This is a genomic window from Geodermatophilus sp. TF02-6, assembly GCF_003319115.1.
Taxonomy (GTDB): Bacteria; Actinomycetota; Actinomycetes; order Mycobacteriales; family Geodermatophilaceae; genus Geodermatophilus.
Window position 1 is genome coordinate 1 of the sequence record NZ_QOHF01000032.1, and the last position, 47225, is coordinate 47225.

General features: G+C 74.9%; 50 protein-coding genes, 1 other RNA gene, 1 pseudogene and 1 riboswitch. Of the genes and pseudogenes, 38 read left to right on the forward strand and 14 right to left on the reverse strand.

Translation table 11 applies throughout. From position 1 onward, the window contains the following. Positions 1 to 117, forward strand: a pseudogene (locus DQ238_RS20770) (IS5/IS1182 family transposase); the annotation flags it as partial. A gap of 181 nt (positions 118 to 298) precedes the next feature. Here DQ238_RS20770 and DQ238_RS24475 read toward each other — a convergent pair. Both DQ238_RS24475 and DQ238_RS20780 read right to left on the reverse strand, forming a co-directional pair. Continuing rightward, positions 299 to 685 (reverse strand): ATP-binding protein, encoded by a 387-nt coding sequence (locus DQ238_RS24475; protein ID WP_113783158.1) that lies wholly within the window; start codon positions 683 to 685, stop codon positions 299 to 301. A gap of 77 nt (positions 686 to 762) precedes the next feature. Beyond that, entirely contained in the window at positions 763 to 1413 is a 651-nt protein-coding gene (locus DQ238_RS20780; RefSeq protein ID WP_113783159.1) for an O-methyltransferase, read from the reverse strand. Between the two features lie 190 nt (positions 1414 to 1603). Here DQ238_RS20780 and sigE point away from each other — a divergent pair, with 190 nt between their 5' ends. The 4 genes from sigE (at position 1604) to DQ238_RS20800 (ending at position 4899) form a co-directional block, all read left to right on the forward strand. Beyond that, positions 1604 to 2221, forward strand: coding sequence for an RNA polymerase sigma factor SigE (gene sigE / locus DQ238_RS20785; protein WP_233496150.1), 618 nt, complete (start codon positions 1604 to 1606; stop codon positions 2219 to 2221). Further along, entirely contained in the window at positions 2218 to 2802 is a 585-nt protein-coding gene (locus DQ238_RS24295) for an anti-sigma factor (RefSeq protein ID WP_113783160.1), read from the forward strand. Before sigE ends, DQ238_RS24295 begins: the two co-directional genes overlap by 4 nt. Positions 2803 to 3005: 203 nt before the next feature. Further along, entirely contained in the window at positions 3006 to 4382 is a 1377-nt protein-coding gene (locus DQ238_RS20795; RefSeq protein WP_233496151.1) for a S1C family serine protease, read from the forward strand. Positions 4383 to 4542: 160 nt separating this feature from the next. Next, positions 4543 to 4899 (forward strand): twin-arginine translocase TatA/TatE family subunit, encoded by a 357-nt coding sequence (locus DQ238_RS20800; RefSeq protein ID WP_113783161.1) that lies wholly within the window; start codon positions 4543 to 4545, stop codon positions 4897 to 4899. A 50-nt stretch (positions 4900 to 4949) separates the two neighbouring features. Here DQ238_RS20800 and DQ238_RS20805 read toward each other — a convergent pair whose 3' ends face one another. Continuing rightward, the gene (locus tag DQ238_RS20805) at positions 4950 to 6101 is read right to left on the reverse strand and encodes an Mrp/NBP35 family ATP-binding protein (protein WP_113783162.1); all 1152 of its coding nucleotides are present in this window, start codon (positions 6099 to 6101) and stop codon (positions 4950 to 4952) included. Between the two features lie 162 nt (positions 6102 to 6263). Between DQ238_RS20805 and DQ238_RS20810 the strand changes: the two genes are divergently transcribed. Further along, a complete protein-coding gene (locus tag DQ238_RS20810) occupies positions 6264 to 6953 on the forward strand; it encodes an AzlC family ABC transporter permease (protein WP_233496152.1) in 690 nt (229 codons plus the stop codon). Next, positions 6950 to 7267, forward strand: a complete 318-nt coding sequence (locus DQ238_RS20815) for an AzlD domain-containing protein (protein WP_113783163.1) — start codon at positions 6950 to 6952, stop codon at positions 7265 to 7267. Before DQ238_RS20810 ends, DQ238_RS20815 begins: the two co-directional genes overlap by 4 nt. Positions 7268 to 7302: 35 nt before the next feature. On the opposite strand, the gene DQ238_RS20820 is transcribed toward DQ238_RS20815, so the two are convergent. Next, positions 7303 to 7938: a MerR family transcriptional regulator gene (locus DQ238_RS20820; RefSeq protein WP_113783164.1), complete on the reverse strand. Its 636-nt coding sequence runs from the start codon at positions 7936 to 7938 to the stop codon at positions 7303 to 7305. 71 nt (positions 7939 to 8009) lie between these two features. On the opposite strand from DQ238_RS20820, the gene DQ238_RS20825 reads away from it, so the two are divergent. Next, positions 8010 to 8480, forward strand: coding sequence for a DUF4188 domain-containing protein (locus tag DQ238_RS20825; protein WP_113783165.1), 471 nt, complete (start codon positions 8010 to 8012; stop codon positions 8478 to 8480). A 75-nt stretch (positions 8481 to 8555) separates the two neighbouring features. Here DQ238_RS20825 and DQ238_RS20830 read toward each other — a convergent pair whose 3' ends face one another. Both DQ238_RS20830 and DQ238_RS20835 read right to left on the reverse strand, forming a co-directional pair. After that, positions 8556 to 9080, reverse strand: coding sequence for a DUF1003 domain-containing protein (locus DQ238_RS20830; RefSeq protein ID WP_113783166.1), 525 nt, complete (start codon positions 9078 to 9080; stop codon positions 8556 to 8558). Beyond that, a complete protein-coding gene (locus DQ238_RS20835; protein WP_113783167.1) occupies positions 9073 to 10311 on the reverse strand; it encodes a magnesium transporter MgtE N-terminal domain-containing protein in 1239 nt (412 codons plus the stop codon). The genes DQ238_RS20830 and DQ238_RS20835 overlap by 8 nt, the downstream gene beginning before the upstream one ends. Positions 10312 to 10437: 126 nt before the next feature. Between DQ238_RS20835 and DQ238_RS20840 the strand changes: the two genes are divergently transcribed. The 4 genes from DQ238_RS20840 to DQ238_RS20855 all read left to right on the forward strand — a co-directional run bounded on the left by DQ238_RS20840 (position 10438) and on the right by DQ238_RS20855 (position 14978). Continuing rightward, positions 10438 to 11310, forward strand: a complete 873-nt coding sequence (locus DQ238_RS20840; protein WP_113783168.1) for a PhzF family phenazine biosynthesis protein — start codon at positions 10438 to 10440, stop codon at positions 11308 to 11310. A gap of 181 nt (positions 11311 to 11491) precedes the next feature. Beyond that, on the forward strand, positions 11492 to 12352 hold the full coding sequence (locus tag DQ238_RS20845; RefSeq protein ID WP_113783169.1) for a DMT family transporter: 861 nt from the start codon (positions 11492 to 11494) through the stop codon (positions 12350 to 12352). A gap of 180 nt (positions 12353 to 12532) precedes the next feature. Beyond that, positions 12533 to 13483, forward strand: coding sequence for a CoA ester lyase (locus tag DQ238_RS20850; RefSeq protein WP_113783170.1), 951 nt, complete (start codon positions 12533 to 12535; stop codon positions 13481 to 13483). 295 nt (positions 13484 to 13778) lie between these two features. After that, the gene (locus DQ238_RS20855; protein ID WP_113783171.1) at positions 13779 to 14978 is read left to right on the forward strand and encodes an acyl-CoA dehydrogenase family protein; all 1200 of its coding nucleotides are present in this window, start codon (positions 13779 to 13781) and stop codon (positions 14976 to 14978) included. 66 nt (positions 14979 to 15044) lie between these two features. Here the strand turns inward: DQ238_RS20855 and DQ238_RS20860 are convergent, their stop codons facing one another. The 3 genes from DQ238_RS20860 to DQ238_RS20870 all read right to left on the reverse strand — a co-directional run bounded on the left by DQ238_RS20860 (position 15045) and on the right by DQ238_RS20870 (position 19329). Next, positions 15045 to 15749 carry a DUF4230 domain-containing protein gene (locus DQ238_RS20860; RefSeq protein ID WP_113783172.1) on the reverse strand — a complete coding sequence of 235 codons (705 nt, stop codon included), beginning with the start codon at positions 15747 to 15749 and terminating at the stop codon, positions 15045 to 15047. Between the two features lie 161 nt (positions 15750 to 15910). After that, positions 15911 to 17986 carry a glycosyltransferase family 39 protein gene (locus DQ238_RS20865; protein WP_113783173.1) on the reverse strand — a complete coding sequence of 692 codons (2076 nt, stop codon included), beginning with the start codon at positions 17984 to 17986 and terminating at the stop codon, positions 15911 to 15913. Beyond that, on the reverse strand, positions 17983 to 19329 hold the full coding sequence (locus DQ238_RS20870; RefSeq protein WP_113783174.1) for a bifunctional glycosyltransferase family 2/GtrA family protein: 1347 nt from the start codon (positions 19327 to 19329) through the stop codon (positions 17983 to 17985). The genes DQ238_RS20865 and DQ238_RS20870 overlap by 4 nt, the downstream gene beginning before the upstream one ends. Before the next feature lie 104 nt (positions 19330 to 19433). Between DQ238_RS20870 and DQ238_RS20875 the strand changes: the two genes are divergently transcribed. From DQ238_RS20875 to DQ238_RS20885, 3 genes are all read left to right on the forward strand, one after another. Next, complete coding sequence (locus DQ238_RS20875) at positions 19434 to 20372, forward strand: NADP-dependent oxidoreductase (protein ID WP_113783175.1); 939 nt, start codon at positions 19434 to 19436, stop codon at positions 20370 to 20372. 82 nt (positions 20373 to 20454) lie between these two features. After that, a complete protein-coding gene (locus DQ238_RS20880) occupies positions 20455 to 20787 on the forward strand; it encodes an EthD family reductase (RefSeq protein ID WP_113783176.1) in 333 nt (110 codons plus the stop codon). 34 nt (positions 20788 to 20821) lie between these two features. Further along, the gene (locus DQ238_RS20885; protein ID WP_113783177.1) at positions 20822 to 22372 is read left to right on the forward strand and encodes an acetolactate synthase large subunit; all 1551 of its coding nucleotides are present in this window, start codon (positions 20822 to 20824) and stop codon (positions 22370 to 22372) included. Between the two features lie 97 nt (positions 22373 to 22469). Here the strand turns inward: DQ238_RS20885 and DQ238_RS20890 are convergent, their stop codons facing one another. Then, positions 22470 to 24536, reverse strand: a complete 2067-nt coding sequence (locus tag DQ238_RS20890; protein ID WP_233496153.1) for a transglycosylase domain-containing protein — start codon at positions 24534 to 24536, stop codon at positions 22470 to 22472. A gap of 359 nt (positions 24537 to 24895) precedes the next feature. Here DQ238_RS20890 and DQ238_RS20895 point away from each other — a divergent pair, with 359 nt between their 5' ends. From DQ238_RS20895 to DQ238_RS20935, 9 genes are all read left to right on the forward strand, one after another. Continuing rightward, on the forward strand, positions 24896 to 25855 hold the full coding sequence (locus DQ238_RS20895) for an L-lactate dehydrogenase (RefSeq protein WP_113783179.1): 960 nt from the start codon (positions 24896 to 24898) through the stop codon (positions 25853 to 25855). Positions 25856 to 25894: 39 nt separating this feature from the next. After that, positions 25895 to 27472 (forward strand): TrkA C-terminal domain-containing protein, encoded by a 1578-nt coding sequence (locus DQ238_RS20900; protein ID WP_113783180.1) that lies wholly within the window; start codon positions 25895 to 25897, stop codon positions 27470 to 27472. A gap of 157 nt (positions 27473 to 27629) precedes the next feature. Continuing rightward, on the forward strand, positions 27630 to 28877 hold the full coding sequence (locus tag DQ238_RS20905; RefSeq protein WP_113783181.1) for a CpaF family protein: 1248 nt from the start codon (positions 27630 to 27632) through the stop codon (positions 28875 to 28877). Continuing rightward, on the forward strand, positions 28874 to 29737 hold the full coding sequence (locus DQ238_RS20910) for a type II secretion system F family protein (RefSeq protein WP_113783182.1): 864 nt from the start codon (positions 28874 to 28876) through the stop codon (positions 29735 to 29737). The genes DQ238_RS20905 and DQ238_RS20910 overlap by 4 nt, the downstream gene beginning before the upstream one ends. Continuing rightward, complete coding sequence (locus tag DQ238_RS20915; RefSeq protein ID WP_199506488.1) at positions 29734 to 30675, forward strand: type II secretion system F family protein; 942 nt, start codon at positions 29734 to 29736, stop codon at positions 30673 to 30675. The genes DQ238_RS20910 and DQ238_RS20915 overlap by 4 nt, the downstream gene beginning before the upstream one ends. Before the next feature lie 26 nt (positions 30676 to 30701). Then, positions 30702 to 30920 carry a hypothetical protein gene (locus DQ238_RS20920; protein WP_113783183.1) on the forward strand — a complete coding sequence of 73 codons (219 nt, stop codon included), beginning with the start codon at positions 30702 to 30704 and terminating at the stop codon, positions 30918 to 30920. Between the two features lie 157 nt (positions 30921 to 31077). After that, positions 31078 to 31422 (forward strand): TadE/TadG family type IV pilus assembly protein, encoded by a 345-nt coding sequence (locus DQ238_RS20925; protein WP_233496154.1) that lies wholly within the window; start codon positions 31078 to 31080, stop codon positions 31420 to 31422. Continuing rightward, a complete protein-coding gene (locus tag DQ238_RS20930) occupies positions 31419 to 31886 on the forward strand; it encodes a hypothetical protein (RefSeq protein ID WP_113783184.1) in 468 nt (155 codons plus the stop codon). The genes DQ238_RS20925 and DQ238_RS20930 overlap by 4 nt, the downstream gene beginning before the upstream one ends. A 123-nt stretch (positions 31887 to 32009) precedes the next feature. Continuing rightward, positions 32010 to 32193, forward strand: a riboswitch (cyclic di-AMP (ydaO/yuaA leader). A gap of 67 nt (positions 32194 to 32260) precedes the next feature. Then, entirely contained in the window at positions 32261 to 32686 is a 426-nt protein-coding gene (locus DQ238_RS20935; RefSeq protein ID WP_158550882.1) for a transglycosylase SLT domain-containing protein, read from the forward strand. A 24-nt stretch (positions 32687 to 32710) separates the two neighbouring features. Here DQ238_RS20935 and DQ238_RS20940 read toward each other — a convergent pair whose 3' ends face one another. Continuing rightward, positions 32711 to 33727, reverse strand: coding sequence for a patatin-like phospholipase family protein (locus tag DQ238_RS20940; RefSeq protein ID WP_199506489.1), 1017 nt, complete (start codon positions 33725 to 33727; stop codon positions 32711 to 32713). A gap of 25 nt (positions 33728 to 33752) precedes the next feature. Further along, positions 33753 to 33989 (reverse strand): hypothetical protein, encoded by a 237-nt coding sequence (locus tag DQ238_RS20945; RefSeq protein WP_113783186.1) that lies wholly within the window; start codon positions 33987 to 33989, stop codon positions 33753 to 33755. An 82-nt stretch (positions 33990 to 34071) separates the two neighbouring features. On the opposite strand from DQ238_RS20945, the gene cutA reads away from it, so the two are divergent. Together cutA and DQ238_RS20955 are read left to right on the forward strand one after the other, a co-directional pair. Continuing rightward, complete coding sequence (gene cutA / locus DQ238_RS20950; protein ID WP_233496155.1) at positions 34072 to 34404, forward strand: divalent-cation tolerance protein CutA; 333 nt, start codon at positions 34072 to 34074, stop codon at positions 34402 to 34404. An 86-nt stretch (positions 34405 to 34490) separates the two neighbouring features. Further along, entirely contained in the window at positions 34491 to 36260 is a 1770-nt protein-coding gene (locus DQ238_RS20955) for a bifunctional diguanylate cyclase/phosphodiesterase (RefSeq protein WP_233496156.1), read from the forward strand. Positions 36261 to 36376: 116 nt separating this feature from the next. Here the strand turns inward: DQ238_RS20955 and DQ238_RS20960 are convergent, their stop codons facing one another. After that, positions 36377 to 36664, reverse strand: coding sequence for a DUF6343 family protein (locus tag DQ238_RS20960; RefSeq protein ID WP_113783188.1), 288 nt, complete (start codon positions 36662 to 36664; stop codon positions 36377 to 36379). A 47-nt stretch (positions 36665 to 36711) separates the two neighbouring features. On the opposite strand from DQ238_RS20960, the gene prfB reads away from it, so the two are divergent. From prfB to DQ238_RS21015, 11 genes are all read left to right on the forward strand, one after another. Continuing rightward, complete coding sequence (gene prfB, locus DQ238_RS20965) at positions 36712 to 37824, forward strand: peptide chain release factor 2 (RefSeq protein ID WP_113783189.1); 1113 nt, start codon at positions 36712 to 36714, stop codon at positions 37822 to 37824. 238 nt (positions 37825 to 38062) lie between these two features. After that, positions 38063 to 38752, forward strand: a complete 690-nt coding sequence (gene ftsE / locus DQ238_RS20970) for a cell division ATP-binding protein FtsE (RefSeq protein ID WP_113783190.1) — start codon at positions 38063 to 38065, stop codon at positions 38750 to 38752. Positions 38753 to 38793: 41 nt separating this feature from the next. Beyond that, positions 38794 to 39678 carry a permease-like cell division protein FtsX gene (gene ftsX / locus DQ238_RS20975; RefSeq protein WP_113783191.1) on the forward strand — a complete coding sequence of 295 codons (885 nt, stop codon included), beginning with the start codon at positions 38794 to 38796 and terminating at the stop codon, positions 39676 to 39678. A 150-nt stretch (positions 39679 to 39828) separates the two neighbouring features. Continuing rightward, entirely contained in the window at positions 39829 to 40305 is a 477-nt protein-coding gene (smpB, locus tag DQ238_RS20980) for an SsrA-binding protein SmpB (RefSeq protein ID WP_113783192.1), read from the forward strand. Next, positions 40302 to 40505: a zinc-binding dehydrogenase gene (locus DQ238_RS20985; protein WP_113783193.1), complete on the forward strand. Its 204-nt coding sequence runs from the start codon at positions 40302 to 40304 to the stop codon at positions 40503 to 40505. Before smpB ends, DQ238_RS20985 begins: the two co-directional genes overlap by 4 nt. Continuing rightward, positions 40502 to 41395, forward strand: a complete 894-nt coding sequence (locus DQ238_RS20990; RefSeq protein ID WP_113783194.1) for an amidohydrolase family protein — start codon at positions 40502 to 40504, stop codon at positions 41393 to 41395. The genes DQ238_RS20985 and DQ238_RS20990 overlap by 4 nt, the downstream gene beginning before the upstream one ends. Beyond that, entirely contained in the window at positions 41392 to 41772 is a 381-nt protein-coding gene (locus DQ238_RS20995; protein ID WP_113783195.1) for a VOC family protein, read from the forward strand. The genes DQ238_RS20990 and DQ238_RS20995 overlap by 4 nt, the downstream gene beginning before the upstream one ends. Positions 41773 to 41879: 107 nt before the next feature. After that, positions 41880 to 42293, forward strand: a complete 414-nt coding sequence (locus DQ238_RS21000) for a protein-tyrosine phosphatase family protein (protein ID WP_113783196.1) — start codon at positions 41880 to 41882, stop codon at positions 42291 to 42293. A gap of 10 nt (positions 42294 to 42303) precedes the next feature. Beyond that, positions 42304 to 43197 (forward strand): hypothetical protein, encoded by an 894-nt coding sequence (locus DQ238_RS21005; protein WP_113783197.1) that lies wholly within the window; start codon positions 42304 to 42306, stop codon positions 43195 to 43197. Then, on the forward strand, positions 43194 to 43727 hold the full coding sequence (locus tag DQ238_RS21010; protein WP_113783198.1) for a carboxymuconolactone decarboxylase family protein: 534 nt from the start codon (positions 43194 to 43196) through the stop codon (positions 43725 to 43727). The genes DQ238_RS21005 and DQ238_RS21010 overlap by 4 nt, the downstream gene beginning before the upstream one ends. 348 nt (positions 43728 to 44075) lie before the next feature. Then, on the forward strand, positions 44076 to 45209 hold the full coding sequence (locus DQ238_RS21015) for a magnesium and cobalt transport protein CorA (protein ID WP_113783199.1): 1134 nt from the start codon (positions 44076 to 44078) through the stop codon (positions 45207 to 45209). 235 nt (positions 45210 to 45444) lie between these two features. On the opposite strand, the gene DQ238_RS21020 is transcribed toward DQ238_RS21015, so the two are convergent. Beyond that, positions 45445 to 46257, reverse strand: a complete 813-nt coding sequence (locus tag DQ238_RS21020) for a DUF4239 domain-containing protein (RefSeq protein ID WP_113783200.1) — start codon at positions 46255 to 46257, stop codon at positions 45445 to 45447. Positions 46258 to 46434: 177 nt separating this feature from the next. Here DQ238_RS21020 and ssrA point away from each other — a divergent pair. Next, positions 46435 to 46811: a transfer-messenger RNA gene (gene ssrA / locus DQ238_RS21025) on the forward strand. The last annotated feature ends 414 nt before the right edge of the window (positions 46812 to 47225 follow it).

Genomic DNA, 47225 nt, shown 5'->3' on the forward strand with positions numbered 1-47225 from the left:
GCGCTGCTGAAGATGCGATGGAAGGCGCTGCGCCGCATTCGGCTGTGTCCGTGGCGAATCGGCGCCATCGCCAAAGCGGCACTCGTCCTCACCATCGCCGAACGACCAATCCGTTGAGAAAACCTCAGTGCTTCGAGTTCGACCTTGGACAAAAACTGGATTTCATCGAACAGGAAGACGACACCCGTGTCCTTCTCAACAGCCGCTTCCCCGATCGCCTCGAAGACGTCAGCGAGGTCGTCGTTCAGATTGCCGGTGTCCGCGCGTCCCCACTCAGGCTCAACGTCCAGACCTGCAGTCAGACTTCCGTCGGCCTGGACGGTGAGGGAGAAGGACTTGAGGATGCCGGCTGCCCTGGTGGTGCGGTCACCCCAACGAGCCTTGGGTGACACTGAAAAGAGAGCCCTGCGTCCCAGATTGGCGATCTGCGGACCGAAGGGCGTGTTCTTGAGACCTCGGCGTCGATCGGCACCCAGCTCTCTTCGTCGGCGATGCGGCGGTACTCCCCGAGGAGCACGGTCTTACCCACGCCGCGCAAGCCCGTGATGACGACTGACTGTTCTGTGTAGCCACGGGCCAGACGCCGGAGGAGGGTACGGAAGTCGTCGACCTCGGTACGGCGACCAGCCAGGTAGCGGGGCGGTGCCCCGGCGTTCGGTGTGTACGGGTTCGAGCTGCGCTCCATACGACCTCCAGGACTTTTCGAGGTTTAGAGAGCACCTTAACGGAGTTTGATAAACCCGACTAAGCTCGTCAAAGTCCTCAGCGGCGCCGGGTGGCCACCAGCAGGCCGGCCCCGATGGGCAGGAGGGCGGAGGTGAGGTCCTCGTGCTCGCGGACGGTGCGGACCAGCTCCCGCCACGTCACCGTCTGCTCGTCACGCGCGGACCGGTCGGCGATCCGGCCGCCCTGCAGCAGCCCGTGGCAGACCACCGTGCCGCCCACACGGACCAGGGCGAGCACGGCATCCAGGTGCGCGGCGTACTCGGTCGGGGAGCTCGTGCAGACCACCGTGTCGTAGGCGCCGGGCGAGAGCCGGGGCAGCACCTCCGCGGGCGTCCCGAAGATCACCCGGGTGCGGCCGGGCGGGTGGCCGGCCTCGGCGAACGCCCGGCGGGCGGCGCGCAGCTGCTCGGGGTCGCCGTCCAGGGCGGTGAGGACGCCGTCCGGCCGCATGCCCCGCAGCAGCCACAGCCCGGCCACCCCGCCGCCGCTGCCGATCGACACGACCGTCCGGGCGCCGGCGCCCGCGGCCAGCACGGCCAGCGTGGCGCCGACCGCGGGCTGCACCGGGGTCGGGCCGGCCAGGCGGCTCGCGCGGGACCGGGCCGCCAGGAGGGCGGGGGTCTCGGTCGCGAAGCGGTCGGCGTAGGCGGCGCCGTCCTTCCCCGGCGAGGGTCCCTCGGCGCTCATCACCGGCCGAGGGTAGTGGCCCGGTCCGGCCGAACCGCCTGCGACCGGCGCACCTGTGAGCTCCCTGGGAACGGGAACACCGGGCCGTGACCGGCCCGTTGGTCGTTGCGTGGAACCGGAGCCAGCCGCCCCCGTCCGACCTGCCGACGCCGGGAGGCCGACGACGGCTCCGGTCTGCGATCCTGGAGCCGTGCCCGACGCGACCGACCCCACGCCGGAGGCGGCCCCCGACGTGCCCGGCGACGCGGCCGAGGGCTGGGTGGCGCCGACCTGGGAGCAGGTCGTGCGCGACCACTCCGCGCGGGTCTACCGCCTGGCCTACCGCCTCTCGGGCAACCCGCAGGACGCCGAGGACCTGACCCAGGAGACCTTCGTCCGGGTCTTCCGCTCGCTGGCCGACTTCTCCCCGGGCACCTTCGAGGGCTGGCTGCACCGCATCACGACCAACCTCTTCCTCGACATGGTCCGGCGCCGGCAGCGCATCCGCTTCGACGCCCTGCCGGAGGACACCGAGCGGCTGCCGGGCACCGCCCCCAGCCCCGAGCAGGTCTACAACGACACCCACCTCGACCCGCAGGTGCAGGCGGCGCTCGACGCGCTCTCGCCCGAGTTCCGCGTCGCCGTCGTCCTCTGCGACATCGAGGGGCTGACCTACGAGGAGATCGCGGCCACCCTCGGCATCAAGCTGGGCACCGTCCGCAGCCGCATCCACCGCGGCCGCGTCCAACTGCGGGAGGCCCTCGCCCACCTGGCCCCCCGTCGGCCGGTCGCCGGCGAGGAGGCCGTCGTGGAGGGGAGCGCGGGGTGAACATCCCGGAGAGCCACCTGGCCCAGGAGGCGATCACCGCCCTCGTGGACGGCGAACTGGCCGGTGGGCCCGCCACCCGCGCGGCCCGCCACCTCGCCGGGTGTGCGCAGTGCCAGATGGCCGTGCAGGCCCAGCGGGAGGCCAAGGAGGCCCTGCACACCTGCTCGGACGTCGCCGTGCCCAGCGACCTGCTCTCGCGTCTGCGGGCCATCCCGTTCACCGCCGACGTCCCCGGCGCGGGCAGCGGCCTGGGTGCGCTCGCCGCCGGCCCGGGCCAGCTCACCGTCCGCGGCGCCTCCGGCGCGTGGTCGGTGCCGCTGGACCCGCCGCCGGCCCGTCCCGGCCGCCCCGGCCAGGCCCGTTGGCTGCGCCGCGGCGTCACGGGGGCGCTGCTCGGGCTCGGACTGGGCGTGGCCGCGCTGGCGCTCAGCCTGCCGGCCTCTCCCGCCGGGGACCGCCCGTCCCCGGCCTCGGTGGCCGGCGGCTCGCCGCAGGAACGCACCGAGATCGTCCCACCGGTGGTGCGCGCCACGACCGTGGGCACGGTCGCTGTCGCCGACGCAGCGGGCGGGACGCCCTGAGCACCCGCGCCGACACCCCGCCCGGGCAGGACCCGTCGTCCGAGGGCGGCAGCGAGCCCGGACCGGTCCCCGAGGAGTCCTACGCCCGTCCGCGGGACGGCGCCGGCGGCTTCGATCCGCCGCCGGGCCGCACCCGCCCGGCCGTCGCACCCGCACCGGCGTCCAGCCCGGCTCAGCAGGCCGCCTTCGGACGCCCGGCCGCCGTGCCCGGCAGCTTCGCCGGCGACCGTCCGCTGCCCCCGCCGCGCTCCCAGCCGGCGCCGCCGCCCGAGGCGGTGCTGCGCGCCTTCGCGCCGTCCGCTCCCGGGCAGCGCGGGCTGCAGGAGCCCCCGGGCGGGCGCCCCGGACGGCGGCGCACCGCCATCGGCCCGTGGTGGAAGGCCGACGCCCGCGCCGACCCCTGGCGCGACCCGTACGCCCCGGCCGGGTTGGCCGGCCCCGCGGTGTTCGAGGAGCCCGAGCAGCCCGGTCCGGTCGTGGTCGACGCCAAGGGCCGCAGGCGGCTGCGGCTGCGCGACCTGTCGATCCGGCTGTCGGTGCTCGCCCTCCTCGCCGTCCTGCTGGTCGGCCTGCTCGGGGGCGCCGTCGGCTACTGGCTGACCCGCACCGCCGACGAGACGCCGCTGCTGGCCCCCGGCACCCAGCTCAACGAGACGGACGAGGGCATCGCGCGCGAGCCGGGGTCGGTGTCCGACATCGCCGCGCGGGTCACCCCGACCGTCGTCTCGGTCGAGGTGCGCATCGGTGAGGCCGGGGCGACCGGCTCGGGTGTCGTCATCGACGGGGCGAACGGCTACATCGTCACCAACAACCACGTGATCTCCGGCGCCGACGGCGTCGAGGGCGCCGAGATCCGCGCGGTCTTCTCCGACGGCAGCGGCTCGGCGGCGCGCATCGTCGGGCGCGACCCGGCCAGCGACGTCGCCGTCCTCAAGGTGGAGAAGCCCGGCCTGGTCACCGCCGCGCTCGGCGACTCCGACGACGTGGTCGTCGGCGACCCGGTCGTCGCCATCGGCTCCCCGCTGGGCCTGGCCAGCACGGTCACCAGCGGCATCGTCAGCGCGCTCGACCGGCCGGTGCGGCTGTCCGGCGAGGGCAGCGACACCAACGCGGTGATCAGCGCCGTGCAGACCGACGCGCCGATCAACCCGGGCAACTCCGGGGGCGCGCTGGTCGACGCCGCGGGGCAGGTCATCGGCATCAACACCGCCATCGCCTCGCTCGGCGGCGGCAGCGTGGGCCTCGGCTTCGCCATCCCGATCGACACCGTCCGCGACATCGCCGAGCAGCTCATCGGCACCGGGCAGGCCGTGCACGCCTCGCTCGGGGTCAACGCCCGCTCGGTCACCGACGGCACCCGCGACGGTGCGCTGGTGGTCAACGTCGAGCCGGGCGGCGCCGGCGCCGCGGCTGGCATCCGCGAGCAGGACGTCGTCATCGCGGTGGACGGCGCCCCGGTCGGCAGCTCCGAGGAGCTCGTCGTCGCCGTCGACGCCCACGAGCCGGGCGAGACCATCACCCTCGAGCTGATCCGGAACGGGTCCTCCACGACGGTGCAGGCGACCCTCGACGCGGCCTGACGACGCCCGTCGGCCACCCTCCAGGGCCGGCCCCCTGCAGGGTCCCGCTACGAGCCTGCGAGTGGCGGGGGGCAGGGGGTCCTTCTCCGAGGAGTGGGGGGAAGGGTGGTCCTCCTCCTACGCTGGACCGGGGATCCGCGGGGAGGACGGGAGTGGCCGCGTGTTCGACTCGATCGGGTGGGGTGAGATCGTCGTCCTCGCGCTCGCCGCGCTGTTCATCTTCGGTCCCGAGCGGCTGCCGCACCTGGCCAAGGACGCCGCCACCGGGCTGAAGAAGGTGCGGGAGGCGATCACCGGCGTCCGGGCCCAGGTGGACGAGACGCTGGGCGAGGACCTCGCCCACCTGCGCGACCTCGACCTGCGCCAGTACCACCCGAGGACGTTCATCCGCAACCAGCTGCTCGCCGACGACGACCCGCCGCCGCGGCCCAGCGGGGCCACCGCCGCGACCAGGCTGGCGGCCGCCCGGTCCCGCGACCGGGCCACCCCGCCACCGTTCGACCCCGACGCGACGTAGTCCCCGACTCACATTGCTGGCTCCTCTCGCGCAGTGCGGGCCGGCGCCCTTCAGTGGCGGACGGGGGTGAGCCCCAGCGACATGCCGGACAGGCCGCGCTGGCGGACGGCCAGGCCGTCGGCGATCGCGGCCAGGGCCCGCGCGGCAGGCGTGTCCGGGTCGGCCAGCACGACCGGCGCGCCGGCGTCCCCGGCCTCGCGCACCCGCGTGTCCAGCGGGATCTGGCCCAGCAGCGGCACCCGGGCACCGAGGGTGCGGGTCAGCGCCTCGGAGACCGCCTCGCCACCGCCGGAGCCGAAGACCTCCAGGCGGGAGCCGTCGGGCAGGTCCAGCCAGGACATGTTCTCGATGACGCCGACCACCTGCTGGTGGGTCTGCGTGGCGATCGCGCCGGCCCGCTCGGCCACCTCGGCGGCGGCCAGCTGCGGCGTGGTCACCACGAGGATCTCGGCGCCCGGCAGCAGCTGGGCGATGGAGATCGCCACGTCTCCGGTGCCGGGCGGCAGGTCGAGCAGCAGGACGTCGAGGTCGCCCCACCACACGTCGGCGAGGAACTGCTGCAGCGCGCGGTGCAGCATCGGCCCGCGCCACACCACCGGGGTGTTGCCCGGGGTGAACATGCCGATCGAGATGACCTTCACCCCGTAGGCCTGCGGCGGCATGATCATGTTGTCGACCTGGGTCGGCCTGTCGTCGACGCCGAGCATGCGCGGCACCGAGTGGCCGTAGATGTCGGCGTCCACCACCCCCACCGACAGGCCGCGCCGGACCAGCGCGGCGGCCAGGTTGACCGTGACGCTGGACTTGCCGACGCCGCCCTTGCCGGAGGCGACGGCGTACACGCGGGTCAGCGAGCCGGGCTGGGCGAACGGGATGACCGGGTCGGCGGCGTCGGTGCCGCGCACGGTGCGGCGCAGCTCGGCGCGCTGCTCGTCGCTCATCACGTCCAGCCCGACCTGCACCGCGGTGACACCGGCGACGGCGGAGACGGCCTGGGTGACCCGGTTGGTGATCGTCTCGCGCATCGGGCAGCCGGCGACGGTCAGGTACACCTCGACCCGGACCGCGCCGTCGGCGCCGATCTGCACGTCCTTGACCATGCCCAGCTCGGTCAGCGGGCGGTTGATCTCCGGGTCCTGCACGGTGGCCAGTGCGGCGTTGACGGCGTCGAGCGCCGGCGCGCCGGTCATCGGGGCGGACATCGTTGTCGTCTGTCTCCTTCGACGGGGCACCCGGTCCGGCCCGCCGAGAGGCGGCGGCGACCTGCGCACACGGGTCTGTTCCCACTGTACGGCGGGGAGGGCGCCGGCCCGCCGGCAGAGGAGCGATCCGACCCGCAGCGGGGCCTGGCTAGCCTCGGGCGGGTGTCCACCGCCCGCTCCGCCGTCCTGCGCGACGCCGTCGGGCTCGGGCTGGCGGTCGGCCTCTACGGGGTGGCCTTCGGCGCCGCCGCCGACGCCGCCGGCCTGGACCCGTGGCAGGCGACGACGCTGTCGCTGCTGATGTTCACCGGCGCCTCGCAGTTCGCCCTGGTCGGCGTCCTGGGCGCCGGAGGCGGGGTGGCCGCCGCCGTCGGCAGCGCGCTGCTGCTCGGCACCCGCAACACCGTCTACGGCGTCCGGCTGGTCCCGTTGCTGCAGCCGCGCGGGCCGGTCCGGCGGGTCGGCACGGCGCACTGGGTCATCGACGAGACGACGGCGCTGGCGATCGCCGCCCCGGACCGGGCGCTCGCCCGGCTGGCGTTCCTCGTCGGCGGCGCGACGATCTACCTCGGCTGGAACCTGACCACGCTCCTCGGTGCGCTCGGCGCCTCCGGGTTGGGGGAGACGGCCCAGGCCGCGCTCGACGCCGTCGTCCCGGCGGCGTTCCTGGCGCTGCTGTGGCCGCGGCTGCGGCGTTCCTCCCCGGAGGCGGCGGTGCAGCGGCGGGTGGCGGTCGGCGGGGCGGTGGTGGCGCTGGCGCTGACCCCGGTCGTCCCGGCCGGTGTGCAGGTGATCGCCGCGGTCGTGGCCGTCGCGCTGGCCGGGCGGCCGCGTCCGGTGAGCGCGCCGTGAGCGGCACCGCGCTGTGGGCGGCGGTCCTCGCCGGGTCGCTGGGCTGCTACCTGCTCAAGCTGGCCGGGCTGTCGGTGCCCGCGGCCTGGGTCGAGCAGCCGTGGGTGGCGCGGGTCGTCGACTTCGTCCCGGCCGCGCTGCTGGCCGCGCTGGTCGCCGTCCAGGCGGCCACCTCCGGCAACGCGCTGGTGCTCGACGGGCGGCTGGTCGGGCTGGCGGTGGCCGCCCTGGCGCTGGCGCTGCGGGCGCCGTTCATCGTCGTCCTGGTGCTCGCCGGCGTGGCGGGCGCGCTGGTGCACGTCCTCGCCGGCTGATCCACAGGGCTCCGCCAGGTCGCCACCGGACGTCCTCAGCGGCCCTCCGCACCGCTCGGCCGCCCGTCCGGGAAGCGCCGGCGGGACGCGTCCTCCTGGGCCAGGCGGCGCAGGGCCAGGAGGACGGGCTCCAGCAGCACGGTGTTGACCACCACGAAGCGCACGGCCTCGACCAGGGAGCCCGCGGGGATGTCGGCGACGTCCTGCTCGCCGAGCCGGCCGGCGGCAGCGGCGTAGCGGTCCAGCAGCCCGTCGGGGGGCGGGGACCCCGCCGTCCGCAGCGCGTCCAGCGCGCCGGCCAGGGCGAGCAGGGCGGGGGAGTCCGCCGCCACCCGCCATCCCCAGCGGCGCAGGTGGGCGCGGGCCTCGTCCAGGTCGGGCGCGCCGTCGACCCCGACCCCGGGCAGCGCGCGGTGCGCCGCGCCGAGGGCCTCGTGCACCGAGGTCCCCGGGTCGTCGACGGCGGCCAGGACGGCGCGGGCCGTGGCGACCGACAGCCTGCCCGGGCCCAGGAGCGCGCGGACCAGCCGCAGCCGGGCCAGGTGCTCTTCGCCGTACCGGGCGCGGGTCGCGCCGGTCAGCTCGCCGGGCGGCACCAGGCCCTCCCGCAGGTAGTACTTCACGGTCGCCACCGGGATCCCGGCCCGGCGCGCCAGCTCGGAGATCTGCACGACCCTCCTTGACATTGGGAAGTTCCACTATCCAACATTGGGGATCTCTACTATCCAACGAGGAGGCCAGCATGGCACGGATCGCCCACGGGCGCTGGACCCACGACCACACGGGAGACCTCACCGTCTTCCTCATCGGGATGAGGATCAACCGGCTGTGGCGGCCGGACGCCTGGCTGCCGGTCCTGGCCGCCATGGGGCCGATGCTGCGCGAGCTGGCGACCGACCCCGACTCCGGCTTCCTCGGGTACCGCATGACCCTGGGTTGGCGGGGCCCGGTGCTCGTCCAGTACTGGCGGCGCGCCGCGGACCTCTACCGCTACGCCACCGACCGCGGCGCCCGGCACCGCCCGGCCTGGACGGCGTTCAACCGGCGCGCCCGCAGGGTGCCGGGCGCGGTGGGGGTCTGGCACGAGACCTACGAGGTGAGCCGGGCCGAGAGCGTCTACGTCGACCTACCGACCGTCGGCCTGGCCGCCGCCACCGCGGCCCGTCCGGTCACCGGTCGGCTGGACCGGGCGGCGGCACGTCTCGCCGGCTGAGCCAGGAAGGACCCCGGTCCCCTCGTAGGGTCCCGCCGCGGGTCTCGGGACGGGGCCCGCCCTGGAGGGGGCCGGTCAGCCGCCGTCGCGGGCGGCGACCTCCCGCTTCCTCCGCTTGCGCTCCCGCCGCGCGGCCTCCTCGCTCTGCTCCTCGGCCAGCCGGCCCAGCTCGCTGCGGATGAAGTCGCGGGTGGCCAGCTCGCCGACGGCGACGCGGAGCGCGGCCAGCTCGCGGGCCAGGTACTCGGTGTCGGCGCGGGTGGTCGCCGCCCGGGCGCGGTCCTCCTCGGCCTGCACCCGGTCGCGGTCGGCCTGCCGGTTCTGCGCCAGCAGGATCAGCGGCGCGGCGTAGGCGGCCTGGGTGGAGAACGCCAGGTTGAGCAGGATGAACGGGTAGGGGTCCCACCGCAGCTGCACGGCGGAGACGTTGAGCAGGATCCAGACGGCCACGACCACCGTCTGGACGGCGAGGAAGCGCCCGGTGCCCAGGAAGCGGGCGATGGCCTCGGCGAAGCGACCGACCGCGTCGGGGTCCAGCCGCAGGAAGCCGCCGAAGCCGCGCGCCCCCCGCGGGACGTCCAGGCGGCGCCCGTCAGCCACGGCGGCCCCGCTCGCGCCAGTCGTCGGGAAGCAGGTGGTCGAGCACGTCGTCGACGCTGACCGCGCCGACCAGCCGGCCCTGGGCGTCGACCACCGGCGCGGCGACCAGGTTGTACGTGGCGAAGTAGCGGGTCACCTCGCCCAGCGGCGCCTCCGGGCGCAGCGGCTCCAGGTCGTCGAGCACCCCGCTGACCAGGGTGGACGGCGGTTCGCGCAGCAGCCGCTGGATGTGCGCCAGACCCAGGTAGCGCCCGGTGGGGGTGGCCGACGGCGGCCGGCACACGTACACCTGGCTGGCCAGGGACGGGGTCAGCTCCGGCTCGCGCACCCGGGCCAGCGCCTCGGCGATCGTGGCGTCGGGAGCGAGGATCACCGGCTCGCTGGTCATGATGCCGCCGGCGGTGTCCTCGGAGTACTGCAGCAGCTGGCGCACCGGCTCGGCCTCGTCGGGCTCCATCAGCTCCAGCAGCCGGTTGCGGTCGACGCCCGACAGCTCGGCGAGCAGGTCGGCGGCGTCGTCGGGGTCCATCACCTCCAGCACGTCGGCCGCCCGCTTCTCGTCCAGCGTGCCCAGGATGGTGATCTGGTCGCCCTCGGGCAGCTCGCCGAGCACGTCGGCCAGCCGCTCGTCGTCCAGCGCCTCGGCCACCTCGTGCCGCCGCTTGATCGGCAGGTCTTGCAGGGCGTGGGCGAGGTCGGCGGCGTTGAGCTCCCGGTAGGTGGCGATCAGCGTCTCGGCGCCCTGCCCGGTCTGGGGGAGGGCCAGCCCGGTCACCTCGTCCCAGCCCAGCTGGTGCAGCTGACCCCGGCGGCCCAGCCGGCCCGGCTCCTGGACGGCCAGCTTGGACAGCACCCAGTCGCCGGTGCGGGTCTGCTCCATGCCGGCGTCGACCACCGTCGCCGTCCTGCCGGACTCGGTGATCCGCACCGTGCGGTCCAGCAGCTCACCGAGCACGAGGGTCTCCCCGCGCCGCTGCTCGAACCGCTTGAGGTTCAGCGTGCCCGACCCGAGCACCACCGCGCCCGGGTCGACGGCGGTGACCCGGCCCATCGGCACGAAGATGCGGCGGCGGGCCACCACCTCGACGACCAGGCCGAGCACGCGGGGGGCGGCGGTGCCCACGCGCAGGGCCACGACGACGTCGCGGACCCGGCCCACGCGGTCGCCGTTGGGGTCGAAGACGGGTAACCCGGCCAGGCGGGAGACGTAGGCCCTGGTCACGGTGGTCACGCCAACCTCCTCGCCGTCCTCCGCACGCGGGAGGTGCTCCCCACTCGTCGACCCCGCGCCCGGGGGTGCCGGGCCCGGGCGTGACCTCGCGGGCTCGGTCACGGTCGCTGAGGCTACCGTCGGCACGTGCCGTCCCCCGGAGCAGAGCTGGACTACGAGGTCGTCGACGTGTTCGCGCCGCGGGCCTTCGCCGGCAACCCGCTGGCCGTGGTGTTCGACGCCGACGACCTGACCACCGCGCAGTGCCAGGCGCTGGCCGACGAGTTCCACCTCTCGGAGACGTCGTTCCTGTGCGCCCCGCAGGCCGAGGACGCCGACTACCGGGTGCGGATCTTCACCCCCTACGCCGAGCTGCCCTTCGCCGGGCACCCGAGCGTCGGGGCGGCGCACACCCTGGTCCGCACGGGACGGCTCGCCGCGGGCACGGTGCGCCAGGAGTGCGGCGTGGGCGTCCTCGACCTGGTGGTCGACGAGGAGGGTGCGACGCTCTCCGGCGGTCAGCCCACCCTCGAGGACGGCCCCGAGCCGGGCGCGCTGGCCGAGGCGGTGGGGCTCTCGGCCGCCGACGCCGTCGGGGTCCCCGCGCACGTCGCCGGCTGCGGGTTGCCGTTCGCCTTCCTGGCCGTGCGCCGCGAGGTCGTCGACGACGCCACGCCCATCCCGGCCCTGCTCGGGCGGCTCGGCGTCGGGGAGGGCGTGTCGGTGCTGGCCTGGGACGCCGCGACCTCCACCGCCTCCGCGCGGGCCTTCGCCCGCGACCTCGCCTGGGGTGAGGACCCCGCGACCGGCTCGGCGGCCCTCGGCGCCGGCGTCTGGCTGGTGGCGGCGGGGCTGCTCGCCCCGGACGGGACGTCGTCCTACGTGGTCGGGCAGGGCGAGGCGCGGGGCCGCCCCTCGGTGCTCTCCTGCACCGTCACCGCCTCGGGTGGGCGTGCGGTCGCCGCCACCGTGCAGGGCGCGGTGGTGCCGGTCGCGCGGGGCCGGATCCGGGTGCCGTGATTTGAAGTCAAAGGACCCCCCTGCCCCCCGTGAAGGACCCCCCTGCCCCCCACCGCTCGCAGGCTCGCGGCGGGCCCCTGCAGGGGGGCCGATCGAGGCTCGCGGCGGGCCCCTGCACGGGGGCCGCGGGGCCGCCGGCGCCTGGGCGGTCCACCGGCCCGGCAGCCGGGACGTCGCGATCATGGCGGTCGCGGTCGTCGGCATCTCGCTGTCGGCGCCGCTGACCACGATGCTGACCGCGCCGGTGCTGGCGCTGGCGTTCTGGCGCAACGTCGGTGGGACGGCGGCGCTGCTCCCGGTGCTGCTGCTGCGCGAGCGGCCGACCCTGGCCGGCCTGCGGCCCCGCGACCTGGGCACCTCGGCGGTGGCCGGGCTGTTCCTCGCCGCCCACTTCGCCGCCTGGCTGCCCAGCCTGTCGATGACGACGGTCGCTGCCTCCACGGCGCTGGTCACCACCACCCCCGTCTGGACGGCGCTGGCCGCCCGGGTCAGCGGCGTGCGGCTGCCGGCGGCGATCTGGTGGGGGCTGGTCCTCGCGGTGCTCGGCGTCGCGCTGATCGCCGGGGTGGACGTCACCGTCAGCCTGCGGGCGCTGGCCGGCGACGGGCTGGCGCTGCTCGGCGCGATCTGCGCCGCGGGCTACGTGCTCGCCGGCGCGCGGGCGCGGCAGCGGCTGTCCACGTCGGCCTACGCGGTGGTCTGCTACTCGGTGTGCGCGGCCGTGGTCGCCGTCTCGGCGGCCGTGGTCGACGTCCCGCTGGCCGGCTTCGCCGCGCGCGACTGGCTGCTGATCGCGGCCATCACCGGCTGCGCCCAGCTGCTCGGGCACACGCTGCTCAACCTGCTGCTCTCCTCGGTCGGCCCGACGGTGGTCAGCCTGGTCGTGCTGCTCGAGGTGCCCGGCGCGCTGGTGTTCGCGCTGGTGCTGCTGGGCCAGGTGCCGCCGCTGCTCGCCCTGCCCGGGGTCGCGCTGGTCGTCGCCGGGGTCGCCCTGGTGGTCCGGGCCAGCCGACCGGCGACCCTGGCCGAGCCCGCCACCTGAGGTCCCCGCCGTCGCCCGAGCCGGTCATCGTCGCCGTCGCCCGAGCTGATCATCGTCGTGCGGCTGCCGGCGTCGGCGTGCCGGGTCGCCACCCGCCGATGATCAACGCCAGTGGGCGGGGCCGGACGCGCCGTCGCTACCCTCCGGGAGCCGAAGACCGTCGTCCCGAGGAGAGGCACCGTGGCCGAGCTCCGATCCCGCCGTTCCAACCTCGCCGTCCCGGGCAGCAACCCCCGTTTCCTGGAGAAGGCCAAGGGGCTGGACGCCGACCAGGTCTTCCTCGACCTGGAGGACGCCTGCGCGCCGCTGGCCAAGCCCGGGGCGCGGAAGAACATCGTCGCGGCGCTCACCGAGGGCGGCTGGGGCGACAAGATCCGCACCGTGCGGGTCAACGACTGGACGACGCAGTGGACCTACACCGACGTCATCGAGGTCGTCGAGGGCGCCGGCGCCGACCTCGACTGCATCATGCTGCCCAAGGTCGCCGACGCAGCCCAGGTCGAAGCGCTGGACCTGCTGCTCACCCAGATCGAGAAGGCCACCGGCCTGGAGGTGGGCCGGATCGGCATCGAGGCGCAGATCGAGACCGCGCAGGGCCTGATCAACGTCAACGACATCGCGTTCGCCAGCCCGCGGATCGAGACGATCATCTTCGGCCCGGCCGACTTCATGGCCAGCATCAACATGAAGTCGCTCGTCGTCGGCGCCCTGCACCCGGACTACCCGGGCGATCCGTTCCACCACATCCTGATGACCATCCTCATGGCCGCCCGCGCCCGCGGCGTGCAGGCCATCGACGGCCCGTTCCTGCAGGTCCGCGACGTCGACGCCTTCCGCGAGGTGGCCCGGCGCTCGGCCGTGCTCGGCTTCGACGGCAAGTGGGTGCTGCACCCAGGCCAGATCGATGCGGCCAACGAGATCTACGCGCCGTCGCAGGCCGACTACGACCACGCCGAGCTGATCCTCGACGCCTACGACTGGTACACCTCCGAGGCCGGCGGCAGGAAGGGCTCGGCGATGCTGGGCGAGGAGATGATCGACGAGGCCAGCCGGAAGATGGCGCTGGTCATCGCGGGCAAGGGCCGCGCGGCCGGCATGCAGCGGACCTCGTCGTTCACCCCGCCGGAGTAGGAGGACCCGGCCCCTTGTACGGCCCCGTCCAGGGTACCGCCCTGAGCTTGCGAAGGGTGGGGAGGACGGGGTCCTTCCACGGTGGTGGGCAGGGGGTCCTTCTGCGGTGGGGGGCAAGGGGGTCCTTGCTCCACCCCTCGCGCGCACGGGGACGCCCCGGACGGGGCCGCACCCGGACGACGCCGGTCGCGGGACCTGGACGTCGGCCGGGGTGAGCAGCGCCACCGCGGACGGTCGACGGCGGTGGCCCATACTCACCGGTAACCGGACACCGGAGTCCCCGAGGAGCGACGCCATGCCCCGCCTGGCCCAGACCGCCGACCTGACCGACGTCCAGCGCGAGATCCTGGCGACGGTGCGGACGTTCGTCCACAAGGAGATCATCCCGCACGCCCAGGCCCTCGAGCACGGCGACGTCTACCCGGCCGAGATCGTCGAGGGCCTCAAGGAACTGGGCATCTTCGGGCTGACCATCCCCGAGCAGTTCGGCGGGCTGGGGGAGTCGCTGTTGACCTACGCGCTGGCGGTCGAGGAGATCGCCCGCGGCTGGATGAGCGTCTCCGGCGTCATCAACACCCACTTCATCGTCGCCCACATGGTCGTCCACCACGGCACGCCCGAGCAGCAGCAGCGCCTCCTGCCGCGGATGGCCACCGGCGAGGTGCGCGGCGCGTTCTCCATGTCCGAGCCGGGGCTGGGCTCGGACGTGGCCGCCATCCGCACCCGGGCCACCCGGACCGACGGCGGCGACTACGTCATCGACGGGCAGAAGATGTGGCTGACCAACGGCGGGTCCTCCACGCTGGTCGCCGCGCTGGTGCGCACCGACGAGGGCGCCGAGAAGCCGCACCGGAACCTGACCTGCTTCCTCGTCGAGAAGCCCGCCGGCTTCGGCCAGGTGCTGCCCGGGCTGACCATCCCCGGCAAGATCGACAAGATGGGGTACAAGGGCGTGGACACCACCGAGCTGGTGTTCGACGGCTTCCGCATCGGCGCCGAGCAGGTCCTCGGCGGGACGCCGGGCCGCGGGTTCGCCCAGATGATGGACGGCGTCGAGGTGGGCCGGGTCAACGTCGCCGCCCGCGCCTGTGGCATCTCCCTGCGGGCCTTCGAGCTCGCGGTGGCCTACGCCCAGCAGCGGGAGACCTTCGGCAAGCCGATCGCCGCCCACCAGGCGATCGCGTTCCAGCTCGCCGAGATGGCCACCAAGGTGGAGGCGGCCCACCTGATGATGGTCAACGCCGCCCGGCTCAAGGACGCAGGTGCGCGCAACGACGTCGAGGCCGGCATGGCCAAGCTGCTGGCCAGCGAGTACTGCGCCGAGGTCACCACCCAGGCCTTCCGCATCCACGGCGGCTACGGCTACTCCAAGGAGTACGAGATCGAGCGGCTGATGCGCGAGGCGCCGTTCCTGCTCATCGGCGAGGGCACCAGCGAGATCCAGAAGACGATCATCAGCCGGGGCCTGCTCGAGGCGTACGCGATCGAGCGCTGAAAAAGGACCCCCTTGCCGGGTCCCGCCGCTCGCACGCTCGCGGCGGGACCCGGCAAGGGGGCCGATTCAGCCGGCGCTGCCGGGGGACTCCTCGAACCGGACCTCGACCTCGTCGACGCCGAGGGACTGCGCCAGCGTGGTCAGCATCGCCCGGGTGTTGCCCTCCGCGCGGTCGGCCAGGTCGCTCCCGGCCGCGGCGGCGGCCAGCCGGCGCTCGGCCAGCGCGGTGAGCTCGGCGTCGTCGGCCGCGGGGTCCTCGCCCAGCGCGTCCCCGACCCGGTCGACCAGCCCGCGGTCCCGGTCGAGGACCCGGCTCTCGGCGGGGTCGATCCGCACCTCGTCGATGCGCGGGGCCGGCAGGGTGATGACCGCCGAGCCGCCGTCCGCGGAGAGGGCGACCCGCCCGGCGTCCAGGCCGGTGAAGTCGACGTAGGCGTCAGCGGTGCCGGTGGCCAGGTAGCTGACCCGCTCGCCGCTGATCGCCGCGGGGACGTAGGGGGTGTCGACCTCCCGGTCGACCACGACCTGGAAGGTCCCGGTGGCGGCGTGGTACTCGTGCAGGTCGTCGAGGGCGAGCAGCAGCGGGGTCGTGCTGCGGTCGACGACCTGCGGCTCGAGGGGGTCGCCGGGCAGCCAGTCGCGCACCTGGGCCGCCACCGGGACCAGCACGGCCAGGCCCACCCCCGCGGCGACCAGCCGGCGCGGCGGGCGGCGCCTGCGGCGGGCGGTCGGCTCGACCGACGACGGGCGGTGCTGCGGCAGCGTGGGCATGCGCGACCTCTCGCGAGCGGCGGGCCGGAGGTGCCCCGTGCAGCGACGGGCCCGCCGTGCGCATTCCCGCGGGCCGGCGTGTCGGGGGCCAGACCCGTGCCTCCTCGTGGAACCTGCGTCCCCGGGTGCCCGGTATCCGGGGACGCAGGTCCGGTGGGGGCTCAGCCGGCGGGCTGGGTGAGGTCGTACAGCGTCACGCCGTCGACCGTCGTCGCCGGGAAGTTCTCCGCCACCCAGGTGGCGATCTCCGAGGCGGAGTCGCTGCCGCCGTCGCTGCGCATCCCCATGCCGCCGCCGATGAACCAGTGGATCTGCCCGTCGGCGACGTACTGCTGGAACTGCGCGAGGGTGGGTGAGGGGTCGCTGCCGTTGAAGCCGCCGATCGGCATCACCGGCAGCTCGGTGGCCAGCTGGTAGCCGGCCGCGTCGTTGGACCCGACGGCGGCCGCGACCCAGGTGTAGGACGACGCGTCCTGCGACAGGACCGTCGAGACCTCCTCGCTGACCTCGCGGGCGTCGAGCAGGCCGCCCGCGCCGCCGCGCGTCCCGGCGGCACCGGGACCGCCGGTGGTCCCGCCCGCGCCGCCCGTCGACCCGCCGGTCGGGGCCTGCGCGGTGGCCCCGCCGCCGGGCAGGCCGGCGGGCGGCTGCCCGTCCGGGGCGCGGCCGCCGAAGGCCGCACCCCCCGGGCCGACGCCGGGACCGCCGAAGCCGGTCGTGGCGACCGTGGGGCCGGCGGACGGGATCGAGCCGGTGTGCGGCGTCGCGGCCGTCTGCACCGCGTAGGCAGCCGGCCCGCCCAGCCCGGCCAGCACCGTTCCCGCCAGCAGCGCGGCCGCGGCGCGGCGGCCCACCCGGTCGACCACCAGCAGCCCGGCCGCAGCGAGCACCCCGACGACGAGGACGGCCCACCTCAGCCAGGGCAGGAAGTCGGCGGACCGGGCCAGCAGCACCCACGACCACACGGCGGTGCCGGCCAGGGTCGCGGCGAGGACGGCGCGCGCCCCGGCGCGGTCCCGGCGCTGCCAGAGCAGCCCGCCGCCGATGCCGACCAGCGCGGCGACCGCCGGGGCCAGCGCCACGGTGTAGTACGCGTGGAAGATGCCGGCCATCAGGCTGAAGGTCAGCCCGGTGACGAGCAGCCAGCCGCCCCAGAGGAGCAGCGCGGCCCGGCGCCGGTCGGTGCGCGGAGCCCGGCCGACGGCGACCAGCCCGGCGACCAGCAGCACCAGCGCGGCCGGCAGCAGCCAGGCGACCTGGCCGCCGATCTCGGCGCCGAACAGCCGGCTCAGGCCGGTCTGGCCCCAGCCCGTGCCGCCGCCGACGCTGCCGGTCTCGTCCCCGGTGAGCCGGCCCAGGCCGTTGTAGCCCCAGATGAGCTCCCACACCGAGTCGGTCTGCGAGCCCCCGACGTAGGGCCGCGTCGACGCCGGCACCAGCTCCACGACCGCCACCCACCAGCCGCCGGCGACGACCATCGCCAGCCCGGCGACCAGCAGCTGCCGGATCCGGCGGCCGGGACCGGTCGGCGCGACCACCAGGTACACCAGGGCGAACGCCGGGACGACGAGCAGCGCCTGCAGCATCTTGGTGAGGAACGCGAACCCGACGAGGACGCCGACCAGCGCCAGCCACCGCCCGTTCGCCGTCTCCACGGCGCGGGTCAGCGCGTAGGCGGCGACCGTGAGCAGCAGCACCAGCAGGGCGTCGGGGTTGTCGAACCGGAACACCAGCACCGCGACCGGGGTGAGCGCCGTGGCCGCGCCGGCCAGCAGCCCGGCGCCCGGGCCCGCCACCCGGCGGACGGCGAGGTACAGCACACCCACCGTGGCCACGCCCATCAGCGCCTCGGGCACCAGGAGCGACCACGACGACAGGCCGAACAGCCGCACCGATGCCGCCATGACCCACAGCGCCGCCGGCGGCTTGTCCACGGTGATCGAGTTGGCCGCGTCGGAGGAGCCGTAGAAGAACGCCTCCCAGCTCTGCGAGCCGGCCTGCGCGGCGGCGGCGTAGAAGGCGTTGGCCCACCCCGACGCGCCGAGACCCCACAGGTAGAGCAGCCCGGTGCCGGCGAGCAGGCCGAGCAGCGCCGGGCGCACCCAGCCGGGGTCGCCGTCGCGGCCGTGGACCAGCCGCCGTCCGCGCGAGGGCCGAGCCGGGCGGAGGGTGGCGGCCGTCGCCCCGGCAGGCCCGTTCGACGCGTCGGGCGCAGCGGCGGGCAGGGTCGTGGTCATCGGACGGTCTCCATCTCGAGGACGGCGCTCGCGCCGTCGGCAGGGGTGGGCGTGTCGGCTGGAGAGGCGGGCCGGGGCCGGAAGACCCAGCCCCGGAAGAGGACGAAGCGCAGCAGCGTCGCGGCGGCGTTGGCGGCGACGAGCAGGAGCACCTCCGCCGTCCGGGAGGCGGCCGGGGCGACGGCGTGCAGGACGGCCAGCGAGCCGCCGGTGAGCGCCAGGCCGAGGCCGAAGACGACCAGGCCCTGGGCGTGGTGGACCGCCGCGCCGCCGCTGCCGCGGATGCCGAAGGTGATCCGCCGGTTGGCCGCGGTGTTGGCGACGGCGGTGAGCAGCAGGGCGGTCAGGTTCGCCGCCTGCGCCCCGGTCGCGCCGTGGAGCAGCACGAAGACCAGCAGGTAGGCCAGCGTGGAGAGCACACCGACGACGGCGAAGCGCAGCAGCTGGGCGACCATGCCGGGCGGGACGCCGGGCAGCGGCTGCCGGCCGATCTGGGCGCGCAGCTCGGCCACGGGCAGCCGGCCGGTGGCGAACGCGCGCAGCATCCGGGCGATCCCGGCCAGGTCGCCCTTCGCCGTCGCCACGATGTCGACCCGGCTGTCGGGATCGTCGACCCAGTCCACCGGCACCTCGTGGATGCGCAGCCCGGTCCGCTCGGCGAGCACCAGCAGCTCGGTGTCGAAGAACCAGCCGGTGTCCTCGACCAGGGGCAGCAGCCGGGCGGCGACGTCGGCGCGGATCGCCTTGAAGCCGCACTGCGCGTCCGACAGCGAGGTGCGCAGCGTGCCGCGCAGCAGCAGGTTGTAGCCGCGGCTGATCACCTCGCGCTTGAGGCCGCGGACCACCCGGGAGGAGCGGCACAGCCGGGTGCCGATCGCCAGGTCCGAGTGCCCGCTGACCAGCGGCGCCACCAGGGGCAGCAGCGCGGCCAGGTCGGTGGACAGGTCGACGTCGGTGTAGACCAGCACCGCGGCGTCCGACCGCAGCCAGGCGGTGCGCAGCGCCCGCCCGCGGCCGGGCTCGGGCAGGGCGAGCACCTCGATGCCGGGCAGCTCGGCGGCGACCCGGTGGGCCACCTCGAGGGTGGCGTCGGTGCTGGCGTTCTCCGCGACGGTGATCCGGAAGGGGTAGGGCAGGGCGTCGGTCAGGTGGGCGTGCAGACGGCGCAGGCACGGCTCGAGGTCGACCTCCTCGTCGTGCACCGGGACGACCACGTCGAGGACGGGGACGTCGAGGACGGGGACGTCGAGGCCAGGGACATCGAGGCCAGGGCCATCAGGGCTGGGACGCCCGCGGCCGGTGGGCAGGGCGCGCTCGTGCACCCCGTGCTGGAGCGGTGGCATGCCGTCACGGTCGGCCGCGGATCTGGCGCCGGACCCGGAGGCCACTGAGGGTCTGCTGTGGGGCCGCGGGAACAGTGACGCGCATCACCGGCTTGGGTCGGGACATGAGAGCCGTCGGAGTGACCGAGTTCGGCGGGCCCGAGGCCCTGCGCGTCGTCGACGTCCCGGCCGAGCCGCTGGGCCCGGGGCGGGTCCGGCTGCGGGTCACCGCGGCGGCCGTCAGCCCCACCGACACGCACCTGCGGGAGGGCGCCTACGCGGGGCGCGACCCGGTGCAGGAGTTCCCGTACGTGCCCGGGATGGACGCCGCCGGCGTCCTCACCGAGATCGGCCCCGAGGTGGAGACCGACCTGCAGGGGGGCGACCGGGTGATGGCGGTCGTCGTGCCCTCCGGGGCGCACGGCGCGTACCGAGAGGACCTCGTCGTCCCCGCCGGGTCGGTGGCCCGCTCCCCGGCGGGCAGCACCGACGCCGAGGCCGCGACCCTGCCGATGAACGGCCTCACCGCCCGCCTGGCCCTCGACCTCATGGCGCTGCGACCGGGTCAGGTGCTCGCGGTCACCGGCGCCGCGGGCGCCTTCGGCGGCTACGTCGTCCAGCTGGGCAAGGCCGACGGGCTCACCGTGGTGGCCGACGCGTCGGAGGCCGACGAGCAGCTGGTCCGCGACCTCGGCGCCGACGTCGTGGTCCGCCGCGGGGACGACGTCGCCGACCGCCTCCGCGAGCGGTTCCCCGACGGCGTCGACGGGCTGGCCGACGGCGCGGTGCAGGACGCGCTGGTGCTGCCCGCCGTCAGCGACGGCGGAACGGTGGCCACCGTGCGCGGGTACCGGGGCGACGGGCAGCGCGGGCTGCGCGTGCACCCCGTGCTGGTCCGGCGCTACGCCGAGGAGCAGGCCGCGCTCGACCGGCTGCGGCAGCAGGCCGAGGACGGCGTGCTCACCCTCCGCGTGGCCCGGACCCTCCCCGCCGAGCGGGCCGCCGAGGTGCACCGGCTGCTCGCCGACGGCGGCGTCCGCGGGCGCCTGGTGCTGACGTTCTGAGGTCGCGGGGGGAGCCCCCGGCCTGCCAGGGTGGGGGCACTCCCGGGCGAGCGGGCCCGGGCCGGACGCGGAGGTGCGACAGATGGTGCACAGGCTGGTGGTGAGCTACGGGCAGCCCGACGACCCCGGGGCGTTCGACGCCCACTACCGCGACACGCACGTGCCGCTGGCCACGGCGATGCCCGGCCTGGTCCGCTTCACCGTGGGCCACCCGGTGCCCGTGGACCCCTCCGAGCTGCCGCCCTACCTCGTCGCCGAGCTGGACTTCGCCTCCGAGGAGGACATGGCCCAGGCCTTCGCCTCCCCCGAGGGCGCAGCGGCGGCCGCCGACGTCGGCACCTTCGCCAGCGGTGGGGCGACCATGGTCCACTTCGAGGTGCACGAGGTGCCGGCCGGCACGACCTCCCGGCCGTGACCGCGCTGCCCTCCGGCGCCGCGGGGCGCGGCCGGTGAACGGCGCCCAGGCCCTCCTGCGCACGCTCGTCTCGGCCGGTGTCGACGTCTGCTTCGCCAACCCCGGCACCTCCGAGATGCACTTCGTCGCGGCGCTGGACGACGTCCCGCGGATGCGCGGCGTGCTGACCCTCTTCGAGGGCGTGGCCACCGGCGCGGCCGACGGCTACGCCCGGATGGCCGGCCGGCCCGCGGCCACCCTGCTGCACCTGGGCCCGGGGCTGGCCAACGGCCTGGCCAACCTGCACAACGCCCGCCGCGGGCACGCGCCGGTGCTCAACGTGGTCGGCGACCACGCGCGGTCGCACAAGCGGCTGGACGCGCCGCTGGAGTCCGACGTCGACGCGCTCGCCGGGGCGGTGTCCGGCTGGGTGCGCCGGTCGATGTCCCCGGCCGACGTCGCCGCCGACGCCGCCGAGGCGGTGGCGCAGGCCACCCGCGTCGGGGTGGCCACCCTGGTGCTGCCCGCCGACGTCTCGTGGGAGGACGGCGCCGCACCGGCCGACCCGGTGCCCGTGCGCCCGGCCCCGCAGGTCCCCTCCTCCGTGGTGGCCGACGTGGCCGCCGTGCTCGCGTCGGGGGAGCCGGCGGTGCTCCTCCTGGGCGGCGAGGTGGTGGCCTGCGAGGCGGGGCTGCTGGCCGCCGGCCGGGTCGCCGCGGGCACCGGAGCGCGGCTGCTGGCCGAGACGTTCCCCGCCCGGATGGTGCGCGGCGCCGGCCTGCCCGACCTCGCCAAGCTGCCCTACCCGCCGGAGGTCGCCCTCGCCGCCCTCTCCGGGACGCGGCACCTGGTCCTCGCCGGGGCGAGCGCGCCGGTGCACTTCTTCGCCTACCCGGGGGTGCCCGGCACGCCGGTGCCCGAGGACTGCGCCGTGCACGTGCTCGCAGCAACCGGGGAGGACGGCGTCGCGGCGGTGCAGGCCCTGGCCGAGCTCGCCGCCCCCGGTGCCCGACCGGCGCTGCTCGAACCCGCCCGGCCGCAGCTGCCGAGCGGGGAGCTCACCCCGCGGCGGGTGTCGGCGGTGCTCGGCGCGCTGATGCCCGAGCGGGCGGTCGTGGTCGACGAGGTGATCACCTCGGGCGTGGGCCTGGCCGAGCTGACCGCGGGGGCGCCGCGGCACGACTGGCTGGCGCTGACCGGAGGGGCGATCGGCGACGGGCTGCCCATGGCCGTCGGCGCGGCGGTGGCCTGTCCCGACCGGCCGGTGCTGGCGCTGCAGGCCGACGGCAGCGCCATGTACACCCTCCAGGCGCTGTGGACCATGGCGCGCGAGCAGCTCGACGTCACCGTGGTCGTCTACGACAACGGTTCGTACGCGATCCTGCAGGGGGAGCTGAGCCGGGTCGGGGCCTCCGCGGGCGGCGAGCGGGCCGGGCAGCTGCTCGACCTGGGCGGCCCGGCGCTGGACTTCGTCGCGCTGGCCGGCGGCATGGGGGTGCCCGCGACCCGGGCCACCACCGCCGAGGAGCTGGCCGACCAGCTGCGTGCGGCGTTCGCCGAGCCCGGTCCGCACCTGGTCCACGCGGTGCTGCCGGGACGGCGCTGAACGGCCGGCGGGTCGGCGCGGCTGTCGGGTCGGCGCTGCGCGACCGGTCCGGAGCCGCTCGGGGCCGGCCGCCGGCCGGCCAGGTCAGCGGCCGGTGTCAGTTGGCGGCTTCCTCGTCACCCGCGTCCTCGTCACCCGCGCCGCGGTCGGCTCCCGTGCCGTAGGCAGCAGCCGCGCCGGATGCCGACGGGGGACCGGCGAGGGACGGGTCGGCCGGGGGGAAGGGCGCCGTCGGCTGGCCGGAGAGGACGGGCAGCATGGCGTCGTGCCAGATGGCGGCGCACCTGCCGCTGCCCCCGCCTCCGACGTCCTGGTTCCCCTTGGGGTTGAGCACCATCACGCTGGCGGAGTACTCGGGGGTGTAGCCGATGAAGGAGATGGAGAAGTTGCTCTGCGAGGTCCCGGTCTTGCCGGCGATCTGGTGCCCGGGGACGTAGGCCGCCACACCGGTCTGGCGCGGGTCGGGTCCGGGTTCGACGTCCTTGCGCATCATCTGGGCGAGGGTGTCGGCCACGGCGGGACGGACGGCCTCGGGGGTGCAGGCGTCGCCCGGCACCAGAGGCGAGCCGTCGGCGCCGGCGAGTGGCCGCCCGTCGCGGTCGAGCACCGAGGTGACCGGGGTCGGGTCGCACCGGGTGCCGCTGGCGGCCAGGGTCGAGTAGGCACTGGCCAGGTCCAGCGGGCTGGTCGGCTCCGGGCCGAGGGTGAACGAGCCGCGGTTCTGGGCGATGATCTCGTCGGCCGAGTCGACCGTGAAGTGCATGCCCATCCGCTCGGCGATGCGCACCGGGCCCTCGATGCTGCCCAGCTGGTCCTCGAGGGCGACGAAGTAGGTGTTCGAGGACCGGTAGAGCGCCTGCTCCATGTTCATGGTCCGGATGTCCGCGGCGGCGTAGGCGTGGACGACGTAGGGACGGCCGTTCTCCTTGTAGACGCGGGAGACGTAGGGGTTGCCGGTGGTGATCAGGTGCGAGGCCGGGATGCCGCGGTCCAGCGCGGCGGCGGCGGTGAACACCTTGTAGGTCGAGCCGCCGCCCTGGCTGTGCGCGGTGTTGAGCACGACGGACTCGCACTCGGGACCGCCACACCCGTAGCGGCGGTTGATGCTCATCGCCAGGACGTGCCCGGTCCCGGGTTCCACGGCGGTGTACATGCCGGCCAGCGGGTCGCCCATCGGCACGGTCTTGAGCACCGCCTGGTCGCCGGCGACCTGCATGTCCGGTCGCAGGGTCGTCTGGATGGTCAGGCCGTCGTCCTCCAGCGCGCCCTGGCCGATCCCCAGCCGCTGCTCGAGGTACTGCTGCAGGTACGCGCAGAAGAAGCCGCCCACCACGGCGTCGATGCAGCCGTTCGGTGACCCGGGACTCGGTGCGACGGCCAGCGGCTGGGCGGAGACGCTCGCCAGCTCCCGGTCGGTGATGACCCCCAGGTCGAACATCCGCTGCAGCACCTGGTTGCGCCGGGCCTGCGCGTTCTCCGGGTTGATGATCGGGTTGTCGTTGGCCGGGCTCTGCACCAGGCCGGCCAGCACCGCCGCCTGCGGCAGGGTGAGGTCGGCGGCCTCGACGCTGAAGTACCGCTGGGCGGCGGACTGGATGCCGTAGGCCCCGTTGCCGAAGTACACGGTGTTGAGGTAGCGGGTGAGGATCTCGTCCTTGGAGTGGGTCTCCTCCAGCGCGAGCGCCAGCCGGGCCTCGCGCAGCTTGCGGCCGGGGGTCTGCTCGGTGGCCGCCTGCCGCTCCTCGGGGGTGTCCGCCGTCTGCAGCAGGGTCTGCTTGACCAGCTGCTGGGTCAGCGTCGACCCGCCCTGGCGCACCGAACCCGCCGCGGCGTTGGTCACCAGCGCGCGCAGGGTGCCCTGCACGTCCAGGCCGTGGTGCTGGTAGAACCGCGCGTCCTCGATGGCGACCATGGCCTGCTTCATCACCGGGGCGATCTGCCCACTGGCCACCGGGATGCGGTCGTTGGCGTAGAAGGTGGTGAGCAGCGACCCGTCGGCGGCCAGGACCCGGGTGTTCCCCGGCACGTCGTCGGTCAGTTCGACCGGCAGCGCGGCGGACGCCGGCACCGACGCACGCCCCAGCAGGCCGGCACCGCCGACCCACGGCAGCAGCAGGGCGGCCAGCAGCGCCCCGGCCGTGACCACGGCCAGAGCCAGCCTCACCAGGACGACGGACCGCGGACGCGCCTCGGATGACATCCCAGGCAACGTAGGCCACGCCGCGTCCCGCACGACGGCCCGGCTGGTCACCGGACCCGGATCGACCGTCCACCACGGAGCGGGTCTCACGCTGCGTGAGCACCCGGGTCGGCAGTGCACCGACGGCGCGGCCGTGACGGCGACGGTCCGACCCCCGGGCTCGTCGCCTCACCGGCTGCGTCGCCGCGGAGCGGACCTCCCGGGACTTCCTACCGGTCGAGGGGGACCTTCGGCCCCTGCGAGCGGGGTCCGCGCTCGCGGTGAATGGGACTGCCCGACCGCCCGAGAGCCCGCCTGGACCTGGAGACGCGTGCGTGACTGCCATGACCGAACCCGTCGGGCACCCGACCAAGGTCGCCGTCGTCGGGGCGGGCGCCGTCGGCGCGACCCTCGCCTACGCCTGCCTCATCCGCGGGGTGGCGCACGAGGTCGTGCTCTACGACCTGGACGCGGCCAAGGTCGAGGCCGAGGTCCTGGACCTGCGGCACGGGCTGCAGTTCGTCCCCCGGGCCCAGGTGACCGGAGGCAGCGAGGTGTCGGTCTGCGCCGGGGCCGACGTCGTCGTCGTCACCGCCGGTGCGAAGCAGAAGCCCGGGCAGACCCGGCTGGAGCTCGCCGGCACCAACACGGACATCGTCCGCTCCCTCGTACCCCAGCTGCTGGAGGTCGCGCCCGACGCCGTCCTGGTCATGGTGACCAACCCGGTGGACGTGCTGACCTACGCCGCGCTGCGGGTCTGCGGACTGCCGTCCTCCCGGGTGCTCGGCTCCGGGACGGTCCTCGACTCCTCCCGGCTGCGCGACCTGGTGGCCCGGGAGGTCGGCGTGGCCGTGCAGAGCGTCCACGCCTTCGTCGTCGGGGAGCACGGCGACTCCGAGGTGGCGCTCTGGTCGAGCGCGAGCGTCGGGTCGGTGCCGCTGGACGAGTTCGCGCTGCCCGGGCGCGCTCCGCTCGACGACGCGGCCAAGGCCCGGATCGCCCGCGAGGTGGTGACCGCCGCCGGACGGATCATCGAGGGCAAGGGCGCCACGAACTACGCCATCGGCCTGGCCGGGACCCGCGTGGTCGAGGCGGTGGTCCGCGGCGAGGACCGGGTGCTCCCGGTCACCTCCCTGCTCACCGGGACCGCCGGCCTGGCGGACGTCTGCCTGTCCCTGCCCTCGGTGGTGGGCCGGGGCGGCGTCCGGGCGGTCCTCGACGTCCCGCTCTCCGCAGCGGAGCGGGACGCGCTGCACCGCTCCGCGGACGCCGTCCGCGACGTGGCGCGCTCCCTGGGGATCTGACCGCGCCGCGCACGAGACCGGTCCAGTGCGGAGGTCCGCATGCTCGACGTGCTCGCCGAGAACCCGGTGCTCACGCTCTTCCTCGTCATCGCGCTCGGCTCCGCGGTCGGGCTGATCCCGTTCGGCCCGATCCGCTTCGGGCCGGCCGGCGCCCTCTTCGTCGGTCTGGTGCTCGGCGCTGCCGACGACCGGCTCGGCGCGGACCTGACCCTGGTCCGCACGCTCGGTCTGGCGCTGTTCGTCTACGTCGTCGGCCTCTCGTCGGGCCCGGTGCTCATCCGCACCTTCCGCCGCCAGGCACCGGTGGTGATCGGCTCGGCCGTGGCGCTGCTGGTCCTCGCCGTCGCCACGGTCGCCGGCCGGTTCCTCGACCTCGCCGGCACCTTCCTCGCCGGCACCTTCGCCGGCGCCGGCACGAGCACCGCCGCGCTCGCCGCGGCCACCCAGGCCGCGGGCGGCAGCACCGACCCCGCCGTCGGCTACGCCCTGTCCTACCCGTTCGGGGTGGTGCTGGGAATCCTCGCGATCCACCTCGCCATGCGGCGGCAGCGGGCCACCCCGCGCGACCCGGAGTCCGCGGCAGCGGCCGGGCTGACCGACCTCACCGTCGTCGTCGAGCGCCGCACCAGCCTGGCCGAGGTCCCGGGCGCGGCGACCGGGGAGGTCCGGTTCTCCTTCTGGCGGCACGGGGACACGATCGAGGTCTCCGGCGGTCGCGAGGTCGTCGAGCCGGGCGACCGGCTGGTCGTCATCGGACCGGAGGCCGCGGTGACCCGGGCGGTGGAGTTCCTCGGGTCCCGGGCCGACGAGCACCTCGCCCACGACCGCCGGGACGTCGACTACCGGCGGGTGCTGCTGTCCAACCCGACGCTGGCCGGTCACCGCATCGCCGACCTCGACGTCCCGGGACGCTTCGGCGGGGTGGTCACCCGGGTGCGCCGCGGCGACCTGGACCTGCTGGCCGGTGACGACCTGCACGTGCAGCTGGGCGACCGGCTGCGGGTCGTCGTCCCGCGCCGGCGGATGCGCGAGCTGACCCGCTTCCTCGGCGACACCGAGCGGCAGGTCAGCGAGGTGGACGCGGTCAGCCTCGGGCTGGGGCTCACGCTCGGGTTCCTCGTCGGGCTCATCGCGGTCCCCGTCGGGTCGGTCCGCCTCTCGCTCGGCGTCGCCGCGGGCCCGCTGGTGGTCGGCATCCTGCTCGGCTGGCGGGAGCGGACCGGGCCGATCGTGTGGAGCCTGCCGACCGGCGCGGCCGCCACGCTGCGCCAGATCGGGCTCCTGCTGTTCATGGCCTCGGTCGGGCTGTCCTCCGGTCCGGCCCTGGCCGCGGCGATCACCGAGCCGATCGGCCTCAGGCTCGTCCTCGTCGGGGCGGTGGTGGCCGCGGTCGGACCCGCCGTGATGGCCGCAGTCGCCACCCGGCTGGGGATGAGCCCGGCCCGCACCGGAGGACTGCTCGCCGGGTTCGTCGGCAACCCCGGCCTGCTCGCCTTCGCCAACAGCCGGACCGCCGACGAGCGGGTCACCGAGGGCTACGCCACCCTGTTCGCGGTCGACCAGATCATCAAGGTCCTGCTCGTCCAGGTGATCATCGTGCTGGCCGGCACGGGCTGACCCGTCGGACTCCGCGCGACCGTCGCCGGCGGCGGGTGACACCCGACCGGGTGGCCGTCGGGCGGCGTCGTCCACAGACCGTCGTCGCGGCGCCCCGCGGACGTCCCGGTTCTCCTACTGTCCGTCCGTCCTGACCGGGGGAGACGACGGGGGTGTCGTGCCGACTGCGACCAGCGCGCTGGATGTCGTCGACGGCGAGGTGCGCGAGCTCATCCGCCGCCGCGGGCTGGACCCGTTCACCGACCCGGGGCCGGTGCGGCTGCTGGTGCGCGACGTGGTGGCCGACTACTCCGAGCGGTCGCTGACCTCGGCGCTGCCGCCGATCGGCGACCCGGAGTCGGTCGTGCGCGACGTGCTCGACCGGGTGGCCGGGTTCGGGCCGCTGCAGCGCCACCTCGACGACCCGGAGGTCGAGGAGATCTGGGTCAACGAGCCCGGCCGGGTGTTCGTCGCCCGACGCGGCCGCAGCGAGCTGACCACGACGATCCTGGCCCCGGGCGAGCTGGCCGACCTGGTGGAGCGGATGCTGCGCACCTCGGGTCGGCGCATCGACATGTCGACCCCGTTCGTCGACGCGACGATGCCCGACGGGTCGCGGCTGCACGTGGTCATCCCGGACATCACCCGCCAGCACATGGCGGTCAACATCCGCAAGTTCGTGCTGCAGGCGCACTCCCTCGACGAGCTGGTGGCCCTGGGCACGCTGACCCCGCCGGCCGCCCGGTTCCTGGAGGCCGCGGTGGTGTCGGGGTTGAACATCCTGGTCGCCGGGGGCACCCAGGCCGGCAAGACCACCCTGCTCAACTGCCTGTGCGCCGCCATCCCGGCACGGGAGCGGGTCATCACCTGCGAGGAGGTCTTCGAGCTGCGCGTGCCGCTCCCGGACGTGGTGGCGATGCAGACCCGCCAGCCCAACCTCGAGGGCGCCGGGGAGATCCCGCTGCGCCGGCTGGTGAAGGAGGCGCTGCGGATGCGGCCCTCCCGGATCGTGGTCGGCGAGGTGCGCCAGGAGGAGTGCCTCGACCTGCTCATCGCCCTCAACAGCGGCCTGCCCGGCATGTGCACGCTGCACGCCAACAGCGCCCGCGAGGCGATCGTGAAGATGTGCACCCTGCCGCTGCTGGCGGGGGAGAACATCGGGTTCGGGTTCGTCGTCCCGACGGTGGCCGCCAGCGTCGACCTGGTCGTGCACGTCGGCAGCGACCCGGACGGCCGGCGCCGGGTGCGCGAGATCGTCGCCGTCCCGGGTCGTGCCGAGGACGGCGTCGTCGAGCTGGCCGACGTCTTCACCAGCCGCGACGGCCGGCTGGTCCGGGCGACCGGGTACCCGCCGCACCCCGAGCGCTTCGCCGCCCACGGCTTCGACCTGCCCGCCCTGCTGGACGACGCGCGGGGGATGGCATGAGTCTCGTCGGGGCGCTGCTCGGGCTGGTGCTGGGCGTGGGGGTGCTGCTGGTCTGGCGCAGCGGTCCGCGGGCGCCGCAGCGCCGTCGGGCGGCGCGCGGACCGTCGCGGCGGCAGCAGCGGCTGGCCGCGGCCGGCCTCTCCGGCGTCAACTCCGCGCAGCTGGGCGCCCTGCAGGTGGGGCTCGGGCTGCTGGTGCTGGTGGTCGTCCTGCTCACCACCGGCGCGGTCACGGTGAGCCTGGTGTTCGCCGCGTTCGGGTTCGCGCTGCCCGTCGTCCAGGTGCGCCGGTTGGCCGCCAAGCGCCGGGCGGACCTGCGGGAGGTCTGGCCGGAGGCCGTGGACAACCTCTCCTCCGCCGTGCGGGCCGGGCTGTCGCTGCCCGAGGCGCTGTCGGCGCTGTCCACCCGTGGACCGGAGGTGCTGCGCCCGCCGTTCACCCGCTTCGCCGCGGAGTACCGCTCCAGCGGCCGCTTCGGCGACTGCCTGGACCGGTTGAAGGAGGCTCTCGCCGACCCGGTCGGCGACCGCATCGTCGAGACGCTGCGCGTGGCCCGGGAGGTGGGCGGCAGCGACCTGGGCCGCGTGCTGCGGACGCTGGCCTCCTTCCTCCGCGAGGACGCCCGGGCCCGCGCCGAGCTGGAGACCCGGCAGGGCTGGGTGGTCCAGGCGGCGCGGCTGGCCGTCGCCGCGCCGTGGGTGGTGCTGCTCCTGCTGGCCACCCAGTCGACGACGCTGGCCGCCTACGACTCACCGGTCGGCACCGCGCTGCTGCTCGGCGGCGCCGCGGTCTGCCTGGCGGCCTACCGGCTCATGCTGCGAATCGGCCGGCTGCCGCAGGACGTGCGGGTGCTGCAGTGAGCGCCGGCCTGGCGGGGATGCTGCTCGGCCTGGCCGCGGCGGGCGGCGTCCTGCTCGTGGTCACCTTCGCGCCGCCGTTCCGGTCGGTGCGCCTGGTCGACCGGCTGGCGCCCTACGTGCACGACACCCCGCCGCCGTCCCGGCTGCTGGGCACGGCCACCGAGGCCGGCCTGCTGACCGCCGCGCGGCGGCTGTTCGGCCCGGTGGTCGCCGACGGCGCCCGCGTCGTCGACCGGGTGCTCGGCGGCCGGACGGCGGTGCGCCGCCGGCTCGACGCCCTCGGCGGGGACGCCGGGGTCGAGGACTTCCGCGTCGAGCAGGTGGTGTGGGGCGGCCTCGGCCTGCTGGGCGCGGCGCTGCTCACTGCGGTCGGGTCGCTGCTGGCCGGCGCGCTCAACGTGCTGTCGGTCGCGCTGCTGTGCGTGGCCGGCCTGGTGGGTGGCGTGCTCGGCCGCGACTGGTGGCTGACCCAGCAGGTGCGCCGCCGGGAGGAGCTGTTGCTGGCGGAGTTCCCCGTGGTGGCCGAGCTCCTGGCGCTGGCGGTGACCGCGGGGGAGAGCCCGACCGCGGCGATCGACCGGGTCACCCGGCTCTCCGGCGGCGAGCTGGCCCGCGAGCTGGGCTCCGCGCTCGGCCGGGCCCGCGCCGGGGTGCCACTCGCCGAGGCGTTGCAGCAGGTGGCCGACCGCACCTCGCTGGACCCGCTGGCCCGGTTCGTCGACGGCCTGCTCGTGGCGCTGGAGCGGGGCACCCCGCTGGCCGAGGTGCTGCGTGCGCAGGCGGGCGACGTGCGGGAGGCCGGCAAGCGCCGGCTGCTGGAGGCCGGTGGTCGCAAGGAGATCGCGATGATGGTCCCGGTCGTCTTCCTGGTGCTGCCGGTCACTGTCCTCTTCGCCCTCTTCCCGGGTCTGATCAGCATCGTCTCGCTGGCGCGCTGAGCCGGCGCACAGAGAAAGGAAGGCACATGACGGGTCTCACGGGGGTCTTCACGGGGGTCGTGGCGGCGCTGACCGCACTGGCCGACCGATTGCGCGGGGACGACCCCGAACGGGGCGACGTCCCCGGCTGGGTCATGATCACGGTGATGACGGCGGCCCTGGTGCTGGCCATCCTCGTCCCGTTCCGGGAGGCGATCGTCTCCGCGGTCACCAACGCGCTGTCGTCCGTCACGAGCGGTGGATGAAGGTGGAAGGACCCCTCCACCCCCGCCCCCATGGCCCCGTCTCGAGGCTCGCCCCGAGCTGGCGAGGGGTGAGGAGGACGGGGTCCTTCCACCTGCAGCGAGGCCGTTCCGGCAGCGCGACGGCGAGCGGGGCGGGGCGGTCGTCGAGTTCGTCTTCGTGTCCGTGCTCGTCGTGGTGCTGTTGCTGGCGGTCCTGCAGGTGGCCGTCTACGTGCACACCCGCAACGTGGTGACCGCGAGCGCGCAACAGGGCGCCCGTTACGCGGCCAACGCCGACGTGCCGTCGTCCGCCGGTGCCGACCGCACGGTGGCGATCGTGGCCCGGGCGACGTCGGTGCGGACCGCCGAGGGGCTGGTGTGCCGCTCCGCGGAGGAGGTCGACGCGAGCGGGCTGGCGCTGGTGGTGGTGCGCTGCTCGGGGAGGGTGCCGACGCTGCTGGCCGGGCTGGGCGCCCTGCTGCCGGTCGCGGTCACCGGTCGGGCGGTGGAGGAGGCGGCGTGAGCAGGCTGCGGGCCCGGCTGGGGCGGTTCGACGGCGAGCGCGGCTCGGCGCTGGTCGAGTTCACCTTCATCGCCCTGGTGGTGTTCGTGCCGCTGGTGTACGTGGTGGCCGGCTTCTCGGCGGTGCAGCGCGGGGTGTTCGCCTCGACCGCGGCGGCGCGGGAGGCCGGCCGGGCGATCGGCACCGCTCCGGACCCGGTCACCGGCGCCGCCCGGGCCGAGGTCGCCGCCCGGCTCGCGGTCGAGGACCAGGCGGTCGACGCCACGGACGTGCGGGTGGTCTACGCGCCGGCCGGTGCCGGCTGTGCGGCCGCGGGCGGGTACGCGCCGACGCTGGCGCCGGGGGAGGAGTTCACCGTCTGCGTCACCGTCGTCGTGCGGATTCCGCTGCTGCCGCAGTTCGTCGACGCCAACACCGCCACCGGCGAGTTCGTCGTCGAGCGCGACCGCTACGTCGACGGCTGAGCGGCTGCGGCGCGGACCGAGCCCCGCCGACGGCGGTGCAGGTGCGGCCGGTTGCTCCGCGCTCTCTTGGCTGTGACGTACCTCACAGGCTACGTTCAGCTCGCCCGCGTCCGCGGGACGGCCCGGCGGTACACGCCGAGTCCTGCCGCTGGCCGGGCCGACCTCGACCCACCTGAGGGCAGGAACGGGAGATCGCAGGACCTTCGGGCCGCCATCGGCCCTCGGGGTGAAGCCGCGACCGCCGCGGCCGGGCAGTCCTCCCGCCCGAACCCGACAGCTCATCCCGCAGGCGTGCTCCGGAGGACCCCATGCACCAGCGCGTCTCTGGCGTGCGCCGGCTCGTCCGTGCGCTCCGACCCACCCGTCTCTGCATCATGGCGATCCTGGCGCTCATCGCCCTCGCGGCTCCGGCGCCGGCGATGGCGGCCTCCGACGCCTCGTCCAGCGCGTCAGACCTGTGCGCGAAGGCCGCATCCCGGGCGGGTTTCACCGGCAACAGGCTCGTCACCGCGGTCGCGGTGGGCATGGCCGAGTCGGGTTGCAACCCGACCGCGTACCACGCCAACGGTCCGACGAAGGGCTGTTCGCAGGGCTCGGTGGACCGTGGGCTGTGGCAGATCAACAACTGCTACCACCCCTCGGTCTCCAAGAGCTGCGCCTACGACGCCCAGTGCAACGCCAACGCCGCGTATCGGATCTCCTCCGGTGGCGCCACCTGGAGACCGTGGGCGGCCTACAACAACGGCCGGTACAAGGCCTACCTGGCCCAGGCCAAGACCGCGGTCGACCGACTCGGCTGACCTGCCCCTCCCGCCGGACCGGCGTCACCCCGGCTGCGACGACGTCGGCACGCCGCGGCAGTCGCGCAGGTACCCCGCCCAGTCCCAGCCGGCCAGGAACTCCCGGGCGGCCCGCTGCCCGGCGGTGACCAGCCGGGCCCGCTCGGCCGCGCCGACGTCGAAGTCGGTGAGGCCCGTCCCGGTCGTGTCCACCGAGAACGCCCGCCGGCGCACGCACGGCTGGGCGAGGTAGGTGCGGTCCCGCCCGGTGACCGAGGTCGCCACCAGGGAGTCGAGCAGCCGCAGCGGTGGCGGCAGCAACCGGCGGTGGCCGAACACGGAGACGTCCTCGTCGGAGAGGGTGTCGCCGACACCGACGCCGAACGTCGGCCAGCGGGGGGCGGTGGCGTCGGTGCGGTCGAAGACCTCGACCGGGAAGTTCGACAGCACCCCGCCGTCCACCAGCGTCGACCGGCGCCCGGTGCGCGGGTCGCGCAGCTGCCGCGGCGCGAAGAGGAACGGGATGGACAGCGACGCCCGGACGGCGTCGGCGACCGGCTGCGCATCGGGGTCCAGGCCGTACTCGCGGTAGTCCCAGGGCAGCCGCAGCAGCCGGCCGCGGGTGACGTCGGTCGCCGTCACGACCAGGTGGTAGCGCTGCCACGGCGCCAGGGCCGGGTCGTCGCCGGGGTCCTCGCGGCGCAGGTCGCCGAAGGTGCGCACGCCCAGGTCGGCCAGCTCGCGGCGCACCCACTCGGTGACGTAGCGGCCCGGGTGCAGCCCCGACCGGGTCAGCAGGCCCACCGCCGGGGCGAGGACCGGCACCGGCGCCCACGCGTCGGGCACGCGGTCGTAGTCCAGCCGGGCGGCCCGTTCCCGCACGCCGTCGGCGTCCAGCCCCGCGGCGACGAACGCGGCGAGGACGGCGCCGGCCGAGGACCCCGCGACCCGCTCGAACCGGTACCGCCCCACGAGCTCGACGACGGCGCCGACCAGCGCGATCCCCTTGACGCCGCCGCCCTCGAGGACGAGGTCGGCCGGCAGCCGGTCGGGCGAGGTCACACCGGCACCGTAGGGTCCGACCTGCTCAGCCGCCGCGCTCGACCTCGGCGGACACCACCCCGCGCAGCGCCGTCCGCAGCGCCTCGTCGCCGGCGTCGCCCCGCTGCAGCGCCGTCCGCGCCGCCTCCGGCAGGACGCCGGTGTCGACGTCGTCGAACCAGGTGACCTCCCCGCCGAGGCGACGGCCGATCCGCAGGCTGCCGCCGTCGTGGTGCACCAGGTACTCCTCGCCGTCGAGCTGGACGGTCATCTCGTTGCCCATGGGCAGGTCCTACCCCGCGCGGCGCACGACCCACGCCCGGCCGCGGAGGGAGGATGGGCAGGTGCCGGAGGAGTGCTGCGAGGTGATCGTCACGGGGCCGGACCCGGACTGGCTGGCCGGGTACACGCGGACGCTGGTGCAGGAGCGGCTGGCCGCCTGCGGCCACCAGTCCGTCCCGATCCGGTCGGTCTACCGGTGGGAGGGTGCGGTGCACGACGAGCCGGAGGCGCGCGTCGCGCTGCACACCCGCCGGTCGCTGGTGGAGGAGGTCGTCACGCGCACGGCCGAGCTGCACCCGTACGACGTCCCGTGCGTGATCGCCCTGCCGCTGGCCGGCGGCAACCCCGACTACCTGCGGTGGGTGGTGGAGGAGACGCGGGACCCGCAGCGCGCCGCGGCGGCCCCGTGGGTGTGAGGGGCCGGGATCCGGGCACCGGCACCATCGAGGCAGACGACGAGCGGGCGCCCGCGGCGGGCGACCCGGACAGGGCAGGAGCGTACGTGGCACGACACTCGGGGGAGCTCGAGCTGCCCCTGGACGTCCGCCGTCGGGCGGAGGGGCCGGCCGGATCCACCGTGGTGGTGGAGGCCGTCCTCGCCGCGCTGCCCTCGCCGACGCTGCTCCTCGACGCCGAGGGCACGGTGTTGCTGGCCAACACCGCGTGGGTCAAGGCCGCCGACGTCCTCGGCGACGACCGCGTGCGCATCGGCGTCGACGGCGACTACTTCGCCATGGTCCGCCGCCTCGACGGACAGAGCGCTGCCGCCCTCGTCGAGCAGTTGCGGGCGCTCTCGCGCGGCGAGTGCGCCTCCGTGCAGGCCGACCAGCCCATCGAGCTGCGCGACGGCACCCGGTGGGTGCACGTGCAGGCCTCCCGGGTCGACCGGGCCGGGCAGGTCGTGGTGACCCACACCGACGTCACCTCGCGGGTCGCGGCGGAGCGGGCGTCGGACTGGCGGGCCCGCCACGACACCCTGACCGAGCTGCCCAACCGCGCCCACCTGCACGAGCTCATCGACGCCGCGCTGCAGCTGCCCGACCGCGGCCCGGTGTCGGTGCTCTTCCTCGACGTCGACGGCTTCAAGGACGTCAACGACTCCCTCGGCCACGACGCCGGCGACGACCTGCTGCGCCAGGTCGCCCGGCGGTTGACCGGCTCCACCCGCGTCGACGACACCGTGGGCCGGCTGGGCGGCGACGAGTTCGTCATCCTCTGCCGCGACTGCTCCACCGACGGGGCGCAGGCCCTGGCCGACCGCTGCCGCGCCAGCATCGACCGCCCGTTCGACCTCGGCGGCCGGCTGGTGCGGCTCGGGGTCAGCATCGGGATCGCCACCGCGCCGGAGTCCGGAGCGGTCGCGGTGCGCTCCGCCGACCTGGTGCGGGACGCCGACCTCGCCATGTACGCGGCCAAGGCGGCCGGCCGCAACCGGGTCCGGCTGTTCACCGCCGACCTGCGCAGCGCGGCCCAGCGCAAGGCCACCTTCGCCGCGGAGCTGCGCGAGGCGATCCTCGACGAGCAGCTGGTGCTGCACTACCAGCCGATCCTGCACCTGCCGTCGGGGCGGTGCACGGGGGTGGAGGCGTTGGTCCGCTGGCAGCACTCCACCCGCGGGCTGCTGCTGCCCGGCGAGTTCCTCCCCACCGCCGCCCAGCACGACCTGATGACCGCGATCGCCCGCTGGGTGCTGCGCTCGGCCACCCGCCAGACGGCGGCCTGGTCGCGGGCCGGGCTGCACCTGGTCACGTCGGTCAACATCAGCGCCAGCCACTTCTCCACCGGCACGCTGGTCCGCGACGTCCACGAGGCCCTGGCCGAGGCCGGGTTGCCGCCCGAGCAGCTGGTCATCGAGCTCACCGAGACCTCGGTGGCCGAGGACGCCCAGCGCGCCGCCGCCCAGTTCGCCGAACTGCGCCGCTCCGGCGTGGAGGTCTCCATCGACGACTTCGGCAGCGGCTTCTCCTCGCTGGGCCAGCTGGTGTCGATGCCCACCGGCATCCTCAAGATCGACCGCAGCCTGGTCGCGTTCCCCGAGGGACGCCGCAGCGAGGCCGCGGCGGCGATCGCGGCGGTGGTCGCGCTGGGCCGGGCCTGCGGCGTGCGCAGCTTGGCCGAGGGCGTGGAGACCGCCGAGCAGCTGGAGCTGGCCGAGCAGCTCGGCTGCACCTTCGCCCAGGGCTTCACCGTCGCCCGGCCGATGCCGGCCGACCAGCTGGCCGCCTGGGCGGCCGAGCACGCCGAGCAGCTGTTGGCCGGCGCCCTCCGCTGACCGGCCCCCTGCAGGTAGCAGGACCCCGTCCTCCCCGCCCCTCGCGAGCTGGGGGCAGTGCCCTGGACGGGGCCAGGCGCGAGCGTGCGAGTGGCGGGGGGCAGGGGGTCCTTCCTTCAGCCCGGTTCGCCGCGCGCCTTCCTCCGGGCCACCACGACCAGGTCGACGGCGGCCACCGCGGCGAGCACGAACAGCACGACCGCCGCCCACACCGGCAGGCCGGTGACCAGCCACACGACGCCGCCGCCGACGCAGACGACCAGCCCGAAGGCGGCCAGCACCAGCCGCAGGGTGAGCGCCGACCGCGCCGGCGCCGCGCCGCCGAAGCCCGCGGTGGGGTCGTGGTGGTCGGGGAGGCCGCGCTCGTAGTCCTGCCGCGACCGGCGTCGACGAGGCCCGCTCATGCCACGGCTGGCTACCCCGGACCGGCGGCGCACTACCCTGGGTGGACGTGGCCGCTGACTTCTCCGTCGTCCTGGACGAACTCGACACGACCCTGACGTCGATCGAGGCTGTCCTCGACGTCGACCGGCTGCGCCGCGAGGTGGCGGAGCTCGAGCAGCAGGCCGCCGCCCCCGACCTGTGGAACGACGTCGAGGCCGCGCAGGCCCTGACCGCCCGGCTGTCCTACAAGCAGGGCGACCTGCGCCGGGTCGAGGACCTGCGCCGCCGCCTCGACGACGCCGCCGTCCTGCACGAGCTGGCGCAGGAGGAGGACGACGCCGCGAGCCTCGCCGAGGCCGACGGGGAGCTCGCCGCGCTGCGCGAGGAGATCGACGAGCTGGAGGTGCGCACCCTCCTCAACGGCGAGTACGACTCGCGCGAGGCGCTGGTGACCATCCGCTCCGAGGCCGGTGGCGTCGACGCCGCCGACTTCGCCGAGATGCTCCTGCGCATGTACCTGCGCTGGGCCGAGCGGCACCGTTACCCGGTCGAGGTCTACGACACCTCCTACGCCGAGGAGGCCGGCATCAAGTCGGCCACCTTCGCGGTCAAGCAGCCCTACGCCTACGGCACCCTCTCGGTCGAGCAGGGCACCCACCGGCTGGTGCGCATCTCGCCGTTCGACAACCAGGGGCGCCGGCAGACGTCCTTCGCCGGCGTCGAGGTGCTGCCGGTCGTCGCGCAGACCGACCACGTGGACATCCCGGAGAACGAGGTCCGCGTCGACGTCTTCCGCTCCTCGGGTCCCGGCGGGCAGAGCGTCAACACCACCGACTCCGCCGTCCGGATCACCCACCTGCCCACCGGCATCGTCGTCTCCTGCCAGAACGAGAAGAGCCAGATCCAGAACCGGGCCGCGGCCATGCGGGTGCTGCAGGCGCGGCTGCTGGCCAGGCGGCAGGAGGAGCAGCGCGCGGCGATGGAGGCGCTCAAGGGGGAGGGCAGCAGTTGGGGCAACCAGATGCGCTCCTACGTGCTGCACCCGTACCAGATGGTCAAGGACCTGCGCACCGAGGTGGAGACCGGCAACCCCTCGGCCGTCCTCGACGGAGACATCGACACCTTCATCGAGGCCGGCATCCGCTGGCGGCGGCAGCAGGAGGCCGTGCCGAGCAGCTGAGAAGAGGACCCTCCTGCTCCCCACCGCTCGCAGGCTCGCGGTGGGGCCCTGCGGGGGCCGCCGTCCTGGGCGTCCCCTTGGTCACAGTGGTCCCACGGTGCGTGCGTGAGCACATGACCCTCGGTGACGACACCCCTGGGGATAGGCCGCCATCGTCACGCTCCGTCCAGCGCGCGACGGCGGCGCGCAGTCGGGCGATCACCCATCACCCGTCGCCCGAGAGGTACCGTGGCCCCTCGTGATCGAACTGCAACACGTCACCAAGCTCTACCCGGCCAGCTCCCGGCCGGCCCTCGACGACGTGTCCACGGAGATCGACAAGGGCGAATTCGTCTTCCTCATCGGCTCGTCGGGCTCGGGCAAGTCGACCTTCCTGCGCCTGCTGCTCAAGGAGGACGACCCCACCAGGGGCACCGTCCGGGTCAACGGCAAGACGCTCAACACGATGAGCAGGTGGCAGGTGCCCAAGCTGCGCCGCACGATCGGCTGCGTCTTCCAGGACTTCCGGCTGCTGCGCAACCGCACCGCCGCCCAGAACGTGGCGTTCGCGCTGGAGGTCATCAACAAGCCGCAGCGCACGATCAAGCGCGTCGTCCCCGAGGTGCTGGAGATGGTCGGCCTGGAGGGCAAGGCCGGCCGGCTGCCCAGCGAGCTCTCCGGTGGGGAGCAGCAGCGGGTCGCGATCGCCCGCGCGTTCGTCAACCGGCCGCTGCTGCTACTCGCCGACGAGCCCACCGGGAACCTCGACCCGGAGACCAGCGAGGGCATCATGCTGCTGCTGGAGCGGATCAACCGCACCGGCACCACCGTGGTCATGGCGACGCACGACTACCACATCGTCGACTCCATGCGCCGCCGCGTCATCGAGCTCAACGGGGGCGTGCTCACCCGCGACCAGTCGCGCGGGGTCTACGGCGTCGGCCGCTGAGCTGCCGGCCCCCACCTGCCTGAACTCACGACAGGGAACCAATGCGCGTCAACTTCGTGCTCTCCGAGGTGGCCACCGGGCTGCGTCGCAACCTGACCATGACGGTCGCGATGATCCTGACCACGGCCATCTCGCTCGGCCTCATGGGCACCGGCCTGCTGATCGCCGGGATGATCTCCGACATGAAGGAGATCTACTACGACAAGGTGCAGGTCTCCATCTTCCTGGCCGACGACGTCACCGATGAGCAGCGGACGGTGATCGAGCAGGAGCTCGCGGCCTCGCCCGAGGTCAAGAGCTACATCTACGAGTCCAAGGACGAGGCCTACCAGCGCTTCCAGCAGCAGTTCAGCCAGCAGCCGGAGCTCGTGCAGAACACGCCGCCGGACGCGCTGCCGGAGAGCTTCCGCATCGAGCTGGTCAACCCGGAGCGCTACCCGGTGATCGCCCAGGAGTTCCCCGACGGGCAGAACGGCGTCGACCAGGTGCGCGACGAGGGCGACTTCCTCGACCGGCTGTTCAGCCTGCTCAACGGCGCCCGCAACGCGACGATCGCCGTCGCCGTCGTCCAGGCGCTGGCGGCGTTGCTGCTGATCTCCAACACCATCCAGCTGGCCGCGTTCAACCGGCGCAACGAGACCAACATCATGCGGCTGGTCGGCGCCTCCCGCTGGTACACCCAGCTGCCGTTCATCCTCGAGGCGGCGCTGGCCGGGCTGATCGGTGCGCTGCTCGCCGTGGGCGGCCTGGTGCTGACCAAGGTGCTCTTCGTCGACAAGACCCTGGCCGGGCCGATCAAGGCCGGCATCATCCCGCCGGTCGACTGGAGCGCGATCGTCTCGATCTCCCCCGTCATCGCCGCCGCCGGCGTGGGCCTGGCCGCGGTCGCCGCCTACGTGACGCTGCGCCTCTACGTGCGGTTGTAGCGGCCCGCCCCGCCGACCTCCTCGCGGCGATCATGGAGTCCGGGAAGCGACACGCCGAGGAACGGCGGCGTGTCGCTTCCCGGACTCCATGATCGTTGCCGGAGTGGTGAGAGCGGAGGTCCCCGAGAGCGCGCCGGTAGCCTGAGGGACATGCCGCGGGAACAGGGGCGCAAGCTGATCGCCCAGAACAAGAAGGCGCGGCACGACTACTCGATCCTCGACACCTACGAGGTGGGCCTGGTCCTCACCGGCACCGAGGTGAAGAGCCTGCGCGCCGGCCGCGCCTCCCTGACCGACGGGTTCGCCACCGTGGACGACGGGGAGGTCTGGCTGCAGCACGTGCACATCCCCGAGTACACCCAGGGCACCTGGACCAACCACGCCCCGCGCCGCAAGCGCAAGGTGCTCATGCACCGCGCCGAGATCGACAAGCTGATCGGCAAGACCCGCGAGGGCGGCCTGACCCTCGTGCCGCTGGACCTGTACTTCAGCGACGGCAAGGTCAAGGCCACCCTCGCGCTGGCCAGGGGCAAGAAGTCCTACGACAAGCGGCAGGACATGGCCGAGCGTGACTCCCGCCGCGAGATCCAGCGGGCCTTCGGCCGGTACGTCAAGGGCCGCCGGTGACGGGCGCCTGCTACGACCGGTTCGGCGGGCTCGACGTCCTGACCGTCCGCGACGACCTGCCCGAGCCGCCGGTCGGCCCCGACGCCGGGCAGCTGCGGGTGTCGATCGCCCGGGCGTTCGGCCTGGCGCAGGTGGCCGACGCGCAGGCCCTGGTCGGCGAGGGGCACGTGCGCGGCAGGGTCGTGGGCACGCTGCCGTGAGCACCTCCCCGCCGGTCGACGACGCCGACGTCCCGCGCTACTGGCGCGAGCTGGGTCTGCCGGGGTTGGTCGACGTGCACGTGCACTTCCTGCCCGAGCGGGTGCAGGCCAAGGTGTGGCGCTACTTCGCCTCGGCGCAGACCCACTACGGCACGGCCTGGCCGATCACCTACCCGCTGCCGGACGACGAGCGGCTGGCGGTGCTCGCGCGGCTCGGCGTGCGGGCCTTCCCGACGCTGCCCTACCCGCACCGGGCCGGCATGGCCGCGTGGCTCAACGACTGGTCGGCGGCCTTCGCCCGGGAACACCCCCGGGTGCTGCAGTCGGCCACCTTCTACCCGGAGCCGGAGGCGCCGCACTACGTCGCCGAGGCGCTCGACCGCGGCGCGCGGGTGTTCAAGGTGCACGTGCAGGTCGGGGACTTCGACCCGCGGCACCCGCTGCTCGACCCGGTGTGGGCGCGGCTGGCGGAGACCGGCACCCCGGTGGTGGTCCACTGCGGGTCCGGGCCGCTGACCGGCGAGCACACCGGACCCGCGCCGGTGACCGGGCTGCTGCAGCGCCACCCGCGGCTGCGGCTGGTCGTCGCCCACCTTGGCATGCCGGAGTACCGGGAGTTCCTCGACCTCGCCGAGCGGTACGACGGCGTGCACCTGGACACCACGATGTTCGCCACCGACTTCACCGAGCGGCTCATGCCGTTCGACCCGGCGCTGCGCCCGAGGCTGGGGGAGCTGCGCGACAAGGTCCTCCTCGGCAGCGACTTCCCGTCGATCCCGTACCCCTACGCCCACCAGCTGGCCGCGTTGCACCGGCTGGAGCTGGGGGAGGAGTGGCTGCGCGCGGTCCTGTGGCACAACGGTGCGCGGTTGTTCAGGGTGGATGCGTGACCCCGCGCCTCACCTTCACCTCGACCGTCCTCGGCACACCCGACCCGCGCGGCCTGGCGCGCTTCTACGAGCGGTTGCTCGGGTGGCCGATCCTGGACGACGAAGAGGAGTGGGCGACGGTGCGGCCCACCGACGGGAGCGCGGGGCTGTCCTTCCAGCGGGAGGAGGACCACGTGCTCCCGGTGTGGCCCCCCGAGCCTGGAACGCAGCAGATGCAACTGCACCTGGACTTCGAGGTCGACGACCTGGCCGCGGCCTGCGCCGTCGCCGAGGACGCCGGCGCCCGGCGGCTCGGCGGCCACACGGACCCCCACGAGGAGGTGCGGGTCTACGCCGACCCCGCCGGCCACCCCTTCTGTCTCTTCGTCCGCACTTGAGGAACGGGTGGTCGCCGGTCGTGCCGGCTGCCTACCACCGGCGGCTGGGGTCCACCGCGGTCCGCACCGACGCCCGGTGGACCCGCACCCTGCCGGTGGGGTGAGCGGTGTCGGCCTGGAGCGACGACACGGGCGTGGTCGTGCTGCCCGGCGGGGCGCGGGTGCGCGGGCGCCGGTTGGGCGCGCCGGCGAGCCCGGCCGACTGGGCCGTCGTCCTCGGGAGCGGGCCGCTGCCGCCGTGGCCGGCCCGCCGGGTGCGCTGGCCCGACTTCTGGGTGCCGCTGGACCGCGCCGACGCCGTCGCCGCGCTGCACGAGGCGCTGGCACGGGCGCGGGCGGGGCAGCGCGTCGAGGTGGCCTGCCGCGGCGGGGTCGGGCGCACCGGCACCGCGCTGGCCGCGCTCGCCGTCCTCGACGGGCTGCCGGCCGACGACGCCGTCCCCTGGATCCGGGCCCGCCACCACCCGCGGGCGGTGGAGACGCCGTGGCAGCGGCACTGGCTGCGCTCGCTCGGTCGCTAGGGTGCCCGACATGGTCAGCGCCGATCGGTCCGCTCCCGCCCTGGACCCCAAGGACGTCGCCCGCGCGCACCGCGCCGTCGAGCCGCTGCACAACCAGGTGTACTTCTCGCCCGAGCAGGACGAGTACCTGACCGCCGTGGGGCTGCGCCCGGGGCGGATGTGCTACTTCGCCGGGCGGGCGGCGCCCATGGGCGCGGTCGGGCCGGGCGCGGTGACCGCGACCTTCGCCAACTTCGCGCCGGCGCTGGTGGCCCGGCACGTCCCGCGCGCCTGGACCCTCGCCGGCCCCGAGCAGGTCGTCACCGCCCGCCTCGACGGCGCCCGCGCCTCCCTGACCCGGCTGCTCGGGGGCGCCGAGGCGGTCGCCGCCCCCGAGGTGGCCGAGCTGGCCGGGCTGCTGCGCGAGGCCTGCACCGTGCTGACCCCGGAGGGCCGTCCGCTCTACGCCGGCCACGCCGACCTGCCCTGGCCCGAGGAGCCGGTGCCGGCGTTGTGGCACGGGGCCACGCTCCTGCGCGAGCACCGCGGGGACGGGCACGTCGCCTGCCTGCTGCGGGCCGGCCTGTCCGGCCTGGAGGCGCTGGTCACGCACACGGCGACCGGGCGCGGGTTCACCGAGGCCGCCGCGCGGGCGACCCGGGGCTGGAGCGAGCAGGAGTGGGCGGCCGCCTGCGCCCGGCTGGCCGAGCGGAGGCTGCTCGCCGACGGCGGGCTCACCGAGGAGGGGCTGCGGCTGCGCGCGGAGATCGAGGCGGGCACCGACGAGCTCTCGGCCGCGCCCTGGGTGCACCTGGGGCCGGAGCGGACCGCCCGGGTCATCGCGCTGGGCCGGCAGCTGTCGGCCCGGCTGGTCGAGAACGGCGCCTACCCCGCCGACACCTTCACCGCCACCGCCCGCCGGTGACCCGGCCGCGGCTGCCCGAGGCGGCCGCCGAGGGGCCCACCGCCGACCTGCTCGCGGTCCGCCGCGGCGGCCGGCTGTCCGTGCTCGACCGGCTCCTGCTGCACAGCCCGCCGGTCGCGCAGGGGTGGAACGCCCTGCTCGGCGCCCTGCGGACCGGGACGACGCTGCCCGCCGACCTGCGCGAACTCGTGGTCCTGCGGGTCGCGGTCCTGAACGGCGCCGCCTTCGAGTGGGTCGCGCACGAGCCGATCGGCCGCCGCGCCGGGCTCGGCGACGAGCACCTGGCGGCGCTGCGCCGTCCGGACGCCGCCGGGCCGGTCTGGACGCCGGTGCAGGCCGCCGTCCTGGCCTTCACCGACGCCTCCACCCGTGACGTCGCCGTCCCCGACGCGGTGTTCACCGCCGTCCGCGAGCACCTCGACGACCGGCAGGTCCTCGAGCTCACCGCGCTGGTGGCCGGCTACGCGATGGTGTCCCGCCTCCTGGTCGCGCTGCGGGTGCCGCCGCCGGACGGCGAGGTCCCCGGCTGAGGAGTGACGTCCACCTCCCGGAGGACGCCGGCCCGGACCGGACGTGTCACGATGGACGACGGCCCGCCGACACCGCGGGCGCCGCGGACGACGGGAGGGGGCCTGACCGACGTGCTCAGCGAACCGCCCAGTACCGGCACCGGGGTCCGCGCCGCCTGTTGACAGACCCCGCTGCCTCCACCGGAGAAGGACCCCGTCCCGGCTCCGTCCCGAGGCTCACCCCGAGCGTGCGAGGGGTGAGGAGGACGGGGTCCTCCAGGGGCCCGCGGTGGGACCCTGCAGCGGGGCCGCGGCGGGGTGCGGACCTCCGACGCGTCCCCCGCTCCAGCGTCTCCCCGGGAGTCCGTCGTGGTCGACCGCCGTCGCACCTCCCTCACCGCCCTGTCCGGCCTCGGCCGCCGGCCGCGGCCCCAGCTCAGCCTCGCAACCCCGCCGCCCGCGCCGGTGGCGCGGCAGCGGGCGTCGCTGATCGTCGACAACGCCGTCTACTCGTCCGGCCGGCGGGTGGCCACGCCCGACACCGCCGCCGAGAGCCACGACTGGCTGGTCGAGGACCCCGAGCGGCTGGTGTGGCTGGGGCTCTACCGGCCCGAGCCGGCCGAGCTCGGCGAGCTGGCCGAGCAGTACGACCTGCCCGACCTCGCCGTCGAGGACGCGATCAAGGCCCACCAGCGGCCCAAGTTCGAGCGCTACGGGGCCACCCTGTTCGTCGTCCTCAAGGCCGCGCGGTACCTGGACGCGACCGAGGAGGTGGAGTTCGGGGAGCTGCACCTGTTCCTCGGACCCAACTTCGCCATCACCGTGCGGCACAGCGAGTCGCCGGACCTCTCCCGGGTGCGCCGGCGGCTGGAGAGCGAGCCGGCGCTGCTGGCCAAGGGCAGCGAGGCGGTGCTCTACGCGATCCTGGACGCCGTCGTCGACGGCTACCGGCCGGTGGTCGAGGGGCTGGCCACCGACATCGACGAGATCGAGACCGAGGTCTTCCGCGGCGACCCCGGCGTCTCCCGGCGCATCTACGAGCTGTCGCAGGAGGTGCTGGAGTTCCAGCGCGCCGCCCAGCCGCTGCTCGGCATCCTCGCCGCGATCGCCGCCGGCTTCGACAAGTACGGCGTGGACGAGGAGCTGCGCAGCTACCTGCGCGACGTCGAGGACCACGTCGTCGGGGTCACCGAGCGGGTGGAGGCCTTCCGGCTGCAGCTGCGCGACATCCTCACCGTCAACGCGACCCTGGTGGCCCAGCGGCAGAACGAGGAGATCCGCGAGCTCACCGAGGCCTCGATCGCCCAGGGCGAGGAGGTCAAGAAGATATCCGCGTGGGCGGCCATCCTGTTCGCCCCGACGCTGGTGGGCACGGTGTACGGGATGAACTTCGACGACATCCCCGAGCTGCACTGGCACCTGGGCTACCCGTTCGCGCTGGTGCTCATGATCGGGGTGAGCGTCACCCTGTACGCCGTCTTCAAGCGACGCGGCTGGATCTGAACGACGCCCCCGCAGCCCCGCAGCCCTCCCCATCCCCCCGCCCTCCCCGGCCTCCCCGGAGTCGATCATGGGGTTGTTGCTCCCCGACACGCCGTGGCGAGCGTGTCCCGCGGCAACAACCCCATGATCAACTCGGCGGACGGCGGACGGCGGACGGCGGACGGGCGGACGGTGGACGGTGGACGGCGGACGGCGGACGGTGGACGGTGGACGGTGGACGGTGGACGGTGGACGGTCAGTGCAGGCGCCCCTGCTCGTCGCAGGGCGGGTCGGTGTCGCCGCCGGGGAGGTCGGTGATCCGGCGCTCGACGTTGAGCATCGCGGTGGGCCCGATCGCGGCCAGGCCGTCGTAGGGGCGGTCGAGGTCGTGGATCACCAGCAGGGTGAAGCCGGAGACGACCGTCGTCCCGACGAGGACGGCGACCTGGACCCGGGTCCGCACGCCCGGGTGGCCCAGCGCGGCCGGCCCGGCCAGCGAGATGGCCACGGTGATCAGCATGAGCGCCCACACCACGCCCGGGACGGCCGCCCGGGCTTCGTCGGCCCGCTCGATTCGGGCCTGGATGCGGTCGCCGTTCTCACCCAGGATCGTGCCGATCACGGCGCTGTTGCGCTCGTCCTCGGCGGCCTGCGCGAGCGTCGCGGTGATGTTGTCGGCCGCGGCGTCGGCGATCGGCGAGGGTCGACCGTCCCGGGCCTGCGCGCCCCAGTCGGGCCCGGTCACCGACCGCACGTAGCACCTGATGGCGCCCAGGACGTCGTTGCGCGCCTCGGGGGTCAGCAGTACCGCGTTCTCCGCCATCGACAGCACCGCACCCGCCTCGGCGGCCGCCTGGTTGCCGGCGCCGTCGTAGGAGGCGTACACGGAGAACAGCACGAACGCCAGGAGCAGCCCGGCCAGGGTGCGGACCGAAAGGATCAGCTCGTTGATGGGCAGCCGCTCGATGCCCATCCGCGGGTCGTCGTGCGTCGACCGGTTGAGCAGGTAGCGCTGTGCCGCGAAGCCGACCACCGCGGCCAACAGGATGACCGCGACGATCAGCAGCATCCGGGAACGGTAACGGCGGGGACGTGGCCGTGCACCCTCCGAGGATCGGGATCCGTGGCAGTGCTGACCTCGTGCCCGCGCCGGGTGGGGCCGCCGTCGGGGCGTCCGCGGGTGACACGGTGCCCTCGGGGAACACCGGAGCCGCGGGTGCCGTTATCCTGACTGCACAACTGCACAGGGGGTGAATGGTCTCGACTGCGGTCGGATGACCAGGGGAAGCGAGCCGAGGAAGCCGACGATGAGCTCGTTAACCACGCGTCGGGAACAACACAAGCGCCGACTCCAGTCAGCGCGAGTTCGCCCTCGCTGCCTGATAGCAGCGTAGGCGACTCTGTCAGCCCGGGTTCGTCATCGGCCCGGATCCTGGCATCAGCTAGATGACTCACCGTGCGTGCCGGTCGCGGGTGCGCGCGGGACACCGCACAGCGACTGGGCCCGTCATCCCGTCTCGTCCGTGAGATCGGGAGGGCCGAGCAGAGACGGAGCGGACTGCGCTCGGAGAAGCCCTGGCCTTGCGTCGTAGGACGCGGGTTCGATTCCCGCCACCTCCACCAGGACCGTCTTTCTCGAACCGGCGTCCAGAGACGCAGAGGCGAGTGAGTCGGTCCAGGCCCCCTGAAGACCCCCGGCACCGTTGGTGTCGGGGGTCTTCGCATGTCCGCGCGAAGCCTGCCGGCGACGCTCCGTCCTGGCGAACGACCAGGTCTGCCCGGCGGCACGCAGGTCACCGAAGGGGGCTCCTCGCGGGGTCCCGGTGAACAGCGGGGCGCGAGCCGCAAGGTTGCGATCTTGAGCCGGAGACGTTGAGGCCCGTGGTCCTTGCTGAGTGGGTGTTGCTGAGACAGTCGCGTCCGCCAAGGTGGTGTACGGCGGGCTCGCGGATGACGGATGAGCCCTCGAACGTGAAGGCGGCCACCGCGTGATCTTCTGGAGACCTCTCACAGTCCTTCAGGAGACAGACGCGATGA

Coding starts and splice junctions, on each gene's coding strand:
- DQ238_RS24475 (WP_113783158.1), bottom strand. CDS start 685: ATGGAGCGCAGCTCGAACCCGTACACACCGAACGCCGGGGCACCGCCC.
- DQ238_RS20780 (WP_113783159.1), bottom strand. CDS start 1,413: ATGAGCGCCGAGGGACCCTCGCCGGGGAAGGACGGCGCCGCCTACGCC.
- DQ238_RS20805 (WP_113783162.1), bottom strand. CDS start 6,101: ATGTCCGCCCCGATGACCGGCGCGCCGGCGCTCGACGCCGTCAACGCC.
- DQ238_RS20825 (WP_113783165.1), top strand. CDS start 8,010: ATGGCACGGATCGCCCACGGGCGCTGGACCCACGACCACACGGGAGAC.
- DQ238_RS20845 (WP_113783169.1), top strand. CDS start 11,492: ATGGCGGTCGCGGTCGTCGGCATCTCGCTGTCGGCGCCGCTGACCACG.
- DQ238_RS20855 (WP_113783171.1), top strand. CDS start 13,779: ATGCCCCGCCTGGCCCAGACCGCCGACCTGACCGACGTCCAGCGCGAG.
- DQ238_RS20860 (WP_113783172.1), bottom strand. CDS start 15,749: ATGCCCACGCTGCCGCAGCACCGCCCGTCGTCGGTCGAGCCGACCGCC.
- DQ238_RS20865 (WP_113783173.1), bottom strand. CDS start 17,986: ATGACCACGACCCTGCCCGCCGCTGCGCCCGACGCGTCGAACGGGCCT.
- DQ238_RS20870 (WP_113783174.1), bottom strand. CDS start 19,329: ATGCCACCGCTCCAGCACGGGGTGCACGAGCGCGCCCTGCCCACCGGC.
- DQ238_RS20875 (WP_113783175.1), top strand. CDS start 19,434: ATGAGAGCCGTCGGAGTGACCGAGTTCGGCGGGCCCGAGGCCCTGCGC.
- DQ238_RS20880 (WP_113783176.1), top strand. CDS start 20,455: ATGGTGCACAGGCTGGTGGTGAGCTACGGGCAGCCCGACGACCCCGGG.
- DQ238_RS20895 (WP_113783179.1), top strand. CDS start 24,896: ATGACCGAACCCGTCGGGCACCCGACCAAGGTCGCCGTCGTCGGGGCG.
- DQ238_RS20900 (WP_113783180.1), top strand. CDS start 25,895: ATGCTCGACGTGCTCGCCGAGAACCCGGTGCTCACGCTCTTCCTCGTC.
- DQ238_RS20910 (WP_113783182.1), top strand. CDS start 28,874: ATGAGTCTCGTCGGGGCGCTGCTCGGGCTGGTGCTGGGCGTGGGGGTG.
- DQ238_RS20920 (WP_113783183.1), top strand. CDS start 30,702: ATGACGGGTCTCACGGGGGTCTTCACGGGGGTCGTGGCGGCGCTGACC.
- DQ238_RS20935 (WP_158550882.1), top strand. CDS start 32,261: ATGGCGATCCTGGCGCTCATCGCCCTCGCGGCTCCGGCGCCGGCGATG.
- DQ238_RS20945 (WP_113783186.1), bottom strand. CDS start 33,989: ATGGGCAACGAGATGACCGTCCAGCTCGACGGCGAGGAGTACCTGGTG.
- DQ238_RS20960 (WP_113783188.1), bottom strand. CDS start 36,664: ATGAGCGGGCCTCGTCGACGCCGGTCGCGGCAGGACTACGAGCGCGGC.
- ftsX (WP_113783191.1), top strand. CDS start 38,794: ATGCGCGTCAACTTCGTGCTCTCCGAGGTGGCCACCGGGCTGCGTCGC.
- smpB (WP_113783192.1), top strand. CDS start 39,829: ATGCCGCGGGAACAGGGGCGCAAGCTGATCGCCCAGAACAAGAAGGCG.
- DQ238_RS21005 (WP_113783197.1), top strand. CDS start 42,304: ATGGTCAGCGCCGATCGGTCCGCTCCCGCCCTGGACCCCAAGGACGTC.
- DQ238_RS21020 (WP_113783200.1), bottom strand. CDS start 46,257: ATGCTGCTGATCGTCGCGGTCATCCTGTTGGCCGCGGTGGTCGGCTTC.